This window comes from Enterocloster lavalensis (genome assembly GCF_046603895.1).
In the GTDB taxonomy this organism is placed as follows: domain Bacteria; phylum Bacillota; class Clostridia; order Lachnospirales; family Lachnospiraceae; genus Enterocloster; species Enterocloster lavalensis.
Genome location: NZ_CP176637.1, coordinates 3,050,231 through 3,106,577 on the forward strand (window position 1 = coordinate 3,050,231; position 56,347 = coordinate 3,106,577).

General features: G+C 53.5%; 56 protein-coding genes, 1 tRNA gene, 3 pseudogenes and 1 riboswitch (2 of these 61 cut by a window edge). Of the genes and pseudogenes, 17 read left to right on the forward strand and 43 right to left on the reverse strand.

The annotated features are described in order from the left end of the window. Nucleotides 1-758 carry the 5' portion of an MATE family efflux transporter gene (locus ACK2JC_RS13550; RefSeq protein ID WP_320937648.1) on the reverse strand. Its footprint begins 625 nt before the window's first position, so 758 of the gene's 1,383 nt are visible here — the first part of the coding sequence; its start codon is at nucleotides 756-758; the stop codon falls past the left edge of the window. A gap of 316 nt (nucleotides 759-1,074) precedes the next feature. Here ACK2JC_RS13550 and ACK2JC_RS13555 point away from each other — a divergent pair, with 316 nt between their 5' ends. After that, entirely contained in the window at nucleotides 1,075-1,881 is an 807-nt protein-coding gene (locus ACK2JC_RS13555; protein WP_092362486.1) for an alpha/beta hydrolase, read from the forward strand. Nucleotides 1,882-2,062: 181 nt separating this feature from the next. Here ACK2JC_RS13555 and ACK2JC_RS13560 read toward each other — a convergent pair. Continuing rightward, nucleotides 2,063-3,055, reverse strand: a pseudogene (locus ACK2JC_RS13560) (transposase); the annotation flags it as partial. Between ACK2JC_RS13560 and ACK2JC_RS13565 the strand changes: the two are divergent. After that, nucleotides 2,971-3,297 (forward strand): hypothetical protein, encoded by a 327-nt coding sequence (locus ACK2JC_RS13565; protein ID WP_411338537.1) that lies wholly within the window; start codon nucleotides 2,971-2,973, stop codon nucleotides 3,295-3,297. The pseudogene ACK2JC_RS13560 and the gene ACK2JC_RS13565 sit on opposite strands and share 85 nt — an antisense overlap. On the opposite strand, the pseudogene ACK2JC_RS13570 reads toward ACK2JC_RS13565, so the two are convergent. The 4 genes and pseudogenes from ACK2JC_RS13570 to ACK2JC_RS13585 form a co-directional block, all read right to left on the reverse strand. Continuing rightward, nucleotides 3,273-3,681 (reverse strand): annotated as a pseudogene (locus ACK2JC_RS13570) (transposase); the annotation flags it as partial. The gene ACK2JC_RS13565 and the pseudogene ACK2JC_RS13570 overlap by 25 nt on opposite strands. A gap of 199 nt (nucleotides 3,682-3,880) precedes the next feature. After that, nucleotides 3,881-4,492, reverse strand: coding sequence for a manganese catalase family protein (locus ACK2JC_RS13575; RefSeq protein ID WP_007705798.1), 612 nt, complete (start codon nucleotides 4,490-4,492; stop codon nucleotides 3,881-3,883). Further along, nucleotides 4,492-4,788: a spore coat protein CotJB gene (locus ACK2JC_RS13580; RefSeq protein ID WP_092362488.1), complete on the reverse strand. Its 297-nt coding sequence runs from the start codon at nucleotides 4,786-4,788 to the stop codon at nucleotides 4,492-4,494. The genes ACK2JC_RS13575 and ACK2JC_RS13580 overlap by 1 nt, the downstream gene beginning before the upstream one ends. Continuing rightward, nucleotides 4,781-4,957, reverse strand: coding sequence for a spore coat associated protein CotJA (locus tag ACK2JC_RS13585; protein ID WP_320938051.1), 177 nt, complete (start codon nucleotides 4,955-4,957; stop codon nucleotides 4,781-4,783). The genes ACK2JC_RS13580 and ACK2JC_RS13585 overlap by 8 nt, the downstream gene beginning before the upstream one ends. 315 nt (nucleotides 4,958-5,272) lie before the next feature. Here ACK2JC_RS13585 and ACK2JC_RS13590 point away from each other — a divergent pair, with 315 nt between their 5' ends. From ACK2JC_RS13590 to ACK2JC_RS13610, 5 genes are all read left to right on the forward strand, one after another. Beyond that, the gene (locus ACK2JC_RS13590) at nucleotides 5,273-6,709 is read left to right on the forward strand and encodes an aspartate ammonia-lyase (protein WP_092362490.1); all 1,437 of its coding nucleotides are present in this window, start codon (nucleotides 5,273-5,275) and stop codon (nucleotides 6,707-6,709) included. A 244-nt stretch (nucleotides 6,710-6,953) separates the two neighbouring features. Beyond that, the gene (locus ACK2JC_RS13595) at nucleotides 6,954-7,781 is read left to right on the forward strand and encodes an AraC family transcriptional regulator (protein ID WP_227169509.1); all 828 of its coding nucleotides are present in this window, start codon (nucleotides 6,954-6,956) and stop codon (nucleotides 7,779-7,781) included. Between the two features lie 109 nt (nucleotides 7,782-7,890). Beyond that, nucleotides 7,891-9,210, forward strand: coding sequence for an O-acetylhomoserine aminocarboxypropyltransferase/cysteine synthase family protein (locus ACK2JC_RS13600; RefSeq protein WP_368272250.1), 1,320 nt, complete (start codon nucleotides 7,891-7,893; stop codon nucleotides 9,208-9,210). A gap of 134 nt (nucleotides 9,211-9,344) precedes the next feature. Further along, nucleotides 9,345-10,424 (forward strand): hypothetical protein, encoded by a 1,080-nt coding sequence (locus ACK2JC_RS13605; RefSeq protein WP_320938053.1) that lies wholly within the window; start codon nucleotides 9,345-9,347, stop codon nucleotides 10,422-10,424. A 9-nt stretch (nucleotides 10,425-10,433) separates the two neighbouring features. Then, complete coding sequence (locus ACK2JC_RS13610; protein ID WP_320938054.1) at nucleotides 10,434-12,671, forward strand: bifunctional diguanylate cyclase/phosphodiesterase; 2,238 nt, start codon at nucleotides 10,434-10,436, stop codon at nucleotides 12,669-12,671. Between the two features lie 54 nt (nucleotides 12,672-12,725). Here the strand turns inward: ACK2JC_RS13610 and ACK2JC_RS13615 are convergent, their stop codons facing one another. Continuing rightward, nucleotides 12,726-13,697, reverse strand: a complete 972-nt coding sequence (locus ACK2JC_RS13615) for a LysR family transcriptional regulator (RefSeq protein WP_368274917.1) — start codon at nucleotides 13,695-13,697, stop codon at nucleotides 12,726-12,728. 248 nt (nucleotides 13,698-13,945) lie between these two features. On the opposite strand from ACK2JC_RS13615, the gene ACK2JC_RS13620 reads away from it, so the two are divergent. The 8 genes from ACK2JC_RS13620 (at nucleotide 13,946) to ACK2JC_RS13655 (ending at nucleotide 23,067) form a co-directional block, all read left to right on the forward strand. Further along, a complete protein-coding gene (locus ACK2JC_RS13620; protein WP_092362505.1) occupies nucleotides 13,946-15,571 on the forward strand; it encodes an ABC transporter substrate-binding protein in 1,626 nt (541 codons plus the stop codon). Between the two features lie 107 nt (nucleotides 15,572-15,678). Continuing rightward, complete coding sequence (locus ACK2JC_RS13625) at nucleotides 15,679-16,632, forward strand: ABC transporter permease (protein WP_148485689.1); 954 nt, start codon at nucleotides 15,679-15,681, stop codon at nucleotides 16,630-16,632. Between the two features lie 2 nt (nucleotides 16,633-16,634). Then, a complete protein-coding gene (locus tag ACK2JC_RS13630) occupies nucleotides 16,635-17,537 on the forward strand; it encodes an ABC transporter permease (protein WP_227169507.1) in 903 nt (300 codons plus the stop codon). A 22-nt stretch (nucleotides 17,538-17,559) separates the two neighbouring features. Beyond that, nucleotides 17,560-18,555, forward strand: a complete 996-nt coding sequence (locus ACK2JC_RS13635; RefSeq protein ID WP_092362511.1) for an ABC transporter ATP-binding protein — start codon at nucleotides 17,560-17,562, stop codon at nucleotides 18,553-18,555. Then, on the forward strand, nucleotides 18,556-19,506 hold the full coding sequence (locus ACK2JC_RS13640) for an oligopeptide/dipeptide ABC transporter ATP-binding protein (protein ID WP_320938056.1): 951 nt from the start codon (nucleotides 18,556-18,558) through the stop codon (nucleotides 19,504-19,506). 38 nt (nucleotides 19,507-19,544) lie between these two features. After that, a complete protein-coding gene (locus tag ACK2JC_RS13645; RefSeq protein ID WP_411338502.1) occupies nucleotides 19,545-20,609 on the forward strand; it encodes a C45 family autoproteolytic acyltransferase/hydolase in 1,065 nt (354 codons plus the stop codon). Nucleotides 20,610-20,645: 36 nt separating this feature from the next. Continuing rightward, nucleotides 20,646-21,698, forward strand: a complete 1,053-nt coding sequence (locus ACK2JC_RS13650) for a C45 family peptidase (protein ID WP_320938058.1) — start codon at nucleotides 20,646-20,648, stop codon at nucleotides 21,696-21,698. 148 nt (nucleotides 21,699-21,846) lie between these two features. Then, nucleotides 21,847-23,067: a PrpF domain-containing protein gene (locus ACK2JC_RS13655; protein ID WP_320938059.1), complete on the forward strand. Its 1,221-nt coding sequence runs from the start codon at nucleotides 21,847-21,849 to the stop codon at nucleotides 23,065-23,067. Between the two features lie 105 nt (nucleotides 23,068-23,172). On the opposite strand, the gene lpdA is transcribed toward ACK2JC_RS13655, so the two are convergent. From lpdA to gcvT, 6 genes are all read right to left on the reverse strand, one after another. Continuing rightward, nucleotides 23,173-24,546: a dihydrolipoyl dehydrogenase gene (lpdA, locus tag ACK2JC_RS13660; RefSeq protein WP_320938060.1), complete on the reverse strand. Its 1,374-nt coding sequence runs from the start codon at nucleotides 24,544-24,546 to the stop codon at nucleotides 23,173-23,175. A 71-nt stretch (nucleotides 24,547-24,617) separates the two neighbouring features. Next, on the reverse strand, nucleotides 24,618-25,637 hold the full coding sequence (locus ACK2JC_RS13665) for a lipoate--protein ligase (protein ID WP_320938061.1): 1,020 nt from the start codon (nucleotides 25,635-25,637) through the stop codon (nucleotides 24,618-24,620). A gap of 180 nt (nucleotides 25,638-25,817) precedes the next feature. Then, the gene (gene gcvPB, locus ACK2JC_RS13670) at nucleotides 25,818-27,263 is read right to left on the reverse strand and encodes an aminomethyl-transferring glycine dehydrogenase subunit GcvPB (RefSeq protein ID WP_320938062.1); all 1,446 of its coding nucleotides are present in this window, start codon (nucleotides 27,261-27,263) and stop codon (nucleotides 25,818-25,820) included. A gap of 2 nt (nucleotides 27,264-27,265) precedes the next feature. Further along, entirely contained in the window at nucleotides 27,266-28,612 is a 1,347-nt protein-coding gene (gcvPA, locus tag ACK2JC_RS13675) for an aminomethyl-transferring glycine dehydrogenase subunit GcvPA (RefSeq protein ID WP_320938063.1), read from the reverse strand. A gap of 14 nt (nucleotides 28,613-28,626) precedes the next feature. Beyond that, nucleotides 28,627-29,010, reverse strand: coding sequence for a glycine cleavage system protein GcvH (gene gcvH / locus ACK2JC_RS13680; RefSeq protein ID WP_320938064.1), 384 nt, complete (start codon nucleotides 29,008-29,010; stop codon nucleotides 28,627-28,629). A 161-nt stretch (nucleotides 29,011-29,171) separates the two neighbouring features. Beyond that, nucleotides 29,172-30,272, reverse strand: a complete 1,101-nt coding sequence (gene gcvT / locus ACK2JC_RS13685) for a glycine cleavage system aminomethyltransferase GcvT (RefSeq protein ID WP_320938065.1) — start codon at nucleotides 30,270-30,272, stop codon at nucleotides 29,172-29,174. Between the two features lie 186 nt (nucleotides 30,273-30,458). Beyond that, nucleotides 30,459-30,547: riboswitch (glycine riboswitch) on the reverse strand. A gap of 270 nt (nucleotides 30,548-30,817) precedes the next feature. On the opposite strand from gcvT, the gene ACK2JC_RS13690 reads away from it, so the two are divergent. Next, entirely contained in the window at nucleotides 30,818-31,690 is an 873-nt protein-coding gene (locus tag ACK2JC_RS13690; protein ID WP_092362533.1) for a DUF3881 family protein, read from the forward strand. 313 nt (nucleotides 31,691-32,003) lie between these two features. Continuing rightward, nucleotides 32,004-32,080 (forward strand) — tRNA-Arg (locus ACK2JC_RS13695). Nucleotides 32,081-32,428: 348 nt separating this feature from the next. Here ACK2JC_RS13695 and ACK2JC_RS13700 read toward each other — a convergent pair. From ACK2JC_RS13700 to ACK2JC_RS13845, 30 genes and pseudogenes are all read right to left on the reverse strand, one after another. Beyond that, on the reverse strand, nucleotides 32,429-33,829 hold the full coding sequence (locus tag ACK2JC_RS13700) for a tyrosine-type recombinase/integrase (RefSeq protein ID WP_368272317.1): 1,401 nt from the start codon (nucleotides 33,827-33,829) through the stop codon (nucleotides 32,429-32,431). Then, entirely contained in the window at nucleotides 33,807-34,244 is a 438-nt protein-coding gene (locus ACK2JC_RS13705) for a helix-turn-helix domain-containing protein (protein WP_002569113.1), read from the reverse strand. The genes ACK2JC_RS13700 and ACK2JC_RS13705 overlap by 23 nt, the downstream gene beginning before the upstream one ends. Before the next feature lie 104 nt (nucleotides 34,245-34,348). Further along, nucleotides 34,349-34,576 (reverse strand): helix-turn-helix domain-containing protein, encoded by a 228-nt coding sequence (locus ACK2JC_RS13710; RefSeq protein WP_002589006.1) that lies wholly within the window; start codon nucleotides 34,574-34,576, stop codon nucleotides 34,349-34,351. Between the two features lie 30 nt (nucleotides 34,577-34,606). After that, a complete protein-coding gene (locus ACK2JC_RS13715; protein WP_368271097.1) occupies nucleotides 34,607-34,987 on the reverse strand; it encodes a type II toxin-antitoxin system PemK/MazF family toxin in 381 nt (126 codons plus the stop codon). 488 nt (nucleotides 34,988-35,475) lie between these two features. Beyond that, nucleotides 35,476-36,024 carry a sigma-70 family RNA polymerase sigma factor gene (locus ACK2JC_RS13720; protein WP_368271098.1) on the reverse strand — a complete coding sequence of 183 codons (549 nt, stop codon included), beginning with the start codon at nucleotides 36,022-36,024 and terminating at the stop codon, nucleotides 35,476-35,478. A gap of 300 nt (nucleotides 36,025-36,324) precedes the next feature. Then, nucleotides 36,325-36,861 carry a hypothetical protein gene (locus ACK2JC_RS13725; protein WP_002592913.1) on the reverse strand — a complete coding sequence of 179 codons (537 nt, stop codon included), beginning with the start codon at nucleotides 36,859-36,861 and terminating at the stop codon, nucleotides 36,325-36,327. A gap of 104 nt (nucleotides 36,862-36,965) precedes the next feature. Next, complete coding sequence (locus tag ACK2JC_RS13730) at nucleotides 36,966-37,580, reverse strand: ImmA/IrrE family metallo-endopeptidase (protein ID WP_020989792.1); 615 nt, start codon at nucleotides 37,578-37,580, stop codon at nucleotides 36,966-36,968. Nucleotides 37,581-37,591: 11 nt separating this feature from the next. Then, entirely contained in the window at nucleotides 37,592-37,960 is a 369-nt protein-coding gene (locus ACK2JC_RS13735; protein ID WP_368271099.1) for a helix-turn-helix domain-containing protein, read from the reverse strand. A 131-nt stretch (nucleotides 37,961-38,091) separates the two neighbouring features. Beyond that, nucleotides 38,092-39,054, reverse strand: coding sequence for a helix-turn-helix transcriptional regulator (locus ACK2JC_RS13740; protein ID WP_368271100.1), 963 nt, complete (start codon nucleotides 39,052-39,054; stop codon nucleotides 38,092-38,094). Between the two features lie 28 nt (nucleotides 39,055-39,082). Beyond that, nucleotides 39,083-39,223: a hypothetical protein gene (locus tag ACK2JC_RS13745; protein WP_165860625.1), complete on the reverse strand. Its 141-nt coding sequence runs from the start codon at nucleotides 39,221-39,223 to the stop codon at nucleotides 39,083-39,085. Continuing rightward, nucleotides 39,224-40,102: a DUF4261 domain-containing protein gene (locus ACK2JC_RS13750; RefSeq protein WP_368271101.1), complete on the reverse strand. Its 879-nt coding sequence runs from the start codon at nucleotides 40,100-40,102 to the stop codon at nucleotides 39,224-39,226. Between the two features lie 12 nt (nucleotides 40,103-40,114). Beyond that, nucleotides 40,115-40,894 carry a hypothetical protein gene (locus tag ACK2JC_RS13755; RefSeq protein ID WP_368271102.1) on the reverse strand — a complete coding sequence of 260 codons (780 nt, stop codon included), beginning with the start codon at nucleotides 40,892-40,894 and terminating at the stop codon, nucleotides 40,115-40,117. 20 nt (nucleotides 40,895-40,914) lie between these two features. Beyond that, complete coding sequence (locus tag ACK2JC_RS13760) at nucleotides 40,915-41,274, reverse strand: hypothetical protein (RefSeq protein ID WP_368271103.1); 360 nt, start codon at nucleotides 41,272-41,274, stop codon at nucleotides 40,915-40,917. A 21-nt stretch (nucleotides 41,275-41,295) separates the two neighbouring features. Then, entirely contained in the window at nucleotides 41,296-41,583 is a 288-nt protein-coding gene (locus ACK2JC_RS13765; RefSeq protein WP_003524826.1) for a hypothetical protein, read from the reverse strand. 24 nt (nucleotides 41,584-41,607) lie between these two features. Next, nucleotides 41,608-42,123, reverse strand: a complete 516-nt coding sequence (locus tag ACK2JC_RS13770) for a hypothetical protein (protein ID WP_368271104.1) — start codon at nucleotides 42,121-42,123, stop codon at nucleotides 41,608-41,610. A gap of 88 nt (nucleotides 42,124-42,211) precedes the next feature. Then, nucleotides 42,212-42,649, reverse strand: coding sequence for a hypothetical protein (locus ACK2JC_RS13775; protein WP_242965715.1), 438 nt, complete (start codon nucleotides 42,647-42,649; stop codon nucleotides 42,212-42,214). A gap of 58 nt (nucleotides 42,650-42,707) precedes the next feature. Further along, a complete protein-coding gene (locus ACK2JC_RS13780; RefSeq protein ID WP_040342499.1) occupies nucleotides 42,708-42,986 on the reverse strand; it encodes a hypothetical protein in 279 nt (92 codons plus the stop codon). Nucleotides 42,987-43,014: 28 nt separating this feature from the next. Continuing rightward, entirely contained in the window at nucleotides 43,015-43,878 is an 864-nt protein-coding gene (locus ACK2JC_RS13785) for a CbrC family protein (RefSeq protein ID WP_368271105.1), read from the reverse strand. 15 nt (nucleotides 43,879-43,893) lie between these two features. Next, nucleotides 43,894-49,359, reverse strand: a complete 5,466-nt coding sequence (locus ACK2JC_RS13790; protein ID WP_411338503.1) for a DUF2185 domain-containing protein — start codon at nucleotides 49,357-49,359, stop codon at nucleotides 43,894-43,896. A gap of 3 nt (nucleotides 49,360-49,362) precedes the next feature. Then, nucleotides 49,363-49,833 (reverse strand): DUF4259 domain-containing protein, encoded by a 471-nt coding sequence (locus tag ACK2JC_RS13795; RefSeq protein WP_368271107.1) that lies wholly within the window; start codon nucleotides 49,831-49,833, stop codon nucleotides 49,363-49,365. A gap of 42 nt (nucleotides 49,834-49,875) precedes the next feature. Beyond that, on the reverse strand, nucleotides 49,876-50,853 hold the full coding sequence (locus ACK2JC_RS13800; protein ID WP_368271108.1) for a hypothetical protein: 978 nt from the start codon (nucleotides 50,851-50,853) through the stop codon (nucleotides 49,876-49,878). Between the two features lie 11 nt (nucleotides 50,854-50,864). Then, the gene (locus ACK2JC_RS13805; RefSeq protein WP_368271109.1) at nucleotides 50,865-51,275 is read right to left on the reverse strand and encodes a DUF6966 domain-containing protein; all 411 of its coding nucleotides are present in this window, start codon (nucleotides 51,273-51,275) and stop codon (nucleotides 50,865-50,867) included. Next, nucleotides 51,272-52,216 carry a hypothetical protein gene (locus ACK2JC_RS13810; protein WP_368271110.1) on the reverse strand — a complete coding sequence of 315 codons (945 nt, stop codon included), beginning with the start codon at nucleotides 52,214-52,216 and terminating at the stop codon, nucleotides 51,272-51,274. The genes ACK2JC_RS13805 and ACK2JC_RS13810 overlap by 4 nt, the downstream gene beginning before the upstream one ends. A 15-nt stretch (nucleotides 52,217-52,231) precedes the next feature. Continuing rightward, on the reverse strand, nucleotides 52,232-52,549 hold the full coding sequence (locus ACK2JC_RS13815) for a DUF6881 domain-containing protein (RefSeq protein WP_368271138.1): 318 nt from the start codon (nucleotides 52,547-52,549) through the stop codon (nucleotides 52,232-52,234). Then, nucleotides 52,541-52,948, reverse strand: a pseudogene (locus ACK2JC_RS13820) (immunity 51 family protein); the annotation flags it as partial. The pseudogene ACK2JC_RS13820 and the gene ACK2JC_RS13815, both read right to left, overlap by 9 nt. A gap of 10 nt (nucleotides 52,949-52,958) precedes the next feature. Then, nucleotides 52,959-53,210: a hypothetical protein gene (locus ACK2JC_RS13825; protein ID WP_411338504.1), complete on the reverse strand. Its 252-nt coding sequence runs from the start codon at nucleotides 53,208-53,210 to the stop codon at nucleotides 52,959-52,961. After that, nucleotides 53,207-53,806: a hypothetical protein gene (locus ACK2JC_RS13830; protein WP_368271112.1), complete on the reverse strand. Its 600-nt coding sequence runs from the start codon at nucleotides 53,804-53,806 to the stop codon at nucleotides 53,207-53,209. The genes ACK2JC_RS13825 and ACK2JC_RS13830 overlap by 4 nt, the downstream gene beginning before the upstream one ends. 31 nt (nucleotides 53,807-53,837) lie before the next feature. Next, nucleotides 53,838-54,437, reverse strand: coding sequence for a hypothetical protein (locus ACK2JC_RS13835; RefSeq protein WP_368271113.1), 600 nt, complete (start codon nucleotides 54,435-54,437; stop codon nucleotides 53,838-53,840). 12 nt (nucleotides 54,438-54,449) lie between these two features. Continuing rightward, nucleotides 54,450-54,875 carry a hypothetical protein gene (locus ACK2JC_RS13840; RefSeq protein WP_368271114.1) on the reverse strand — a complete coding sequence of 142 codons (426 nt, stop codon included), beginning with the start codon at nucleotides 54,873-54,875 and terminating at the stop codon, nucleotides 54,450-54,452. A 16-nt stretch (nucleotides 54,876-54,891) separates the two neighbouring features. Then, nucleotides 54,892-56,347, reverse strand: the 3' portion of a protein-coding gene (locus ACK2JC_RS13845; protein WP_368271115.1) for a hypothetical protein. Its footprint extends 26 nt past the window's final position; 1,456 of the gene's 1,482 nt are visible here — the last part of the coding sequence; its start codon lies off the right edge, out of view; its stop codon occupies nucleotides 54,892-54,894.

Here is a 56,347-nt window from a genome sequence, read left to right on the forward strand (position 1 = left end):
TGGTTAAAGCAGGGCGCCATGCCAAGGGAGAGAATAGCCCGGCAGTGTTCCGGGGAGGGCACAAGGGCCTTAAGGGTCAGCTTGACCGTCTTAAAGCGGCACAGATAGGCGATCACCATGATGCCGGAGATGATCTGGCCGATGATCGTAGCCAGGGCGGCTCCCGCCATCCCCATGTGGAAGGTGAAGATGAACAACGGATCCAGAATCGTGTTCAAAACCGCGCCCGTCAGCGTGCACAGCATGGAAAACCGCGGGCTTCCGTCCGCGCGGATCAGGTTGGATCCACCGGTGGTGAGAATCAGGAAGGGAAATCCCAGAGAGGTAATCCCGGTGTAGGTCAGGGAGTAGTCCAACACGTCCGGCGTGGCCCCGAACAGCACCATCATGGGCCGCAGAAACAGCCGCACGGTCAGGCAGAGCAAAACGCCGATGGAGAACAGCAGCATGATGGCGTTTCCGGCGTAGCGCACCGCCTCGTCCCGCTTTCCGCGCCCCATGGACAGGTTGAAATTGGCCGCGCCGCCGATGCCGCACATCAGGGACACCGCGGTGCAGGTGATGGTCAGGGGAAACGCCACGTTGGTGGCCGCGTTTCCCAAGATTCCCACGCTTCTGCCGATATAAAACTGGTCCACAATGTTGTAGAGGGCGCTGACCAGCATGGCGATGATGCTGGGGACCGCAAAGCGCACCAACAGGCGGTTGATCGGCTGGCTGCCGAGCGGATTTTCGCGATTCTGTGAATTATCTGACATAAAACATACCTCGTCTTTCGCATGATCGAACTGCCGATAACGGCAGTAAAATAACAGATTCCCCTTTCGGACGGCTGTTCCGGCGGGGAATCTGCTGTTTACAATTAATATCAGTATACTACTGCAAAACAATTTCCGTCAAGAACCCGAACCTGAAAATGATCATTGGTTATCCTTTGAAATATCAGAAAATTTTTGAAACCCAGGTGACATTTTCTGCCAACACCTCTATAATAGAATCACAGACAGACGCCCGGGGCTGAATATTTTCCATCAAAGACCGGCGCGTTCACATTTTAAAAACGGAGGGAACATTATGGCAGAAACTATGATTTCATCTTTTGACGGGACGAAGCTGTATCTGAACCGGGAGACAGAGGCCGGAAACCGGGCCATCGCGGTGATTGTCCACGGACTCTGCGAGCATCAGGGGCGCTACGACTACATGGCAAAATGCCTTCATGAGAGCGGAATCGGCACCTACCGCTTTGACCACCGGGGCCACGGCCGTTCCGAGGGCGAGGATACATATTATGGGGACTTCAACGAGATGCTGGACGACGTCAACGTGGTGGTGGATATGGCCATTGCCAATCACCCCGACCTGCCGGTATTTCTCATCGGCCACAGCATGGGCGGCTTCGCGGTTTCCCTGTACGGCGTCAAATACCCGGACAAACGCCTGCGCGGCATCGTAACCAGCGGCGCTCTGACCCACGATTTCGCCAATCTGATCACCGGCGTTCCGGCGGGACAGGATCCCCACGGAAAGCTGCCCAACGAGCTGGGCGGCGGCGTCTGCTCCGTGGCCGAGGTGGTGGACTGGTATGGAAAAGACCCCAACAACCGCAAAACCTTTACATTCGGTCTTTGCTACGCCATCGTGGAAGGCTTAAACTGGTTCTCTCCCAAAAAGCAGGACTTTAAATACCCCGTTCTTATGCTGCACGGGGAAAAGGACGGTCTGGTCAGCGTCCGGGACACCTACGAATTTTTCGCCTCCGCGTCGTCCGCTGACCGGCAGATGAAGATTTACGGCAATCTCTTCCACGAAATCTTCAACGAATACTGCCGGGACGAGGTCATCGGAAATGTAATCGGCTGGATCATCAACCGAATTTGAGAAAATAAGACAAAGGAGCTGTCGCTTTAGCGATTGAAAATCGTGAGCGGCAGCTTCCTTTTTTTCCCTTTCTGTCAATTCCTAAATGACATATCATTGTTTTGAACAATATTCCTCTCAAATAGCATACTTTAACAGACCTGTGTCACCAGGCCTTGTTTCTCCGATTCGATTTTTTCATTCAAGCTGCTTTTAATGCAAATAAATGTGTGCCGGTTTTTCCTTTTTGAATCTTATTATGCAGTTTGTTCAGATTCTTCGCCATTGCAAGTAGAACACTTTCGGCAAGGACATTTTGTGCGCCACGGCTTAAATATCTTCGGAACTGCATATCCTGTTTCAACTCCCCGAACGAACCTTCTGCCTGTATACTCCTGTTTATCCGCATCAGGATTCCTTCTTCTGATCGGATTCGTTCCAGATCTTCCTGTCTGTATTTCAGAAAGGTTCTTGCAACAGAAAGAACTTTATTTCTCTTTTCCATTGGGGTCTTGCAGTTGTTTCCTTTGATACACTCGCTTTTATAGGGGCAATTTTCACAGGAGGTACACTGATAAATATTTTTCTTACTGACATATCCTGTTTTCGATTTGGAATGCCGGATATATACAAGCGGCAGTTCCCTGCCGTTTTTACAAATATACAAATCTTTTTCTGCAGCATAATCCATGTTTTCCATCCGGCCGATATCATTTTTATAGTTCCTTCTTTTAGAGATTTCATAATTCGATGGTTTTATGAATGCAGTCTGTCCGTTCTCTTCCAGAAACAGATAATTCTCTTCACTTTCATATCCCGCATCTGCAACGATCTTTATATACTTAAATTTCAGGTATTCTTTAGCTTCTTTGAGGAACGGGATCAACGTCGCAGTATCGGTCGGCTGCGGCCCGACCGTCAGCCAGGTAATGTATTCGGAGTCAACACCGTGCTGAAGGTTAAATGCCGGTTTTAGCTGCCCATTGCCCATAGCATCTTCCTTCATCCGCATAAAAGTCGCATCCGGGTCTGTTTTGGAAAAACTGTTCCGTTCCCCGCAGGTGTGGAGTTTTTGCGTATAACCTTTTAATCGGTCCAGATAGTCCTCCAGTGTTTCAATACGTTTCTGAAGAGGCGTTTTTCTTTTACCGATTCCATGAACAAACTCGATATTTTCTTCCTGTTTCAGAACATGAAATTTCAGGGGAGGCAATCTTCATTGACGGAACTAAAATAGAAGCCTGCGCCAATAAATATACCTTTGTCTGGAAAAAAGCATTTACCAAAAATCAGGCAAAACTGTTGGTGAAAATCGCAGATTTGATTGCTGAATGTGAACAACTTTACGATTTAAGGATTGTCCATGGAGATACTGTCAAAATAAAACATGTGAAACGACTGCGAAAAAAGCTGTCCCAGATCAAACAGCTTATTTGACATTTCAGCCAAAATCCTTTTGGCACATGGAGCAAAATGAAGGCTGCGGAATCTGGCGAAGGTGGCATGATCTGGGACAGAGGCCCCTTCCAGAAGGTACATAAAGTTGATATCCCTCTTACAGTTTTGTTCCATGCAACGGGAAGAATAATCACCGTTCATGTAAGAGTATAGAACAATTTTCAGAAGGGTTCTTGGCGATACCGTATTTATTCTCTCGTAGGTAGAATACAGGTCAGTTAAATCCATTCCCTCCACAAACTGACTCAGCAGCCGCACAGAATCGTCTTCCGGGATAATTGTTTCAAGATTCAGAGGAAGTTTTAGTTGATATCCGTCCTCATTCAAAGTATAATTCTTGTGTAAAGTAATAGGTAGTCGCATACTTATATTTTACACCAACAGCCGGGCTTTTCGAAGCCCGGCTGTAACTTTTTGCGCGGAAAAGGAGCTGCGCACTAATTTCTTAGTGCGACAGCCCCTATTTAGATGCAATGTGCGGCTGGCGCAGTCTGCGGACGATAACTCAGCTGCAATCATTCGCCGGTGCCATTGCCGGTGTATTGCACCGATCAAAAATCAATTACTTTTTAACAAACTGTTTGTCAAACTCCGCGTTAAAATAATAGAAGTTCTTGGCATCCAGCTGGGATTTGATCTTTTCCAGCGCCTCGCCGAACCGCTGGAAATGCACGACCTCACGCTCCCGCAGGAATTTTAAGGGCTCCAGCACCTCCGGGTTGTCGATCACACGGATCAGGTTGTCGTAAGTGGTTCTGGCCTTCTGCTCCGCGGCCAGGTCCTCGTGCAGGTCCGTGATGGCGTCGCCCTTGGACTGGAACTCGCAGGCGTTAAAAGGAACGCCTGCCGCGGCCGTGGGCCAGAGGGCGGTGGTGTGGTCGATATAATAGGCGTCGAAACCAGCGGTTTTAACCTGCTCGGGAGTCAGATTCTTGGTCAGCTGGTAGATAATGGCGCAGATGATTTCCAGATGGGCCAATTCCTCGGTACCGATATCGGTCAAAAGGCCGCCCACTTCCTTGCAGGGCATGGTGTAGCGCTGGCTGAGATAACGCATGGAAGCGGCCAGCTCTCCGTCGGGGCCGCCGAACTGGCTGATAATCAGGGATGCCGTCTTGGGGCAGGTCTTGGTGATGTTCACCGGGCATTGAAGCCGTTTTTCATAAGTCCACATTATACATTTCCTCCTTCCCAGGGAAGCGGTCCGTCGGACCAGGTAAAATGCTTCTGGCCCGGATACTTGGTAAAGGTCTCGGTCTGGTTGTTGGTGTCAGGGCAGATACAGTCCTGGGTCAGCGGTTCGAATTCCTTGGCGTACTCTTTCAGAAGCTGTTTGCGCTTCTCCATGGCCTGGCTGAAGGACTGAAGGGCGTTCTCGTCCAGCGGATGGGTGTCCAGAAACAGGTTTAAGTCATTGACGACAAAGCTCACCTCGTTGATTTCCTTTAACATCTGCTTGCGGTCAGGCATGCTTCTCACCTCCAGTCACATAAAAGGGCTTGTCCAGACAGGGGAAAATCGTTCCCTGTTTGAGGGCTGTAGCCGCGTTATAAGGCGTTTCCCAGGGCTGCATGGGAACAGTGGCGATGGCCAGGGGCAGAATGTCCTGAGCCATTTCTAAATTTTTACAAAAATCCATTTTCAACACTCCTTTCATCATAAATGTCAGCTTGTGCGGATTAAAGCTTCATGTTTAGTATGAGCCTGAGGATGAAAATTACGTTACGAAAAATTTGTAAGCCCAGCCATTAAAAATAGTTGTGAATTACAACTTGCTTAATATAATAAATAGAAATGGCGCTTTTGGTTTATTTAATTAAGTTTTTTATTAATATAATTAACAAACAAAAGATATTTGATACCCCATTTACCTTTTTCGTGATTGGTGTTATGCTCACCGTAGAACAAAATAATTCTGGAAGAAAGGGCCAGATAACAGGAGGAGAAACGAACAATGATGACCAGAGAGGAATCTGATTCAATCGGGACAATGCAGGTCCCGGAAAAAGCGTACTACGGGGTTCAGGCGCTGCGGGCGCGGAACAATTTCCACATCACGGGAAGGCCGCTCCACACGGAGTTTATCCGGAACCTGGTGCGCATCAAAAAAGCGGCGGCTATGACCAATATGGCGGCGCACGTGCTGGATGAGAGCATCGGAGGCGCCATTATCAAGGCCTGCGACGAGATCATTTCCGGGAAGCTGCATCAGGCGTTTATCGTGGACGCCATCCAGGGAGGAGCGGGGACCTCAGCAAATATGAATGCGAATGAAGTGATTGCCAACCGGGCCATTGAAATCCTGGGGGGCAGGAAGGGGGATTACTCCATCGTCCATCCCAACGATCATGTGAACATGGCCCAGTCCACCAACGACGTGATACCCTGCGCGGGCAAGCTGACCATGATGGGACTGCTGCCGCGGCTGATCGAGGAGCTGGAGCGCCTGCAGAAGGCGTTCAGCGACAAGGCGGTGGAGTTCGACGATGTGGTGAAGATGGGCAGGACTCAGCTGCAGGACGCGGTGCCCATCCGCCTGGGACAATCCTTTGAGGCGTACGCCAATGTGGTGGGACGGGATATCAGCCGTTTAAAGGGGCTTAAAAAGGATCTGAGGGCGTTAAACATCGGCGCAACAGCGGTGGGAACGGCCATCAACGTGAACCCGGTTTACCTGTTCCAGATCATCAAAAATATCAACCTGATCTGCGGCACGGACTGCTATCAGGCGGACGATTTGTTCGACGCAACCCAGAACCTGGACTGCTTTGTGCACGTCTCGGGGGCGCTGAAAACCTGCGCGTCCAGCCTGTCCAAGATCTGCAACGACCTGCGCCTGCTCTCCAGCGGCCCTCACGCCGGACTGGGGGAGATCAACCTGCCGCCCAAGCAGAACGGTTCCTCCATCATGCCGGGCAAGATCAACCCGGTGATTCCCGAGGTGGTCTCCCAGGTGGCGTTCAACGTCATCGGCAACGACGTGACCGTAACCATGGCCGCGGAGGCCGGGCAGCTGGAGTTAAACGCCTTCGAGCCGGTGATCTTCTACAAGATTTTTGAGTCCATCGACACCCTGGGGGGCGCGGTGACCACCCTGATCGACAACTGTGTTCTGGGAATCACCGCCAACCGCGACCGCTGCCGCAGGCTGGTGGAGACCAGCTCCGCGCTGGCTACGGCCTTGTGTCCCAGCCTGGGCTACAAGCTCTCCGCTGAGATCGCGAAAAAGGCCCTGAGCACCGGGATTCCGGTGCGGCAGATCGTGCTGGAGGAGGGGCTGATGACCCAGGAACAGCTGGACCGCTGCCTGAACTTAAAGGACATGACCCAGCCGGGCCATCTGGTGGAGTACCGGAAGATCGGCGCAGGGAAGTCAGAAAAAACAGAATAATATATAAAACAAAAACCAGGCGAGGGGGATACAAGCCTGGTTTTTGTTTCTACAATATGGGGGGATTTATATTAAACTATAAGGGAGGTCAGATGAACGGCGATTCATCTGTATCTCGTTTACGAAGGTTATTATACGCTAAAAACATTGCAAATTCCATTGTTGGAAGCAATCTAAATATTGCAAATCGCCCAAGACGTGGTACAATGGGCACAGGATCAATTATGAGAGGAAGAATGTGGAAATGTACCAGGAAACCAGCCTGAAAACGGACCGGATGATCTACGCCAACACCCGCAGCGACGAGGCGGACATGGACTACCGGATGCACTGTCACAACAGCTACGAAATCTACTACATCATCACCGGTAACGTGGAGTATCTGCTGGAGGGCCGGGACTGCCGTCCCAGGCCCGGAACCCTGATAATCATTGCCCCGGACTGCTTTCACGGACTGAAGGTGCTGGACGGACAGGTGTACCACCGCATCCGCCTGCACTTTACGAAGGAGGTCCTGGACGAGAGGGAGCGTCTGCTCCTTGAACCCTTCCGGGGCGGCTGGCGGCGCTTTGACGAGCAGTTTGGGCTGGAGTGGTATTTCCGGGCGGTGGAACAGTGCCGGGAATACGGGAAGGAGTTGCAGGATATTGCAATCCGCGCAAGCATCACCGCGCTTTTGTCCCGTATATTTGCAATATCCGAGAAAGAACCGGCGCGGCAGAACCAGGCGCGGAATCAGGCCCAGGACATCATTCGCTATATCAACGATCATCTGGCGGAGCCGCTGACGCTGGAGGGGCTGGCCCGGGACTTTTTTGTCAGCAAGAATCATCTGACCGCCATATTCAAGCGCGCCACCGGAACCACGGTAGCCAGCTATATCCTATATAAACGTATGGCGGCGGCCAGAAAGGAGCTGTCCCAGGGCACGCCGGCAGCCGAGGCCGCAGCCCGGGCGGGATTTGGGGATTATTCCAGCTTTTTCAGGGCTTATAAAAAGATGTTCGGCTATCCGCCCTCGGACAAGCGGGCCTTAAAGCTGCCGGATATGGATCAGAGCGGGGCGTTTTAAGGCGGATTGAGCGTTGGATAAAAATGGCAGTTTTTTCTTGACAGGATCAGACCTCCGTGCTATTATCAATTAAACCTATAGGCATACTAGGAATTATGGAGGAATTGACATGGGAGAGAAAATCAGGAGAAGCCAGAGAAATTTCCACTTTGAGACCATCCAATTACACGCGGGCCAGGAGCAGCCGGATCCGGCCACCGGGGCCAGGGTTGTGCCGATCTACCAGACCTCGTCCTTTGTGTTTGACAACTGCGCCCACGCGGAGGCCAGGTTTAACCTTTCGGACGCGGGTAATATTTACGGCAGGCTTACCAACCCGACCCAGGACGTGTTTGAGCGGCGGATGGCGGCTCTGGAAGGCGGCGTGGCCGCCCTGGCCACCGCGTCCGGCGCCGCGGCTCTGGCCTACACCTTCGAGAACCTGACCAGGGCCGGCGATCACCTGGTGGCGGCCCGGAATATTTACGGAGGCACCTACAATTTTCTTGCCCATACCCTGGCTGAGTACGGGGTCACCACCACATTTGTGGATCCCTCGGATTTAAAGGCGGTGGAACAGGCCATCCGGGAGAACACCAAGGGGGTGTTTATCGAGACTCTGGGCAATCCCAATTCCGACGTATCCGATATCCGCGCCATCGCCGATATTGCCCATCGCAGCCGCATTCCCCTGGTGATCGACAATACCTTTGGAACGCCTTACCTGATCCGCCCCATTGAATACGGCGCGGATATTGTGGTGCACTCGGCCACCAAGTTCATCGGGGGACACGGAACCACCCTGGGCGGAGTTATCGTGGACGGCGGGCGCTTCGACTGGGTGGCGTCCGGTAAATTTCCCGGGCTCACCGAACCCAACGCCAGCTACCACGGAATCCGCTTTGCCCAGGACGTGGGGCCCGCCGCCTTTGTCACCAGAATCCGGGCGATTCTGCTGCGGGATATGGGCGCTGCGCTGGCTCCGATGAGCGCGTTTCTTCTGCTCCAGGGGCTGGAGACCCTGTCCCTGCGCGTGTACCGCCATGTGGAGAACGCCCTGAAGGTGGTGGAGTATCTGTTGGGCCACCCGTCGGTGGAGGCGGTGCATCACCCGGCGGTGAGCGCCGATCCGGTTCAGCAGAGGCTTTACCGGGAGTATTTTCCGAAGGGCGGCGGTTCCATTTTCACCTTTGAGATCAAGGGCGGCGGGAAGGCGGCCAGGGCCTTTATTGACAACCTGGAACTCTTTTCCCTGCTGGCAAACGTGGCGGATGTGAAATCTCTGGTGATCCATCCCGCCTCCACCACCCACTCCCAGCTGAGCGGCGGGGAGCTGGCGGCCCAGGGGATTCGTCCGGGCACCATCCGCCTGTCCGTAGGCACGGAACACATCGAGGACATTCTTCAGGATCTGGAGGAGGCGTTCAGGGCGGCCGGGGCGGAGGTTTAAACCGCGGCCGTGATTCCGGGGGTTCCACAAAAACATTCAACATAATCAAACGAAAATCCCGTTGCTGGTTAAAGCGATCCTGTGCTATACTGAACATAAGTGACAGTTGTGATTAAATGTGAAGGACTGGGAGTATGGTACACGAGGAAAAAACAGGCTGTTTTAAGTTTGGCGACCGGAAATGGTCGGAGTATGTTTTAGATACCTCGTCCACGGGTCTGTGGAGTATGGTGACGGACCGCGAGATGCGGGAAACCAGAATGTATGTGGACCGGACAATGGCGAAGCTTCTGGGACTGCCGGAGAATTTGACTCCGGAGGATTGTTTTGAATTTTGGTACAAGCGGATCAACAGGGGAAATTATTCCTATGTGAATGAAGCCCTGAGCAAGATGTTTACCACGGAAAAGCTCTGCGAGGTACAGTACACCTGGAATCACCCGGAATGGGGCGATATCCCGGTGCGGTGCGCCGGAAAGGTCCGGGAGATGGAGAACGGCCTGTTCCTCGTCTCCGGATACCACCAGAACATGGCCAATCTGGACCAGATGAAGCGGTGGTCCTTAAACATGGGCTGGCAGGAGATTTTTGAGTACAATGTGACCAGCCGCACCGCGCTGGTGTACACGGACCGCATGCTGACCTACGGGGGCCAGCGGCAGATTCGCAATTTCCCCCAGAGCTGGGTGGAGGACGGAATCGTGCACCCGGATTTCCAGGACGCGTTTCTTCAGACCTTCGAGGCGGTTAAGAAGGGGGAGGAACAGAGCTTCTGCGAGCTGCGTCTGAAGAATCAGGAGCGGGAGTACAGCTGGTTCCGTATGGAGCTGGAGGTGACCGGAAGCGAGGAGGGAAGCCCGGAGATCATTCTGGGCCGGTTGGACGACATCTCCAAGCAGAAGGCCATGGAGACCGCCTATATCCGGGAGAGCCGCCTCAACCGGGCGCTTTTGGGCAACGCGTCGGCGTACGCGGAGGCGGACATCACGGCGGGGACCGTGGAGCGGGTGGGCGGAAACTGGATGTTCTATGAGAAAGCTTCCGAGACCAGGAGCTACGAGCAGATGATCCTGGAGGGATCCCGGCGAAGGGTTTACGGCAAGGACCGCAGAAAATACATCGAATATATGGACCGGAAGAGCCTTCTGGCCGCATTCCGCCGGGGCAGTGAGAAGCTGGAATGCGAGTACCGGCGTCTGACGGACCAGAACTAGGTGTGCTGGGTGCGGCACACCATTTATCTTTACCGGGACCCGATCAACGGGGATGTGATGGCCTTAAACTGCCTGGTGAGCATCGACAAGGAAAAGCGGATGGAGGAGGCCGTTCAGGGGCAGCGGAGCGCGGCCTGGGACAGCACGGACGTGGAGAGCGCCTTTGACCGCTTCCTGTCCCAGGTATCCGATATGGCCTACCTGGTGGATCCCGCCACCCACGAGCTGGTCTGCGGCAACCTGGCGTTTTACCGGAGGCTGGGAAAGACGGGCCGGGAGTGCGCCGGGCACAAGTGCTATGAGCTGCTGTATGACCGCTCCCTGCCCTGCGTGTTCTGCCCCAATCTGAAGAAAAAACAGGTGCGCATGGGCATCTGGGAGAACTACAATTCCTATCTCAACCAGCGTTTCCTCATGAAAAACCGGCTGGTGGAGTGGGAGGGACGCACGCTGCTGCTGGCCTTTGCCATCGATATCTCAGAAATAAAGCAGGAGTTACAGGGCGACCATTTACAGGAAGAGAAGTCCCAGCTGATCGGGGAGGCCAACAGCCGGATCATCAGCTGCCTCTATTCCATGGCGGAGGCCCGGAACGCGCAGGCGGCGCTGGACTGTGCGGCGGACGTGCTCACGGCTCATTACCGGCCGTCCCACCTGCGGTTTGTACTTCCGCGTGAGAACGGCTTCGGTTACGCCTGTGTGAGCGGATGGGACGGAAGAGGGGAGCTGGGGCGCCCAATGGAACAGCATCTGGAGGAATGGCTGAGCCGTATGCAGCCGTCGGCCTGCAGGGAGGTGGACGGAGCCCAGGAGATTCTTCCGGAGTCCTTTGAGCTTTATCAGGATATGGAGAGCCAGCGGATCGGGGAAATGGCGGTGATACCCATGGAGATCGCGGACCGGGAGCTGGGCTATCTGGTGATGCTGGACCGGGAGAAGCAGCAGCCCCTGCAGATGGCGGAGACGCTTTCCTATTTTGTGGGCCGGGAGATCCGGCACCGGAAGGATGCCAGACAACTGGAGCACAGCATCTACCACGATTCTCTGACCGGACTGCTCAACCGCAGCAGCTATGACCGCTACCGGAGGGATTACAACCGGGACGACAGTTCCTCCATCGGGGTGATCTGCGCGGACATCAATGATCTGCGGGCGGTAAATGAAGCCCAGGGCACCAAAGCGGGGGATGAACTGATCTGCCGCCTGGCGAACCTGCTGAAACAGCATTTCCCCAGGAACCAGGTGTTCCGCTTAAACAGCAATGAGTTTGACATGATACTGGAGAATCTGACGGAACCGGAGTTTGAGGAGAAGCTTGAACAGATGAAGGCGACGCTTTCCCTCACCGCCGGGCTGTCGGTTTCCCTGGGAAGCGTGTGGGACGACCAGGAGCGGAATCTGGACGACGTGCAGAAGCAGGCGGTGGAGCTTATGCGCCTGGAAAAACAGCGCTACTATGAGAATCAGCCCAGGACCAGGAAGCTGGGGCGGACGGAATCGCTGCGCCAGCTGCTTCAGGCCATTGAGCGGAGGTCCTTCCGGGTGTTTTTGCAGCCCAAGGTATTCCTGAACAGCGGCAGTCTGGCGGGAGCCGAGGCGCTGATCCGCTATTACGACGAGGAAAAGGGGATCATTTCCCCGGCCGCCTTTGTGGGGAATCTGGAGTGGGAGAATCTGATCAGCCACATCGACCTGTTTGTGCTGGAGGAAGTGTGCCGGATGATGGAGCGCTGGAATCAATCGGGACATGCGCTGACCATTTCCTTCAACTTCTCTCGGATCACCCTGCTCTCCAACGACATCGTGCGCAGTGTGGAGTCCATTGTGAAGAAATACCAGGTGGACAGAAGCCGCCTGGAGATCGAGGTGACGGAGAGTATCGGCGAACTGGGCAAGGACACGATCTGCAAGGTGCTGCGCCGTTTTGGGGATCTGGGATACCGGATATCGCTGGACGATTTCGGCACCAAGTACAGCAATCTGGCGGTATTGTCGGATATCCGGTTCGATGTGTTAAAGTTGGATAAAAGCCTGGTGAGCAAGAGCTGCGACGACCGGGTCAGCCGCCAGGTGGTGCGCCATGTGATTTCCATGTGTAATGACCTGCACATCCGCACGGTGGCGGAGGGCGTTGAGGAGGAGGACCAGGAGCGCATCCTGCGGGAGGCCAACTGCGAGATCGGCCAGGGGTACCGGTACGGAAAGCCCATGGCAGAGGATGAGTTTGAACGGTTATGGATCAGATAAGATATGAGGGGGCGGCTTAGGCCGCCCTTTTTGCGTGCGAAAAATTACACATTGTTAATGGGGGGGGGGGATTATAAGGTGACAATCCGGGATTTTTAAGGAGCTCTCGTGGTTGTACACCTCGTTGAATACATGGATAAAGCATCGCGCGGCTTCGGACAGAGGAACGTATTTGGAGTAGTAGACGCCCCTGCTGCGGGTGAAAATGGGGTTTTCAATGGAGAAATAGGCCATGGGTTTTACCAGGGGGATTCTAAGGGGGGTCCGCACCGGGGTAAAGACCATGCCCATACCCGCGGAGGCCAGCCGCATGGCGGTCTCGTGCTTCTGAGTCTCCATGACGATGTTTGGGTTTAAGTTATATTTATGAAACATGTCCCGGGCGATGGCTCCCATGCCCTGTTCCGGGATCAATACAATGAAGTCACAGTTTCGCACAAGCTCCGGCTTGATGTAATAGGGGGTCAGCGGGGAGTTGTTGGACAGATCCACGCTTCCCGCCAGGGGGTGGTCCGCGGGCATCGCCAGAAGGATCGGCTCGCTGTAGATGAGGTCGTAGGTAAACGCCATGGCGGACATGCTGTAGGCGGAATAGACGATATCCACCGTCCCGGACTCCAGCTCGTCAAACAGCAGCCGGTTGTGCCCTTCCCGGATTTGCACCTCGATCTCCGGGTAACGGAACCGGAACTCCGGGAGCACGTAGGGCAGGGTGTTGCTGCAGAATTCCGTGTTCATTCCCACCGTCACCTTACCGCGGACGTCCGTTGAAATCTGATTTAAATCATATTGCAGGTTGCGCTCGATCTCCAGGATCAGCGCAGCTTTTTCGACGAATTTTTTCCCCGCCGGGGTCAGGGAAATGGGGATGACAGCCCGGTCAAAGAGCTGGGTCCCCAGGTCCTCCTCCAGCCGTTTTAAGTATTTGGTCAGAGCCGGCTGGGTGATACACAGCTCCCTGGCGGCCTTGGAAATACTGTGATGCTTGGCGATGGCAAACACATATTCATATGCGGTAGTCTGCATAAAGACTCCTTTCCTCATGACAAAATGTTATGGGTATTATGCCTGATCTGTCATTAGACAAATAAGTTTTACTCTATTATACTAAAAAAAAGTAATTTTGCAAAAAAATGTCGAAATTTTTACATAAAATTACTATATTTTACTTAAATAAAGCAAATGTATAGGATGTATGACTTTTTGGGGGACTATTAGCAGAAAAAAACTGTTGTACGACAGTTTATTATTAAGAAAAAGAGAGGAAAAGAGCTATGAAAAAGAGAACACAAAAACTCCTGGCTATGTTCCTGGCAGTCGCAATGGCAATTTCCATGACCGCTTGCGGAGGTTCAGGCGCTCCTGCTTCTTCAGGGGGCGGAACGGGAAATACTGCGGCGGCGGGAGAAAACGGAGCGGCGGCAGGCGAGGAGAAACTCAGCAGCCGCGACACCCTGAATATGGCCAGCAAATCCGAGCCCACATCCCTGGACCCGGCGCAGACGAAGGACCTTGTAACCTGGATGTACATGTACAATGTTTCCGATCCCCTGCTTTACTTTAACTGGGCGACTCAGGAATACGAGCCCGCGATCGCCACGGAGTGGTCTGAGAGCGAGGATGGCAAGGAGTACACCTTCACCATCCGCGAGGGCGTGAAGTTCCACAACGGCGACATCATGACCGTAGACGATGTGGTTTACTCCCTGAACCGGGCCATCGCCTCCTCCTTTACGGCGCAGACCAACGCCTGCATCGACCGTTTTGAGAAGGTTGACGACACCCATATCAAGGCGTATCTGAAATATGCGTACGCTCCGTTCCTGGAGATTATGACCAACCCGTCCTACGCCATCGTCAGCCAGAAGGCGGTGGAAGAGTGCGAGGCCGCGGGACGCGACTTCGGACGTGAGCCTGTGGGCGTTGGCGCTTACAAGCTGACCAAGTGGCAGAGCGGAAACCGTCTGGAGTTCGAGCGCCACGACGATTATTACCGCGGAACCCCGAAGATGAAATACATCAACTGGACCATTATCACCGACTCTTCCGCAGGAGCCATGGCTCTGGAGGCCGGCGAGATCGATTATTACTATGCAGTCAGCAAAGCGGATTTCGCTCACCTGGCGGAACTGCCCAACCTGCACTCTGAGGTTGAAGAGCGCGGATTCGGCCTGTACGACATTACGTTCAATACCACCGACGGCCCCTTCAAGGACATCAACTTAAGAAAAGCGGTGGCTTACGCGATCAACCGCGATGAGATTCTTGCAGGCGGCGCGGAAGGATACGGCGTTGTGAACAACTGCTGGTGCGCTACCGGCGCCACCGGTTACCTGGATGATTTCGAGTGGTATGAGCAGGATCTGGAGAAGGCGAAAGAGTGCCTGGCTGCGGCCGGTTATCCCAACGGCATCGACGTGGTATTTACCCAGGACAGCTCCGATACCTACATGGCGCCCGCAGAGGTTATGCAGGCTCAGCTGGCCAAGGTCGGCATCAACGTGACCTTTGAAAAGCTTCAGCGTTCCGTATGGATCGACACCGTTTCCGGCAACCGTCAGTTTGACGCTTCCCTGCGTATGACCAACCACGTGATCAACGACGCGGAGTACATGCTGCGCCGCAGACTGACCACGGAAATGCTGGGCGGCGGCAACAACTACGCGGGTTATCAGAATCCGGAATTCGACAAGCTGGTGGACCAGTCCGCAATCGAGACCGATCCGGCAAAGAGAAACGATATCTTCCGCCAGTGCTATCAGATGATCAAGGACGACGTGCCGGTGATTCCGCTGTACACCCAGACCTCCCCGATCATTATCAACAAGAATGTAAAGGGCTGGACCTTCCATCCCCTTGAGCGCAACGTGTGGGCCGAAGCTTACCTTGTAGAGGAATAAATAATTACGATAACAGTCGACGGCTAGCCGGGCGCACTCCGAGCGCCCGGCTTTTTTAACAGAGAAACCGTGTTAGCGGCCGTCCACCGGCTGTGGAAAGGATGTTTATGCTCAAATATATAGGAAAAAGACTATTGATGATGATCCCCGTAATCATAGGCGTCGTATTCATCATTTTCGCCATCATGGAGCTCACACCGGGCGATCCGGTTATGATGATCCTGGGCGAGGGCGCTCCCATCGAGGCTCAGGAGGCGCTGCGGGAGGAGATGGGGCTCAACGATCCCTTCTTCATCCGCTTTGGACGGTATGTTGTGGACGCCGCCCATGGAGACCTGGGGACCAGTTATACCTCCGGCCTGCCGGTTTTTGACGAGATTGTGGCGCGTATGCCCTACACCTTAAGCCTTGCCACCTTCAGCATCTGCGTGGCGGTGATCGTGGGCCTGCCCATCGGCATATTGTCCGCGATCAAGCAGTATTCCCTCACGGACAACCTGACCCTGGCGGTCTCCCTGACCATCACCTCCATGCCAGCGTTCTTCCTGGCCATGCTGCTGATGATGCTCTTCTGTATCAAACTGGGCTGGCTTCCCATGATGGGCCTGTCGTCGCCAAAGCACTATATTCTGCCGGTAATCGCCTCGGCGTCCTCCACCACGGCGGCGCTGCTGCGTATGACCAGAACCACCATGCTGGAGGTCATCCGCCAGGATTACATCCGCACCGCAAAGGCCAAGGGCGCGGCTCCCAGAACCGTAACCTACGGACACGCCCTGCGCAACGCCCTGCTTCCGGTGGTCACCGTAATCGGCACCAACTTCGGTTTCGCCCTGGGCGGCTCCATCGTGCTGGAGCAGGTGTTCACCATTCCCGGACTGGGCCAGCTGATGATCAACGCCATCCGCCAGAAGGACACGCCCATCGTCATGGGCGCGGTTATGACCACGGCTATTTTCGCCAGCCTGATCAACCTGTTGGTTGATATTGTCTACACATACATCGATCCGAGACTGGCATCCCAGTTTACTTCTGTGAAAAGGAGTGTGAAGAAGGCATGAGTATGGTTACTATGACAGCAGACGGCAGCGTGAAGAGCAAATACAATGCCGCCAGGAAAAAAAGCCAGTGGAAGACGATCTGGCTCCGTTTTAAAAAGAACAAACTGGCCCTTGCCGGGCTGATCGTATTCGCCCTGATGGCCATCACGGTGCTCAGCGCGGACCTCTGGCTGGACTATGAGAGCGGCGTGCTGACCATGGATATCGCCAACGCCTACCAGGGTCCCAGCGCGGCCCATTTCTTCGGAACCGACCAGTACGGGCGGGATTATTTTACACGTGTGATCTACGGCGGCCGCATTTCCATGTTCGTGGGAATCGCCACCGTGGCCGTGTCCCTGACCTTTGGAGGTCTGATCGGCGCCACCGCGGCTTATTACGGCGGGCGGGTGGACAATGTGCTCATGCGTCTCATGGACGTGCTGATGGCCATTCCCAGCACACTGCTGGCCATTACCATCATCTCCGCCCTGGGCAGCAGCATGTTTAATATGATCGTGGCAATGGGTGTTTCCCAGATCGCCAGAATGGCGCGTATCGTGCGGTCGGCGGTTATGAGCGTCAAGGGTCAGGAGTATATCGAGGCCTGCCGGGCCTGCGGCACCAGCGACGCCCGGATCATTATGCGGCACATTCTGCCAAACGCCATGGGTCCCGTGCTGGTTCAGGTTACCCAGACCGTGGCCCGTTCCGTGATCACCGTTGCGTCCTTGAGCTTCGTGGGACTGGGCGTTTCCGAGCCTACGCCGGAGTGGGGCAGCATGTTGTCCTTCGCAAAGACCCAGATGAGGTACTATCCGTATCTGTCCCTGTTCCCCGGATTTGCCGTGGTAATGTCCGTTATGTCCCTTACCCTCGCGGGTGACGGTCTGAGAGACGCCATGGACCCAAGGCTGAGAAACTGATTACAGGGAAGGGAGCAAAGGTATGTCAGAAAAATTGCTGGAAATCAAGAACTTGCATGTTATGTATAAAACCGATGAGGACGACGTGTACGCCTTAAACGGGATCAACCTGGAGCTGGACAAGGGCGAGACCCTGGGCCTGGTGGGGGAGACCGGAGCGGGAAAGACCACCATCGCCCTCAGTATCCTGAAATTACTTCCGGAGCGCACCGGCTTCATCACGAAGGGCGAGATTCTGTTCGAGGGCCAGGACGTGGTCAACATGAAAGAAGAGAAGATGCGCATGCTGCGCGGAAATGATATCTCCATGATTTTCGCCGACCCCATGAGCGCCTTGAACCCCCTGCACACGGTGGGGAGCCAGATCGCCGAGGTGATCCTGCTCCACAATACGGGCATGAGCCACGCCGATGTGGAGAAAAAGGTGGACGAGATGATGGAGCTGGTGGGAATCCCGGCGGAGCGCAAGGTGGAATACCCCCATCAGTTCTCCGGCGGAATGCGCCAGAGAATCGTGATCGCCATGGCGCTGTCCTGTACGCCCAGGCTGCTCTTGGCGGACGAGCCCACCACGGCTTTGGACGTGACCATCCAGGCCCAGGTGCTGAAGATGATGGAGGACTTGAAGGAGCGTTTAAACACCTCCATGATTATGATTACCCACGATCTGGGCGTTGTGGCGCAGATTTGCAACCGGGTAGCCATCATCTACGCGGGCGAGATCGTGGAGTACGGGAAGATTGAGGATATTTATGAGGGGGAGAAGCATCACCCCTACACCGTGGGGCTGTTCGGGTCCATCCCGGATATCACCAGCAACGCGGCCAGGCTGACGCCCATCGACGGGTTGATGCCGGACCCCACGAAACCCATTCCCGGGTGCCGGTTCGCGGACCGCTGCCCGCACTGCATGGAGATTTGCAACACGAAAGCGCCGGGTATGGCTGATTTTGACGGCCATCAGATTAAGTGTTTCCTCTATTTGCAGGACGATAAAAACGGCGGGGAGGGAAAATAAATGGATACGCCATTGATTCAGACAAAAGATTTAGTGAAATATTTTAACACCAAACGGGGAAATCTTCATGCGGTTGACCATGTGAACATTTCCATCATGAAGGGCGAGACCCTGGGCGTGGTGGGCGAGAGCGGCTGCGGTAAGTCCACCCTGGGAAGGACGATTCTGCGCCTGTTGGAGCCTACGTCCGGGGAAATCCTGTACAACGGACAGAATATTGTTGATTATTCAACAAAGCAGATGAAGGAGATGCGCAAGAAGATGCAAATCATCTTCCAGGATCCCTTCACCTCCCTGAATCCCAGAATGTCCGTCAGTGAGATCATCGCGGAGCCCATGATCACCACCAAGACCCTGAAGAACAATACGGAGCGGCTGGACCGGGTTTACTGGCTGATGGAGACGGTGGGACTGGCGGAGCGGTTTATCAACTCCTATCCCCACGAGCTGGACGGCGGCAGGAGACAGCGCATCGGCATCGCCCGCGCCCTGTCCGTGGACCCGGAGTTCATCGTCTGCGACGAGCCGGTGTCCGCACTGGACGTGTCCATTCAGGCCCAGATTCTGAACCTGATGATGGATTTGCAGGATGAGATGGGCCTGACCTACATGTTCGTCACCCACAACTTGAGCGTGATCAAACATATCAGCAACAATATCGCGGTGATGTATCTGGGACAGTGCGTGGAGCACGCGCCCACCAACGAACTGTTCGCCCATCCGCAGCACCCCTACACCAAGGCCCTTTTGAACGCCATTCCCATCGCGTCCTTAAAGGACCGCAAGAAGCTTGAGATCATCAAGGGCGAGGTGACGTCGCCCATCAATCCCAAGCCCGGATGCCGCTTTGCCGACCGGTGCCCCTATGTGACGGATCGCTGCAGGGAAGACGGCCTGAAGCTCAGAGAGGTCGCGCCCAAGCACTATGTCGCCTGCCGCCTGCATGAGTGAGAATCAAACAGACGAACTGAAAGGAGCACATTGTTGGAATGGAGAAGAGAGAGCCATATCCGCTGATTGAAATTACCGCCGAGACGCCCTTTGAGCGCGGGGTGCAGTACGGCAGCCAGGCCGTGGAGCGCATCGGCATTTGTATCGAATACTACAAAGAGTCGTTTAGGAAACAGGGTTTTACCTGGGATGAGGCGAAAGACTACGCCATGGGTTACGTGCCTGTGATTGAGGAGTCCATGCCGGAGATTCTGGAGGAGGCCAAAGGGCTGGCCTCCGGTTCCGGGCGGGAGCTGGCGGAGATTATGGCGGTCAACTGCCGGTATGAGATCAGCAAGATTTCCAAGCCTGAGGAGTGCACCACCGCGGCTGTGCTGCCGGAGGCGTCCAGGGGTGGAAAGACTTATGCTGTAAAAAATTGGGATTTCTTTGAGAAAACGATCCCCCACATCGTACTGCTGCGCATCCGCACGAGGGAGTATTCCGCCATTGGCTGGACCGAGGCGGGGCAGATGCCCAGGGAGGGATTCAATTCCTTCGGGGTCGCCATTGTGAACAACGGGATGCAGTCGGTTCACGACCACTACGGGGAGGGGCTTCCCGTGACCTTCCTGCGGCGCAGGGTGTTGGCCAGCCGCAGTTTCGAGGAGGCGGCAAAGCTGGTGCGCAGCTTCAAGCGCTGCGTTTCCAACAACATCATGCTGGTGGGGTCCAAGGGGCAGGTGCTGGACTTTGAGGTGCAGCCGGAGCGTATGGACCAGGTGTATTCCCAGGGAGGAATCTTAACCCACGCCAACCATTTTGTGGTGGACGCGGAGGCGGATGCGTTCCCCGAGCGGCTCAAGGTGCGGGACGCCAGGTTGATGGAGCTGCTTGCTAAACGCCGGGGCGATATCGACGTGCCCTATATCATGGAGTGCATGAAGGATCATGAATACTGGCCCAAGGCTATTTGCAGCCATCCCACCTTTGCGGGGGACAAGCGGACCTACATCCCGGCGGGAATCACGGTGGCCTCCATGATCGTGGATTTTGCGGAAAATACGGCGTATATTTGTTCAGGACCGCCCTGTGAGGGCGAGTATATCCCCTATAAATTATAAGGTTCAGAATTGTCAGATTCGGAAAGGAGTTTTGGAATGTTACATTATCCTTTTAATAAGGTGTCCGGCGCGACTTATTATGAGATTGGAAAGGACTACGGCCGCCAGGCGAAGGATTTGATCGCCCACGCCATCAGCGACTACAAGCAGGTATTTGCGGGCAGCTCCGACCGTTCCTGGGAGGAGATTCAGCAGTTCGCATTATCCTTCGTGGACATTACGCGGAGGGTGGCGCCGGAGGTTATGGAGGAAGTGGAGGGCATCGCCGAGGGTTCAGGCTTTTCCCTGGCGGACATCATGGTGGTCAACTGCCGCTATGAAATTACCAAATTCCCCCAGAAACATGAGTGCACCACGGCCGCGGTGCTGCCTGAGGCGGCCAGGGACGGCAAGATGTACCTGGTGAAGAACTGGGATTACCGGGTAGGAATCATGGATCACGTGATGATCATCCACATCACCCAGCCGGACGGCACCCGGATCATGGGCCTCACTGAGGCGGGACAGGTGATCCGCGGCGGCATGAACAGCCACGGGCTGGGATCGGTCAGCAACAATTTACAGTCCATCTACGACGCCTGGGCGGTGGGACTCCCCACGGTGTTCGCCAGAAGGCAGCTGTTGAAATATAAGACCTTCGACGAGATCAAGGATTTCATCCTGAACTTCCCGCGGGCGGTGTCCTGCAATATCATGATCGCGGGATACAAGGAGAAGAAGGCGGTGGATTTTGAAGTGTATCCCGGCGGCGTGGATATGATCGAGACGGAGAACGGCGTCGTGACCCATGCCAACCACTTTGTTGTTCAGCCGGAGATTCACGCGCTGCAGCGCTCCCCCAGAGACGCCCGCCTGCGCGAGCTTCTGATGAAGAAACACGGGGAAATCGACGCGGAATACATCAAATGCTGTATGGCGGACCATGAGAATTATCCTCAGGCGCTCTGCCGTCATCCCGCCGATCCGACGCTGCCTCTGGGTATGAGGTCCTGTACAGTTTCCAATGAGATCATGGATTTCGAGGCCGGAGTGATCCATATCTGCGCGGGGCAGCCTTGCAGCGGGGAGTATAGCACTTACGTTCTGTAGGGGGACGGAAGCGGTTTAAGGTGAGATAAATGATGATGGGGCTGCAGCAGTTGCGGTTCACAAGGCATTTGTATCGTGCGCTGCCGGAAACGGAGCGGATGGTGACCGGTAGAAAATGCGGCCCTGTTCTTTGTGAGGAAAATACGATATGAGAAAAATACCGTGTACTTATATCCGCGGCGGCACCAGCAGGGCGCTGTTTTTTAAGGAGGAAGATTTGCCGGAGGATAAATCCCTTTGGCCGGAGCTGTTTATCAAGGCTCTGGGGGTTCGGAGGACGGCGGCGGGGCTTTCCGCCATGGGCGTGGATTTCCCCACCCACAAGGTGGCGGTGATCTCCCCCCACCAGGGGCCTGAGGCGGATGTGGATTACAATTTTTTCCAGGTGGATTCAGAGAATTATTATGTGGACAACCGGGGAAACTGCGGAAACATGTCCTCGGCCGTTGGGCCGTTTGCCATCGACGAGGGTATGGTGGAGGCCAGGGAGCCGGAGACCGTGGTGCGGATTTATAATACCAATACCCGCAGGATCATCACCAGCCGGGTGCAGGTGAAGGACGGGAAGAGCTGTATCGATGGGGACGCTGTGATCTGCGGAGCGCCCGGAAGCGGCTCGCCGGTGTGGCTGTCCTTTGAGCGGCCCGGGGGCGGGCTGACGGGTAAATTGTTCCCTACGGGGAATAAGATCGATTTGTTCCATATTCCGGGGCACGGGGATTTGCCGGTCACGCTGATCGACTGCGCTAACCCGGTGGTGCTCTTTAAGGCCGCCGACGTGGGGCTGACCGGGACGGAGCTGACAAGCTTGAATACCAGAAAGGATTTTATCGATCTGGTGGGCCGGGTAAGAGGCATGGCAGCCCAGGTGTTCGGGCTGGTGGACCGCTGGGAGGACGCGGCCATAAAATCCACATATATGCCCTTTGTGGGTATTGTTTCCCCGCCTCAGAGCTATGAGGATATGGATGGGAACCGAATCGAGGCGGAGGAGATGGATATCTGCTGCCGCTCGTTTATAACCAGGCTGCACAGGGCGTATCCTATTGCGGCGTCGATGGCGACCGCAGCTGCAGCCCGGATTCCGGGGACGGTGGCGTATGAGGTGGTGCGGAAAGAAAATGATTCCTGGGCGGACAGCGGGGAGGCGTGCGGTGCGGGAGCGGATGATCGGGTGCCCGGTGGTGCGGCAGCGGATAATCGCAATGTCTCCCGTCCTATTGGCGCTGGCAACGGCGTAGTGCTCGGCCACGCGGGCGGCTGCACGGAGGTGCAGATGGAAGTGGACGGGGATGAAGTTATCCGCGGAACCGTGCTGAGAACGGCAAACACAATTATGCGGGGGACCCTTTGGGTTGATGAGGTTTAGATAGAAATGAAATGAAAGGACAGGGCTCGGGAGAATGGATTCCGGGTCCTGTCCTTTGTTTACGCGTCAGATTTCATTTTGATGCCTGCCTTGGCGGGATGCCGCCTACCGCACCACTTCCCCCATTGCCTCGCTGAACGTGGGATGGGGGAATACCACCCGCGCCAGGTCTTCCAGGGTCAGCCCGTTCACGATCGCTGCGGAGAACTGGCTGATCATGTCCGTGGCCCTGGCGCACATCATCTGAGCGCCCAGTATACGGTGGGTGTCGGCCGCGGCCACAACCTTGATGAAGCCCCGCTCCTGGCCGGAGAGGATGGATTTGCCGTTTGCGCCCATCACGTATTTGCGGGAAATGACTTCCAGGCCCGCGGCCTTGGCTTCGTCCGCCGTGATGCCCGCGCAGCCGATCTCCGGGTCCGTGTACACGCAGCCGGGAATCACGGATAAGTCGATGGACGGCTCTTTTCCGGCCATGGCCGCAACCGCGTTCCGCCCCTGGGCGGTGGCCGCGTGGGCCAGCTGAATCCCGCCGGTCACATCCCCGATGGCGTAAATGCCGGGAACGCTGGTCTCAAAGCATCCATTTACCTGAACCCGGCCGCGGTCCATTGCCATGGACTTTACGGCCTCGGAGGCGTCCGCTGCAAACAGCCCTTCCGTGCAGGCCCGCCGCCCGGTGGCGATGAGCACCAGGTCCCCCTGGGCCTGAGCCGGTTTGTCTTTTTCCGTGTAGGAGCAGATCAGGCCGCCTTCCGGGTCCGCGGCGATCTCCTGCACCATGGCGGCTGCGTGAATGTCCACACCGCGCTTTTTCATGATCATTTTCAGGTTCTGGGAAATCTCCTTGTCCATGTTGGCAAGGATGCGCTCCAGCGCCTCTACCACCGTGACCCGGCAGCCCAAGGCGCTGAACACGGAGGCGAATTCCATGCCGATCACTCCGCCGCCGATGATGACCAGGCTCTGGGGCAGCTTGTCGCAGTCCAGCAGCTCGTCGCTGGTGACCACGCCCGGCAAATCTGCGCCGGGGATAGGGGGCACCGCGGGGATGGAGCCGGTGGCGATGAGGATGTGCTCTGTCTCTAGCTCGGTTCCGTCGGGCTCGACACGTACCTGACCGGAGTCCACGATGGAGGCGGAGCCCTGGATCACGGTAACTTTATTGGCCTTCATCAGGGAGGCGATGCCGCCCCGGAGCTGCTCCACCACCGCGTTCTTGCGGGCCTGAAGCTGGGCCATGTTGCAGCGGAGGTTTTCCGTCTCCAGGCCCACTGCGCAGGCGCCGCTTACCTCCCGGTAAAGCTCCGCGGTGTGCAGCAGGGTTTTGGTGGGGATACAGCCCCGATTCAGGCAGGTTCCGCCCAGCTCGCGCCGCTCGATCAGAGCGGTTTTCATACCGGATTTGGCGGCCTCGATGGCCGCCTCGTAGCCGCCGGGGCCTGCGCCGATTACAATGAGATCATATCTGTCTGCCATAATTTAATCCCTTTCATGGTTGATTTTTGAGAGGTGGGGTGGGGCCGCCGCCATCGGCGGCGGAAGCTGAATTAAAAGCTCTCGGAAATCAGGGCTTTGATGTCGGATAACACCTGGGAGAGGGGAGCGCCGCCGGGGTCTGTTCCAGCGCCATATTCCCCCGCCATCTGTTCCAGCGCCCCGCACAGCCCCTCACGGCCGCAAGCGCAGCCCTTTAAAGCCTCCGGCAGCCGCCCGATGAACTCCGGGTCCATTGCGTCGGAATACGCTGCGGCGTCCAGCACGACACCGCCCTCCACATGGAGCTGCAGCTGGATATCTCCCCAGCCAAAGCGCCGTGCCAGCTCGTAGTCAAAGGGCATTTTCCGCCCATATTTCCACGCAGCCGACGCGAAACGCTCCGTCAGCCGTTCAATCTCCTCCGCAGGAAGCTCCCCCTCCTCCATATGCCGGGGTCTCATGCCGTAGACCTGTGAGAACGCGTCCACCAGGGCCATTTTCAACTGTTCCAGCGTCAGCCCCGGCAGCAGCTCCCGCAGGTTCACCACCCGGGATTTGACCGAGGAAACGCTTTTGGAAGCCAGCTTTTCCCTGGAAACGTTGAGATACCGGGACATCAGCTCCCGGTCCACGTCCACCAGCAGCGTGCCGTGGTGGCAGCAATAGTCGCCGCTCTGGAAAAACGCGTTGCCGGAGAATTTGCGCCCGTCCACGGTCACGTCGTTGCGCCCGGTTTTCTCGCTGTGCAACCCCAGAGCTTCCAGGGCGGCGATGATCACCTGGAGCTGGCGATCCACATTGTAGTCGGCCCGCCTGGCGATAAAGGTGAAATTTAAGTTCCCAAGGTCGTGGAACACGGCCCCGCCGCCGGACAGCCGGCGGGCCAGAAATCCGCCGTCCTCCTCCAGCGTGCCTACATGGCATTCTTTCCAGCAGTTCTGATTTTTCCCGATCACCACGGTGCGGCGGTTCTGCCACAGAAAAAGGATGCATTCCCCTTCCCGCACATGGCTTGTCATATATTCCTCCATGGCCAGGTTCCGGTAGGGCCATGTGTTGTCTGTCTCAATCCAGGTTAAATGTTGAATCATTCTGTTACCGCCTTATTTGTAAAATGCCCGCCCACCGCATGTCCGCCGCGCGCAGGCACATTTTCTAAAATTCCCCGTGAATCGCAACCGCCGGTTTGCAGTGTGCGCCCCGGCGGTGGTAGATATTCCGTGCGGTTTCCTGCGGATAAAATCCGGTAGGGAACCACTTGTGGTTGTCAATCAGCCCTCGTTCTCCCAGCTGTAGCGCAGCACCGGCTTGCGGGCTGCGGTAACCTCGTCGGGCCGTCCGATGGGGGTGTTGTGGGGAGCGCTGTGGAGAGACTGTGGATTGTCCAGGGCTTCCTGATAAATCTTGTGGAAAACTTCGATGGCCTCGTCCAGGGTCTCCCGGGATTCCGTCTCCGTGGGCTCCACCATCAGGGCCTCGTGGACGATCAGCGGGAAATACATGGTCGGCGGATGGATGCCGTAGTCCAGCAGGGACTTGGCGATATCCATTGCCGTCACGCCCTTCTCGTGTTTCAAATGCTCCAGGCTCATGACGAACTCGTGCATGCAGATTTCGTCGTAGGCCATCTCATAGACGTCGGAGAGCTTCACCCGCATGTAGTTGGCGTTCAGCACGGCGTTCTTAGCCGCCGCCGGTATGCCCTCCCGTCCCAGCGTCAGAATGTAGGAAAGCGCCTTCACTACCACCAGGAAGTTGCCGTAGAACTGTTTCACCTTGCCGATGGAATGCTCCTCCACGCCGAAGGTCAGATTTCCGGCCTCGTCCTTCACCGGACGGCTGCCGGGCAGGAACTGCGCCAGGAACTCTTTGCAGCCCACCGGCCCGCTGCCGGGTCCGCCGCCTCCGTGGGGCGTGGAAAATGTCTTGTGCAGATTCAGATGCACCACGTCAAATCCCATGTCTCCGGGCCTCACAATGCCCATGACGGCGTTCAAGTTGGCTCCGTCGTAGTAGCAGAGCCCGCCCGCCTGGTGCACGATCTCGGTGATTTCCAGAATATTTTTGTCAAACAGACCCACCGTGTTGGGGTTGGTCAGCATAAGTCCGGCCGTGTCCTCGCCAACTGCCTGACGCAGCTGATCCAAGTCCACGCAGCCGTCCTCCCGGGATGGGATGCTGACCACCTGGTAGCCGCACATGGCGGCGCTGGCCGGGTTGGTGCCGTGGGCGGAATCCGGGACAATGATCTTGGTCCGCTTCTCGTCCCCGCGGTGCACGTGGTATGCCTTGATCAGCAGCAGGCCGGTGAACTCGCCGTGGGCGCCCGCCGCGGGCTCAAATGTCATGGCGTCCATGCCCGTGATCTCGCACAGAAGCCGCTCCGCGTTCCAGAGCACCTCCAGCGCGCCCTGGGCGGTGCTAAGGGGCTGAAGGGGGTGAAGCTTTTTAAAGCCAGGCAGGGCTGCGGCTTCCTCGTTGACCTTGGGATTGTATTTCATGGTGCAGGAGCCAAGGGGGTAGAACCCGTCGTTGACCCCGTGGGTGCGGCCGGCCATCTGGGTGTAATGGCGGCTGATTTCAGTTTCGGACATATGGGGCAGGCGCGGTTTGGAGCTGCGTTGCATGCTGTCCTCCGGCGTAAACGCGGGAACGTCGCAGTGGGGAAGCACGCTCAGATGTCGGCCATTTGCCCCTTTTTCAAATACCAGCTTCATAATCAGCCCACCTCCTTTTTCTCGGCGTTTAACGCATTGGACACAATTTCAGCGACCTGATCCATCTCTTCTTTGGTGTTCATCTCCGTGGCGCACCAGAGAATTTCATGGTCCGACAGGGGGAGTCCGCCCAGGATTCCCTTGGCTTCAAGGGCGTTCAGCACGGCGTCCGCGCTGCCCTCGGGCCCGGTGGTGACGAACTCGTGGAAGAACGGTTTCTCATACTTGGAAGCCAGCCCGGCGGCGCTCAGACGGTCCCTCAGGTAATGTGCCTTGGACATGCACTGTCTGGCCGCCTCCTCCATGCCGTCCGCGCCCATTGCGGTCATATAGACGCTGGCGGTCAGCGCACAGAGGGCCTGGTTGGAGCAGATGTTGGAGCTGGCCTTCTCCCGGCGGATATGCTGTTCCCGGGCCTGCAGGGTCAGCACGAAGGCCCGGTTGCCCTGGTCGTCTTTTGTCTCGCCCACGATGCGGCCCGGCAGCTTGCGGGTCATGGCAGCTGTGGCGGCCATGAATCCCAGATAGGGACCGCCAAATGCCAGGGACATGCCCAGTGGCTGGCCGTCGCCCACCGCGATATCGGCCCCGCACTCAGCCGGGGTCTTTAACAGCGCCAGGGAAATGGGGTTGCAGCCCATGATGAATTTGGCTCCGGCTTCATGGGCGATCCGGCCTAAGTTGTCCACGTCCTCCAGACAGCCGTAGTAGTTGGGCTGCTGCATATAGAAGCAGGATGCCTGGGGATCGGCTGCCAGAAGCTCTGCCAGAGCGTCCGCATCCGTGACCCCATCAGCTTCCGGCACCACCACCACCTTGGTATTGCTGCCGAAACAGTAGGTCTTTACCACCTGGATCACATCCGGGTGGGAGGCGGCGGAAATATACACGGTGCTGCGCTTGCGGTCCCGGCACATAGCCGCTGCTTCCGCGGCCGCGGTGGCTCCGTCGTAGACCGAGGCGTTGGACGCGTCCATGCCGGTGAGCTCGCAGATCATGGTCTGGTACTCGAAAATGGACTGTAAAATGCCCTGGCTGATCTCAGCCTGATAGGGCGTGTAGGCGGTGACGAATTCTTCCTTGCCGGTCACGCTGCCTACGATGGCGGGTATGTAGTGGTTGTAAGCCCCTGCTCCGCGGAAAATGTGGCGGAACACGGTGTTTTTCTCTGCGGCGTCCGCCATTTTGCGGATGACCTCCAGCTCGCTTAAGCCCTCCGGCAGATTGAGGCCGCCTTCCAGACGGACCTGCTGCGGAATGTGGGAGAACAGGCCGTCGAAGCTGTCAAAGCCGATGGATTCCAGCATTTCCAGCTGCTCCTGTTCCGTACCCGGTATGTAGCATCCCATGTTGTGTCCCCCTTTTATTCTTCGATTGTCTTTAAGAATGCCTCATAGGCTTCGGCGTCCATCAATTCTTCCTTGTCGGTGATGTCCCGCACCTTGATAAACCATGCGTCGTAGGGCGCTTCATTGATAGCTTCCGGGGTGTCCAACAGATTATCGTTGATGGCGTCCACCACGCCGGTCAGCGGGGAGTACACGTCGGAAACGGCCTTTACGGACTCCACGTCGGCAAATGGCTCACCCGCGGCTACCTCGTCGCCTGCCTCAGGCAGACTCACAAAGACCAGATCACCCAGCGCATCCTGGGCGTAATCGGACAGGCCAACCAATGCGGTGCCGTCCTCCTGCATTTTGATCCACTCGTGGGACTTGGTGTACATTAAATCGTTGGGAAAATTCATCGTATTACCTCCTGGGGAAATTGTTTTTTATAGTTTATGGTAACAGTTCAGGACGGCGGGGAAATTGGCTCGGAAAGCCGCGTCAAGCTCGCTTGTAAACGGATTTTCGTGCCAATTTCCACATCGGATGTCCTGAACAGTTGCAGTTTACATTAAATTGTTCAGGATCTCTTATAGAACGGCAGCTTGATAACCTCCGCCGCAACCCGGCGGCCTCTCACGTCCACCTCCACGGCAGTGCCTGGCTCCTTGTAGGCGATATCCAGCAGCGCCATAGCCACGGGATAACCCAGATAAGGACAGTGGGTGCCGGAGGTGGTGACGCCGATCTGTTTGCCGTCGGCGTACACGGGCTGGTGTTCCCGGACGATTCCGCGGCCGGTCACCTTTAAGCCAACGCGCCTGCGGGTCAGAGGGCCTCTGGCCTCGATGGCCTTCTTGCCGATGAAGTCCTCTTTATCCATCTTGACGAACATGCCAAGGCCCGCCTCCTTGGGGGAGATGGTATCGTCCATCTCGTGGCCGTACAGGGGCATGGAAGCCTCCAGGCGCAGGGTGTCGCGGGCTCCCAGCCCACAGGGGATCAGTCCCTCGTCCCGTCCATTTTCCATGAGCAGACGCCACAGTCTGGGCGCATCCCCGGACGCAAGGTAGATTTCCACGCCGTCCTCGCCGGTGTACCCGGTCTTGGAGATGATGCAGTCCATGCCGTCGATGGTGCAGTGAAACTTGCAGGTGTAATACTTCTCCGGGATGTCCTCCTCCTTTGCCAATTTCCGCAAAATGTCCATGGCTTTGGGGCCCTGGAGGGCCAGCTGGGCCACGGAGGCGGAGATGTCCGAGAGCTCGGCGTCGCCGGTCACGTGGGCCTTCATCCAGGCGTAGTCCTTATCCTTGTTGGCCGCGTTGACCACGATGAAATAGCAGTTGTCCCGCACTTTATAGACGATGAGATCGTCCACCACGCCGCCCTCCTCGTTGCACATGGGGCTGTAGCGGGCCTGGCCGTCGGCCATCACGGTGTAGTCGTTGGTCAGCAGGTTGTTCAGGTTTTTTAATGCGTCTGGGCCCTTTAAAATGATCTCGCCCATGTGGGAGACGTCGAAGAGCCCGCATTTCGTGCGCACCGCCATGTGCTCCGCGATTACGCCCGTCCCGTACTGCACCGGGAGCAGATACCCGGCGAAGGGAACGATCTTACCGCCGCTCTCCACATGGATGTCATAGAGAGGCGTTTTTAAACCATTGGTTTCGGTTGACATAGAAAATATCCTCCTTTTGTGTTCGGATCTTGTTTACCGCGGGAAAAGCAGTGATTGAGGCGCGCCGTGGGAAGTTTGTTAAATATAAAACGAAAAGCGCGCAGACAACGGAATGTTGTCTGTGCGCTCTGTCTCTTAACCTGAAAGATTGGGCTTCGTCGGTGCGTCATCGCTTTCCAGAGTTTCGTACGGTATCTGGTCCTTTTGCCTGAGAGTTTTTCGCTTCCCCTTCGGCTCCGGGACAATTCCCGCCCGGTCTCTCCCAGATCCATCATCCGAAATTATGCGGTTTTCATAAATTAATCTTATCATAGGATGGATTTCCCGTCAACATATACATACCGCGTCTTTTGTAGAAAATGGACGCCCGATTTTTCCGAATCCTCTTTAAAAAAGGGCTGGTAATCCTGGGGGAAGTAGTATATAATGGGCGGAGGAACACGGGGGCGACGGATATTGATCAGATCGCCTCTTTATTTGAATGGTGATGGGCCGCCGGCGCAGCTTGCGGACCATTGTTGTCAGGAAGAAAGAAGGTGACGTGGATGCACAAGTTTATGCGCACGGTGGGATTCAGTATGTACCAGAAAAAGCGGGATATGGAAGCGCTCTTAAAGGAGCTTGCCGCCCAGGCGGTTCGCACCGGCAGAATGGCGGAGAAGGACGGCAGCATGTTCTGCGAGCTGCGGGCCGAGCTGGCGGACGATATGGGCGTGGTGCTTGCCGGTGAGATGGACGAAGAAGGGAACTTCAGCCAGGAGTATTATTTTCCTTACGTGAAGAATACCGGAATCAGCTCTGCCGCCGAATGTTCCATCCAGCGTCACGCGGAGAAAGAGACCTACGCCGGGCTTTTGGACGAATACCGGGTGGGCATTTCCCTGATCTTTTATATGGAGAATTCCCTGGAGTACCGCCTGCGCAGGCAGAACAAAGAAGTGACCGAGGCCAAGGGCGTTTCCCTGACCGGTCTGGCGGTTCAGGGCAAGATCCTTCTTCCGGTGCAAAAAACCAGGCAGCAGGCCGAGAACAGCCGTCAGGAGTCCAAAAAGCGGACGCGGCTCATCGAGGCGGCGAAGAATGGGGACGAGGACGCCATCGAGACGCTGACCATCGAGGACATCGACCTCTATTCCATGGTGTCCCGACGGATTGCACACGAGGACGTGTACTCCATCATCGACACCTGCTTTATGCCCTGCGGCGTGGAGTGCGACCAGTACGCGGTGATCGGCGAGATCACGGACATGGAGATCAAGACCAACCGCATGACCGGCGAGGAGGTCTACAACCTGAAGCTGGACTGCAACGACATGCAGTTTTATGTGGCCATCAACAAGAAGGATCTTCTGGGCGAACCCCTGCCGGGCCGCAGGTTCAAGGGCCAGGTCTGGATGCAGGGCACGGTGGAATTTTGACTTGATTTTTTTTGAAAAATAGGATACTATAGAAAGCGGACCAAACGGCGTTTGCCGGGTGATCCGCGTAGTATATTCATAAAAGATGTTTCTGTAGCTCAGCAGGATAGAGCGTCCGCCTCCTAAGGTTGCGTTACAACGGCCACCTTGGAAAAACTTCATATAGGATTCAAGTTCGAGTTTCTTCGGGCTTAGTCATAAAACCAGCCATGTCTCAGTAGCTCAGTTGGATAGAGCACACGCCTCCTAAGGTTATGCTCTACCGGCCGCCTTACGATGAAAAGTGATCGTTACCAATTTTAATTGAATAGATGTCTCTGTAGCTCAGCAGGATAGAGCGTTCGCCTCCTAAGCGAAAGGCCGTGGGTTCGAATCCCGCCAGGGACGCCAGCAAACACGCCGAAAACCTTTGATTTATCAGGGTTTTCGGCTTTTCTTATTTCTGCGGCTTTTGTGGCTTTTTTGCAAAAAACCTTGGTTTGCTAACATTTGCTAACGAGATTTGGCCTTTTGCTAAGAAAGGCGGTAAGTCAGAGGTTCGATTTTTACCAAAGGAACTTGCAAACATTTGTTAGCAGAAATTAGAGGAAGTTGCAAACAAAATCGCGAATTTGCTAACATCGCTCAAAAATGCTTTCAGAACCTTGCTAACAAAAAAAGTGTTTGGTCACTGTGCAAAGTGGTTCAAACGAAGAAAACCTCTCACAAAGTGAGAGGCGTTCTTCTGAGGGAGGGACTTTATAAAGCTTTTGCCAGCTGCTTGAGCAGTGCGGCAGTTTCGGGATTTTTAAGCAGTTCCAGTATCTTTGCTGCATCACTTTCATCACTTTCATCACTTTCAGTGACGGCAGTATCCGCAGTTTTAGGCTCTGTATCTTCAACAGGGTCAGGAGTCTTGGATGAGTAAAATGCTTCCTCCAATCGCTGAGCGTTTATGCAGCGATCCTCGTCGATGATGTGAGAGTAGACATCTGCAACCATTTTTACCTGAGCATGACCAGAGTCGCCCTGGACGGATTTCATATCGCCACCATTGAGTTTCAGCTTGTAGGTGATACTGGAGTGACGGAGAGAATGGAATACAACATGAGGCAGTCCGTTTTCTTTGATAAGTTTATTGAAAGCACGGTTAATTACCTGGCTTTCCATCGGACGGCCATTGCTGGAGCAAAAGACCAGGTTATTGTCGATGTATTCATCTCCAAACAGATCCATCAGCTCATCAATTTCTTTTTTTCTTTCTACCAGCATATAGGCAACTGTTTTCGGCAGGTACACACGGCGAATACTGGTTTTGGTTTTAGGCTCTTTCAGGACCAGAGCAGTATGGGTACTGGCTATGCAAGGTGGAAACTTCTTAATAACACCTTTGTCACTCAAATCGTCCAATGCACCTCGTGTAACCCGTTGCAGCTCTTTGTTGACGAATATATAAGCTGAACCATTTTCTATGCTCTGTGGTGCAATATCAATACAGTCCCAGGTAAGGCCCAGCATTTCGCCAATGCGTAAAGAGCAGGAGAACGCCAGATTTAAGGCAAGGGAGAGGATAGGATCATCACAGACTTCCATAGCCTTGCTCAGAGTTTCGGCAGTCCATATATCCCGTTCTTTATGTTCTTCTTTGGGAAGTGTCGCATTCAGGACAGGGTTACGGCTGATTAGTTCCCAACGCACCGCCTGATTAAAGGCACTGCGAAGTAGCTTGTGAATTTCTCTTACTGTATGCGGGGTCAGATATTCGCTTGTGGGTTTGCGGTTGTTGACGCTTACCGTTTTCACAGAGAGCAGATCGCGGTAATACTTATCCATCATCCTTGGAGTGATGTCGGATAGCAACATATCTCCGATAATAGGAGTTATGTAGTTTCTCGCCAGACCACGGCGGCTTTCATATGTTGACATTGCCCAGGTATTTACACCATAGATGGACATATATTCATCGAGCAGATCGTTCAGGGTCTTTGCCGTAGGAATAAAGAAGGTTCCAGAGTCCTGCTCATACTCAATTTGCTTTTTTCGTTTTTTTGCTTCTGCATTTGTGCTGAAGGTTTCCCAACGCTGTCTGCGTTTTCCGTTTTCATCTGTGTAATCATACACCACAGAATATTTGCTTTTACGCTTCACGATAGATGCCATTTTCATTGCTCCTTTCTGAGATTTTCACATAATGAGTTTGCTTTTGATACCAGGCTTCAAAACTGCTGGTAATGATACGAATTCTTCGATCAATCAAGGTCGTCTCAAAATAGCCCCTTTTAACAAGGTCATAAGCTGTGCCAGATTTCAGCCCCAAAAGATCCGCCATTTCCGGTACTGACATCGTAGTATGCCGCCATTTCTCTCCGGGCGGTGTACCATCCACTTTTTTATAGTGGAACTGGCCGGCATACCAATCTTCAAAGCTATCCAGCATAACTCTCATTCGTCCGGCCACTTGAATTGTTTTGAAATAGTTCTTTTTAACCAACCAGTAGGATTCTACTTTACCAAGCCCAAGCATTTTGCCCATCTCTGGTACAGACATACTGGTCTTTACTCTTTGTTTCTGCATGGCTTTTGCCTCCTCTATAAAGTTTTTCTTGCTATGGCCTCATTGTAAGAGAAAGCAGAAAAAAAGTTAAGGATGTCGATTTGGAGATCGGCATCCTTGACAAATCATTCATCTGTGTGATCCAGCCAGTCATCAAAGCTCTTTTTGGAAATGCGGATATGACCGCCGACTCTGACGCTGTGGAATACACCTTGTTTTACCAGATTATATGCTGTGGGACGACTGATACCCAGAATGTCCTGAATCTCATCGACCGTATAGGTCCTTTTGTCATAGCTGACAGGATTTTGTTCATTAAAGCGGTTCAATTCCGCAATTCTTGCTTCAAACATAAAAACGCCTCCTTTATCCGGTAAGTGGTCTTACGGAGCCTCCATTTCCTCCGGAATATGAATATCTAAACTAACTTGCAGAGACTCATCAATCGCTCTCATTTCTTCGCGAGATACGCGCCCAATGTACGATAAAACACGCCTTTTATCAATCGTTTTAATTTGCTCCAGCAGAACAACAGATTTCAGTCCAAGCTCTGGAACGCTCTCCAGTGCATAGTGTGTGGGCAGCTCCTTTTTCTTAATCCATTTACTGGTGAGCGGAGCTACGATCAAGGTGGGGCAGAAAAAATTCCCCACATTGTTTTGAAGAACCAGGACAGGACGGGTGCCGCCTTGCTCTGATCCAAAATAAGGGTTCAAATTGGCATAATATAAATCCCCACGCTTATAAATCCAATCTTCTTTCATGTTCATCCTCCTATGTTTTGAGATTTGATTATGTAAGAAGGAGGCTCTGCAAATTACAGAGTCTCCTTCAATTTAGCGCCTGTTTTATCCCTTACTTGTCCACGACACCCCAGGGATTTGGGTAATCATTAAGCCGCAGGTGGCTGGCCTGCTTCTCAGGAATTTCACCTCCACTTCGTTTGGTCTTACCCATGGCCTGCGACGGTTGTTATCACGCTCGGACTATGGCTGTAAGAGAGCTTTCCTCCTTGTTATGCCATGACCGGATGCCATCCGATGTATTCCAGCCTGATATATTTCTGATAAACCGCAAACTCATCTATACAGCAAAAATGGGTTGGCCTGTTATGTGAGTGGCAGCTCTCAGAAAATATACCGCTGATGTAGCGGCTATTACGCCCAAAGAGGATCAAACTTAATGATTCGTATATGAGGTTGTCAAGGTGCAAGTGAAAGGATTTCCCTCTCACTTGCTACTGCCACTTTTTTTAGAAATCTATAACCAACTTTTTTATTTTTTCTTCAATTTTTTTCAGACGCTTATGAGCTGCGGGCTGACTAATGCCATATCTTTTGGCTAATTGCAGTGTACTTGGCTTTTCCATGCCGTAATAATCCAAGATAAAAGAGCGTTCTTTCTGACTCAGCTGCTGCAAAGCACGGTGCAGATCGGCCATAAGAAGATTACAAATTGCTTGTTCCGCAGTATCAACAGATTCATCCACAAACAAATCTGCATCCTGATAACCTTCCTCTGTGCCGTCACGATCTCCCACATGGGAAGCTGGGAATATAGAGCGACTTTTCTCATGTTCCTGGAGATAGCGGCTGTGGCGGTCCTCCTGTTGGTATTTTTCAAAATCTTTGCGAGAACATTCCATGATAATGCGGTCATCTTCATCACGGAACATTTTGACTGTTTCAACAAAAAAGCGCCCAGTAAAGCAACCATTGCGGCGAGCCTTACTGAACGCTGAAAAACTGATTTCCTCCCATTCCTGTGGGCTGTTATTTTTCCAAATGAATACTCTCGTCATATCCTTTCCTCCGTTCAAATTCTTGGTAGTCAGCGAATTTGAACGGTGTCATGGATATTTTGCTATGTACGCCTCCCAGCGCATACCGGCCTCCTAATACCGGGCAAAGAAAAAGGCCGGAAGTGTTTTCACCTCCAGCCATGTTCCTGCCGCCATATTGCAGCAGGAATGAAAAAAGCCCGGTTAATGCCGGGCCTTATGTAGAAAAGTATTCAATTTAGCGCATTCCTGCCACTATAACAAGTATAGCAGGTCGGAAGTCGGAAGGGAGTAGGGATTAGGTCGGGGATTTGTCGGAATTTAGTCGGGATTTAGTCGGGGCAGCTCCTCCAGGACTTCTGGAATAGAATATCCAAACAAGCAAACAGAAAATAAATAGATGGCTTCTCGTTTTCGGTCATAAAAGACACTGCGCTCTATATTTAGTTCTTCCAGCAATTCTTTCTCTGTGCTGTTGAACCGATAGATGAATTGCTTAGTCAAAATTTCATAGTAAAGTTCTCCTCGATCCGGATACCGTTTCAGACGAAGGAGTGCACGGTCAATAATATTGACCAGCATTTGATTTTGAACAAGGCAGCAAACTTTTTCTTCAAAGGCTTGCAGTTCAATATCTGGTGCAAAATTTTCAAGATAGCAGAGGCCAGACTCTATATCTTGTTCTCCCATAATCCAAGCAGTTTCTTGTAATTCTTCTGCCCGTTCACTCAGAACCCAGACTACATCACGGTAAATCTTTAGAATCAGCTTACTTCTATGAAACGCAGCGTCGCTGTTAAGCCCCAAAGCTGTTAGCCTGCTGTTACATTTTTGGATTGTTGTACTTTCTTTTCTCATAGAACATCCCTCCTTGTTCGCAATATTGCGAACATATTAGGTACAAAATAGCATAGCAGAGGAGAGTGAGAGAGGGCAGTGCCTCCCTCTATTCCCCCCTTTGATTATATCAGGTTCCTGGATTTTAGACGAATCTGCATTGCTTGCTTGGAAACCTCAAAAATATTTGCCATTTCAGCAATGAGCTGTTCATCTGTCCGGCCTATTCTAAGCCGGTAAAAACATTTTTTGATCTGCGGTAAAGGCATCAGCAGAGCAGAGGCCAGAGTATCCGCCTGACGCTCAATTATGCCATGACTTTCGTCGGAAGAAACATTTCCGTTATAAGCAGCAACATCTCCAGTACCAGAGTACAACTTCTTATGTAGTACCCAATGAGCCAGCTCATGGGCACAGGTAAAACGGAGCCGCCCTAATTTTGACGGATCACAAAGCCGTTCATCAATTAAGATTGTACCGGCTCTTACTGCAATCATTCGATACTGTCTCTGTATCTGGTCATATAAAACAACGGCACCGTCATCGAAAATTGTTTCCCCTAATATCTTGGGGTTTTTTCTTAGTGTATGAAACTCCAGGATTAGATCAAACTTTGTCTCGATAATGGTTTCGATTGGCACAGGACACGGTTGACCGGATAGCAGAGAGGGATCATATTCCATCAGGATTTTTCGCCCTACCGCTTCGATTGCTTCTGTACGGATTTGTGGAATTGACAAAGCTCTCCCCCCTATCGTTTACGCTCCTTTAGCATTTTCATAAATGTCTGCCATTCTTCATCGGTAGCGTCTACTTCTTTTGCCACACGCAAGGCCGCCCGAACAATATCTTTTTCCATGATATAGTCTGGCAAATCAGCAGATACTGTATTGCGTGATTTTGCGGCCAGATCCAAAAGCAACTCATGTTCTGATTTATCCAAATTCAGAAAGACAGAGATGCGTTCCACAAAATCTCCAGTGGGAGCAGGACGGCGGCTTTGTTCAATGTCACACAGATAGCCATAAGCAATATTCAAATGCTTGGCTGTATCGCGTAAATTGAATTTATGTGCCTTGCGTTTCTCAGCTATAAATGATCCAAAAGTTATATTGCCCACAGCATTCACCTCTCATTTGTTCGACGAACTGCGAACATCTTGCTTATATTGTATATCGAACATCCGTTCACTTCAAGGACAAAAATTCCATTTGAAAAGAGGTGTTAAAAATCAATAACACCTCTTTTGCACTATATAAATTCCTGAGCGATTTGCTGCATTTCCGTAATGCACTCTTTGGGAGAGAGAATTTTTATTTTCCCTTTGAATTTGAATATCCAGCCATAAAAAGTTCCACTGGGGTTCACTTCAATTTTGGCTGTGAAGTGTGTATCATCATACCTATCAACAGCAGCATCTTCTCCATAATGATCTATGATTACTCTCATCAATTCGTTTTCACATAGAAGGGTTACTTCCTTCGATGACTCCGATGTAAACATATCAACCATTTTATTTGTATAGGAGGCTACATCAAATCCCTCTATCGGCATAAAGTAAGTTTCCAGATTTTCTACACTTGTTAGCCGATCTACATGGAAGTGAGCAATCTTCTGATGCTTCAGAGAAAATCCAATCAAATAGTAATGGTCATTTTTCCATTCAAGCGCATAGGGATTTACGACATAATAATATCCATCGTGCTTTAAGATTTTCTTTTTTTCCTGAGTATATTCATAGTATTGGAACCGAATTTGCTGATGGTTTCCAATCGCTGTTTGGATATTATCAATGATATAGTAAACCTTTTCATTATGCGGTTTGACACGGCTGGATAAAGCAGCAAATTTTTGAAGCTGTTCTGCCTGATGTGTGCTGGTCAGACAGCATAATTTCTGTACCAGTTCCTCGGATTTCTTGGCAGAAATGATCTTCGAGGATGCTACTGCGTCTGTCAGCATTTTTAGTTCTGGATACTCAAACAAGCGGCTTCCCATAAAATATTGGTTTTGGGTACTCTTGACCACCACAATATCAATCCCTGCATCGATCAGCGCATTGGTATCCGCGTAAACAGTCTGCCGCACTGCCTGAATTCCTTTTCCATTCAGATGGGCAATGATGTCAGATACTGTGGCGGGATGGTTTTCATCGGTCCGCTCATAGAGAAACCGGAGTAATTCCAGTATCCGCATATTTGTTGAATTCTGCATACTTCACCTCCTCGATTCTTAAAATGGCCTATTTTGTATGGTGTCCAGCCCCAAAGACCAGAAGCAGGGCGACAGCACAGAGAAGTAGGCCAATCCAATTTCGATCCATAATCAGCTTGATTACCGCCACAAGCAGCAGTCCGCCCACCAGGAGCACAACGCCGTTCATTCAGCGTCCTCCCGAGGCATAGCTCCCCATGTGGATATCCAGCACTCCTCTGGGCGGCTGGATCAGGGAATCCTCATACTGGCACTTCCACTGGACTTCACGGCTCATTCTGCCCTCCAGAATACCGTCTATGGGGTCCCCATCCGCAATGGGGTTGTCGTGCTCCAGGATATAGGACGCCGCGTTGTAGGCGTGGTTCACCACCCAGTTGGGGTCCATGCCGTGGAAGTGGTACTGGAGGTCGGGCAGGAACAGGGTTCCCATGCCCACCGTGTCGATGAGCATATCCTCGGTGCCCTCAATGTTGAAGAAGCGGACATTGACGCCAAAGCGGATGAACCGGTCCGGGCCTTCAATCTGGTGAGAACGCACATCCTCCGCCAGAAACAGTTTGCCGCAGTTCTGGAAATAGAATGCCTCACAGGTGGGGTACAGCTCCGCCAGGGCCTCCAAAAAGTCGGCATCCAGGTTGGCCCGCTCCAGTGCCGGAAGCGCCGCAGCCAGCATATCGGTGGCTACCACCTGATATTTGCACTCCCGGAAGATTCTCTCCCGGTCCTCCTGACAGTCCCACATCTGGCTCATGAGAAAGGCATCAAAGCCTTTGCCCTTGAACTTGTCGCATTTCATCACCATCAGCTGCACCGGGCATTTTCCGTCCTTGAACTCTGCAATATGGTCCTGCGCGGCAAAGCCGGCCATTTTCTTATCATAACAGAAGCACTCTGCTGACCCGATGTGCTTCTCCATTACGGCAGTCATTTTTTCTTTATCCGGCATTTCTACCGGCTCTTTGAACAGCATCTGAATGAGATAGGGGCCACCGGGCTGGGGGCCTTTTTTGTCGTTCAGGTTTTGCTGGAAAGCTCTATTGCTCATTTGGTTTCCCCCTTAATAATCCAGCAGGATGGGCACCTGCTGTTCCTCGGCAAACCGCATGGCCCGCCAGAACATGGAGAAGGCAAACTTGGCCAGGGACTGAGTGTCATACTGGGTGTGTTCTGGGATGTCTGCCTTGCTGTACTGTCCATCTGCGTCTACGGTTCCGTCTACCGGGTATCCCTCCGTGTCTGCCCAGCCAAGGATGGTGTCCTCATCGGTCTGCCACGCCAGCTGGTTCAGCTTTTCCAGCTCCTTCCGTAGTCCGCCCAAAGTGGCAATCATCGTCTGATCATCGGTGGGCAGAGGGCCTTGGAACAGAAAGCTGTCGGAAAGAGGGAGCCACCAGGTAGCCCCACGAAACAGGGACCACACCCGCTCCTCGTCCGATGCAAGGCGGGCAATCAGGGGATGCTCCCCGAAGTCCCAGTCCTTCTCCACGGTGGGAGGCACCGGTTCCTCGTATGTATGACAGGCGGCTACCAGCAGCATAGCGCCGAAGGCATCCCAATCCGGCTTATCGGTGTAATAGGGCCGCTCGTTGTCCTCCGGCCATGGAGTGTAGGGCGGCTGGTTCGGCTGGGAAATGGCGGTTAAGATCTGATCTCGCCAGTCCTCCACTGCCGCCTGAACCTCGGCCGGGGACAGCTCCTCCTCGTTGTCAGCAGGTTCTCCATCCGGCGTAATCCGGTTGAAGGTATATCCGTTTTCCTCTGCCCACTCCTGAACAACAGTTTTCCAGTTGTGAGAATAGTACCGGGTCAGCGTCCCGGCATAAATGTCAAGTCCCATAAGTTTTTCTCCTTTTCTGTCTATATCATTTCATACAGCAGGGCTGTATTGCCCTGCACCAGCTCCAGGTGGGAGCGCAGCGTTTCCAGTCCGCTTTGCACCGCCTCGGTGGGCAGGTCCCAGTCCGGGGCAATTTCAGCGGCCAGTTCCGGGAGGTCCTGCTCCCGCAGAGCTGCCAGCAGTTTAGACGCCAGCTCTCCCTCCAGCAGAGCGCAGTCCAGGGTGTCCTCCGTCCGGGGCGCAGGAAAACGGACATCCAGATCCAGCTCGTACTCACACCAGTCCCAGATGAACATATAGACCGCGCCGGAGCAGTCGCCGTTGGACAGCTCCTGCCGTCGGCCGTTTTTGAGCAGATAAAAGGATGCGATCTGTGACATGGTGATTCCTCCTCACCGAAATTATGTTTCCTCTAACGAATCGATTATTTCCTGTAATTCAAAAAGAGCATCTTCTGCCTGGCGTCCTGTTTCCTCGCTCCAATACCGATTTCCACCAGCCAGCTGGTCAATCAGATTGAACATAGCAACTGCATCGGGAATAGGGATCGCTCCTGCTGCCTTCCATGCTGGTTGATTTTCAAGAAGATAGGCTTTTATTTTTCCAAACAACTGCACCTGAAATGTGTTATTACAACGCAGTTCTACCAAAAAACCGTCTTCACCTTGGACAATATCCGAAAAATTCATGCTGCACAATTCTCCTAACCCTCGTTATTCTCTGTCCATCAGCCCTTCTGCCTGCATCCGGGTCACATAGAAGGCCCGCACCCAGTCCAGCTCCTGCTCCATGGATTCCTCCAAAGCCAGCAGGCGGCGCTTTCCCAGCCTTCGATCCAGGAGAGCAAAGATGCGGACAAGAGGATTCTTGCTGACAAGGCTTTTCTCGATGCTCTGGCTGTCAAAGATACCAAACGCCTCATAGAACACCTTTTGGTCAAAGGTGCCCTGCTCCAGTGCATGAGCATGAGAAAGGTTGATTGCCTCCTTTGTGGAGTCACAGTCTTTCATGGTTGTTGACCTGAGCTGCGTGAATTTCGTCCACACATTCTCAAAATAGGTGTAGTAGTTGCTCCGCAGCACTTCCACGCCGTCCACACGAATGGCTGCCCGGCCCTCATGGTCAGCACTTTTGCTGTAACTGGTGGCAAAATACTGGATGTGACCCCGGAGTGCCGGGCACAGGTAGTCACTTTCCAGTTTGTTTCGGATTCCGCTCCAGGTTGACATAGGTACTTGCCTCCTTTCTGAACTTGCTTCGGAATTTCATATCGGCGGGCGAAAGATTTCCAATCCCATAGCCCTCAATTTCTTTATTTTAGCAATCCATCTGTTTTTCATCACGAATTGGCGGAATAGTAAAGAAACTATCATCTATCTTTATTTGGGCATAAAGCATTCCGTTTGTATAACAATATCTCTTGAATGATGGGTATCCATCCAAACTCTTTAATATCTCATCTGGTAAACATCTAAAATCATAATCTCTTAATGCTCCTGCACCAAGCAGTCTTTCTGTTCTGTAAGCGTTAATTTCCTTTGCATATTTTTGACAAAATTCATCTGGACTTTCTTCATAGAGCGCTATATCTTCCTCATCTATAGCATAATACCGGTCATATCCCACAACCCACGAAATATGAACGCAAAGTAAATACCGCTGTATTTCTGGGCAAAACCCTACCGAAAAAAATTTCTCTCTGTTGATTTTTTCATTTTCTATGCTTATTTCCTTTATGGACAGATCCATCATCATTTCACCTTTACTATCTGATTCCTTTTATCTGTGGCGGGGTTGAGAAAGTTTTTTTCAATCATGGTTTTGATTGTTCCTCCTTTCGGATCAGGATGCTTTTTCCCTCGGCGTTGATGCCATACAGGTCATCCAAATGGATATGAAATCCATCCTCACGAATGGTTTCCGCCATACCAAGAGCGGCTTTCGCCAATAGAAGCAGCCCCGCCCGGTTTCCTGTTAACTCCAATTCATTTCCGTCGGCATGAGTGGTAAAGGAGAGGTGAGCTTCTGGTTCCACTGGGAGGATGGGCAGTTGTTCATCATTCAGTTGAATGGTCAGCGTTTTAGTTTTCATTGCTTGTATCCTACCTTTTGAAAACTCCTCAATCAAAATCCATCCAGACCAGGTGCTTTCCGCAGTGGAGGCACTGGAACAGATAGCATTGCAGATGCCCGCCATTGACGGATTCCCGGATCATTTCCTTCTGATCCTCGTCCCACATTGGATCGTCCAGCACATCCCCCAGCACACCCAGCGCCCGCAGTTCTCTGGCACCCACATAGCCCAAAAAGGCACAGTAGTCGCCGCAGTGAGCGCGCCAATATTCCTGCTGCCAGCCGGAATAGCCGGGGGTGCGGTGGATCAGCTCGTCCAGCTTCTCCGGATCGTTTACACCATCGTCCACAGAGAAATCATCTTGAAAACTACCGCCATATTTCCGGGCCGCCTCGCCGCTGGCGATACATGCCGGGCACAGGTGTTCAATATCCTCCACGGAAAAGAACGGATTTGTATAGAAGATGTGGGTCGCTTTGCCGCAGCAGTTGCAGACAACGCCGTCTGCGGATTCCTCAAAAGCCCCAGTTTCCAGAGGGTTTGGGTGATACCGGAAGGCGGGCAGGCCCAGCTGGGCCTGCCGTTCCTTCTCTTTCTGCTTTTTCTCCGGCGTTTTGGGCTTGGGGAGAGCATAATGATTGCCCCAGTTTTCCGCATAGTCCTTCAGCGTGCCCAGCCGCTTGAGGGTCTTTTTATCGGAACGATTTCCGATTTGGCAGAGCAGTTCGTAGGCGTCCTTCTTAAAGTCCAGCAGGTCATATACATCCACCAGCACTTCCTTGGCCTGCTGATCCTCACTCTGCTCAAGTTCTTCCTTGAAGGTATATAGAGCGCGGACACTGTCCGGACCTTCATTGGTCGCAACAAACTGTTTTTTTAGTTCGATATAGGTTTTCTGATATTCTGTCATTGGTCGCACCTCCCATCAATCCCACCAGAAATACCAGACGGTGGACTGCCACAGGACATCTGCCAAGGAGCCAATGCTTCCATCCTCATTCTGATCCAGATCTGGGCAGAAACCATATTGCTCCACAGCCACCTCCATAGCTCTTTCCTTGGAGATCGGAGTTGGAAGTTCAAACTCCAATTCATCGTGGCTCATGGCGGCAGGGATGGCACCATGTTGCTCGAACCAGTATTTCGCCACTGCCATCAGGTCCGGTGTGTCGGGACACTCATTCCAATTTCCAAAGGGCAGGTAGGCGAAGATCTCCCAGGGGTTCTTTACCGGAATTTTAGCCAGAATGAGCGGATATGTCATTCCGGTATCATCGTTCCAATAGTTTGCGAAGCGGTCGTTGGGTTCTCCGCCCTCCATCTCGCCCAGGACTTCCTCATCCCAGTCCAGATCATCGTCCTCGGCTTCTTCCTTGCGCTGGCCGGTCAATTCCTCCAAAATCGCCTTTCCGTCCTTGACGGGAGCGGAGAGCATCTTCTTCCGGTACTCCGTTACGGTTTTGAGGTCAAATTCATAGAAGTCCGCATCATGCTCCGAATCGGCGTTCATTACCAGACACTCCAACAGCGTTTCATCATCCGCCTGGATAAGCACAGGAACAAAGCCCTCCCGTACCCCCAGCCGCTGGGCGTAGCTGTATGCCGACATGATGGGGTCATCATCTGCCATGGATGGGAAATAGGTACACTCGCAGTCCAGATACTCCATGATGGCATGAGCCACTTCGGAAGGCTCCAGCGTGTCCTCGTCGAAGTCCTGTTCCTGCCAGTTGGCGAAGCGTTCCTCAATCACTTGAGCCATGGCCTGATAGTATTTCTCATCAAATGGGATGAATAAGTATGCCTCCTGTTGAAATTCATTGGAGTGGTACCGGGACGGACCAAAATATTTCAGGGCATAGTCATCAATGTCGGCAGGATAATAGGGCGCATCATTTTCTCCATAGTAATAATGGGCAAAGGCACGGCCTTTCTGATTGAACAGAGCCGAGAATAGACAGCCGAACAGCTCCTCCCGGATGAATGTTCGTAGGTCTGTGTTGCCTGGATCGGCTTTGACCTGATTTACCACTTCGCCATGCTCCGCCAGGAATTTCCCGCCCATCAGGTCATGCTCCATGCACCAGCGCAAATAAATCGCCATGTGGTTGTAGGCGTTGATGGGGTCAATGGGAAGCTCCTTCTCCTCAATGCTCTCAATATGATAGGAAACATCATCCATTCCTATGCTGTCATCGTCATCCTTCGGATCTCCCTTTATAGGCTCGTAACCGATCTTCAGGGTCATCTGTTCCTCTGGCAGAGAGACACCGGGGCTGCGGGTGATGGTGTGCTTATCGTCCGCAGAAAAACCGATGGTCTCGCCGTCTTGCAGCGTCACATCACACGCCAGCACATAGGAGGCAAGACTTGCCAAAAAGTCCCGTAGTTCCTCCGGCTCAGCGTCGGTGTTCAACACCTCCATTTCCTCCTTGCCAAACACATCCATGCCGTAGGTGTAGCTGTTTAGGCCCCCCTCGCTCCGGTACAGGCCGAACCAAACCCAGTTGAAGATGGGCAGTTCGTCCTTTTTGAGCATATCGGCAAGGCCCTCATAGAAACGAGGCTCAAATACCACGCCGCTGGTGTAGACACCGGTGGCGTATTTCTGCTTGCAGCACACTGCCATCGCCTTGGTGAACAGCTTACCTCGTTCCAGCAGTTTTTCCTCCTCGCCCAACACAGCCACCATGATATGGGCCTTGTGCGCTTTGGCCACTTCTACGGCCTCTGGCCACATATAGTTGTTTTCGGCGTTGATCTCTGCTTCATTGTCCGGGATGTGACCGTGGAATAGTGTCACAATCAGCATCATACCTCCGACCCGCATTACCACAGCGTCATCGCTGTTCTCAACATCTTCATCGCCCTCAGCCGGCTCATCGTCCACGATGCCCCATTCTTCCCGCAGATCTCGGATCAACTGCTCCTTGTCCCACTCTGCTTTGGAGAGGAGCACAGATCCGGCAAAGGAACCCTTATGGTCGGTTTCCTCCTCGTCGGCGTCATCCTCAAGATTCTCTGCATCTTCATCCGGATCATAGAGGGATTCATGCTCCAGTCCGCGGATAAATTCCTCAAAGCTATCTGCCAGATGGGTAATTTTATAGTCATTTTCCTGATCCACATGGACTACCGCAGGCTCTCCCTGGGGACCGCAAGCTCGGTAGTCCAGGAAAATCATATCGTGTCCGGCGCTTGGACAGTCACAGATGGCCACACCGATGGCAGGATACTCCCACTCATCGATCATAAACTGGCTGCCCAGCTCTCCGCAGAGGGAGCAGCTCTTTTCTCGTCCGATGCCGAAAATGCCGGTGATGGCCACATGGTCATCTGCCCAGCAGGTAGGTTCATCGCAGGGATAGCAGGTGTTCACCGGAATGCCGCCGTTGTGCTGCTTCATCAGCCAGATGTAGGCGGCGGGCAGCTTGTAGCCCAGTTCCTCCTCCACGCTGGCAATCAGCTCATCGGAAGGCGGCTCGCTGACATATTCTTTCAGTGCATACCAATTATCATCCCAGAAGTTGGTGAGGTCGAAGCCCTCAAATGGGGTATCACCGGGCACGAATTTGGCCTTCTTCTTCCGGCTGCGCTGGCGTTTCCGGATCTCCGCCTTACACTCCCGAATTACCGCCGGAGCATTTTCATCCTCCGGGTCCAACTCTGCCCACCGCTGGGCGTAGGGAATGGCCTTTTCCTCCTGGCCGTAGAGATACTGATAGCCATAGGCCATCCGCATATTCCACTCCGCCTTGTCCTGGCCTTCCTCCCGGACGGACTCAAGCACCTCAATGGCCCTCAGAAGGGCTTTGTCTCCCTTGGATTTCAAAGTACCTTCGTCATGGTCCCCGATGATGGCGTAGTTCTCCAGTGCACGGGCCAGGGCGTAGGCGGTGCGGTAGTTCCTCCAGTTCTCCGGGATGGCATTCAGTGCCTGGATACAGCGGGTGTACTCGTCTTCGTCGTTCCACTGCTCCAGCTGAGCGAAGAATGCTTCGGCGTTCTGTTGGGTGTAAGGAATATAGTCCATGCCCGTCAGCGTTTCGTCCAACTCGTCATCCTGATTCTCAGTTTCTGTCCCATCATCTTGTTGCTTTAGGGGTACAGAACCGGCTTCACGGCGGAAGGTGTGGAAGATGGCCCATGGGATGTCCGTGCCTTCAAAGAACTCTTTCGCCATGTTCAGCGCCTCTTGGATGTCCCAGGCGATGAAGTCCACATAGCCACAGTAGAGGCCGGTAGCCCCGCCGGTGAGAGTGAGCACTTCCTCCAGTTTGTCCCGGAAGTCGAAAATTTTCTGACTGCCTTCCTCCTCCCGCAGGGTATCCAGGGGATAGCAGAAGAAGCCCGCCACCGCGCCGTCGGCATGGAGATCGTCCATAAAATCATTGTCGGCATTCAGATAGCCGTTGATGAGCGGCACACAGCAGGTGGAACCGGCCATTACATCCAGCCGCCAATCGGCGTCCGGGTCCTGTTTGGGTTCCATTTTGTAACCAAGGTAGCTCTCCAGATAGGCTTCCGGGTCGATGGAGAGCTCCAGGCCCTGCTCCCGCAGTTTGTCGGGCAGCTGGGACAGGAGGAAGGACGGCTCTGCCTTGGGTTCCTCCAGCACATCAAAGCTGTCTATGTATCTCATGTGGGAGATCTCGCCCAGCACTTGGTCGGTGAGGGTAGTGAGCATCCACCAGGCCCGGCCTTCTTCCTCCCGGAGCATAGGCAGCAGCTTTTCGCAGTAGGCGGAGATGGCGAAGCTGTTTTCACCCTGCTCCTCCAGCCAGATCTGCACATCCTCCCCGGAGATGTCCCAGCCATCCTCAGTACGCAGGCCGATGTTCTGGAGGGGCTGACGGCCCACAAGGATATTCCAGTGCTCCAGCACCTCCTTGGGGGCGTGCTTCTGGAAGTAGACCAGCTCAAACAGCTTGACCTTGTCGCCCTCCGGGGTGAGGATCAACTCATGCTTTTCGCCGTTGAAGCCCATCTCGAAAGAGATCTCATCAAAGACCAGGTTCAAAGCTTCTTGCATTTGGGCCACGATCTCCGCGCCGCGGGTGTGATCCTTGTCGTCATCCATCATCTGGCGCAATTCTGCTTCCATCTCGGCAAAGGTTTCCCACCAGTTCTCTGTCCGCTCCCGGAAGCACTCCGAGAACTGAGGCAGAGAAATGCCCTTCTTGCACCCGTCGATCAGCTGCATGGTGTCCTCGTCGTCGGGGCGGGCCTCCAATGCCTTTTCAAAGTAACGAAGAGCCCGGCCCTCCTGATCCAGATAGTAATAGGAATAGCCCATGCGAAAGTCCCAGTAGTAGTCTCCCTCAAAGTATTCCTCATGAGGTTTCAAGAGGGCGATGGCCTTTTTGAGCATAGCTCTGCCTTCCGGCGTTCTGTGATCTGCCTCGTTGTTGTACGCCCTTGCAAGCTGGCTGTCCATTTCCGGAGTGCGCTCCTCAATGCCCTCCAGTGCTTCAATGATCTTGTGATGCTCGTTGTTCTCATGCCACTTCTGGCACTGCTTCAAAATATCCATATCCGGGTCCTCCTCGTCCTCGTCCGGTTTCCAGTTTTTGATCTGCTGGAACACGCCGTTCTCATCCCGCTCAAAGGCGCAGGGGGCGGGGGTGTTCAGCAGAGGAATGATGTCGGGATCGTCGTTGCAGATCGTATTCAGTTTGTAGATCCCGGCGTTGTTGGGATCGTCCATGTACGCCTCACTCTCGTCACCAGCGGTGAAGCGCCAGCCACTGTCCCAGCCGCCGTCCGGCTTCTCCCGGTAACAGTAGCCGACCTTGTAGCCCTCCACCGTGATACGGTTGGTGGCGATACAGCCATCGGCACCCTCCCAGTCAGGGAGCAGATGTTTTACATCTTCCGCCTTTACATGGTAGTTCCGATTACGGCCGGAGGCTTCGTACAGCTCTTTCCGCAGCATCTCCACCTGATAAGCCATATCTGTGATCTCATCCTCGCCCATCATCTCGCTGATGTCGTATTCCAGCGGGTTCTGGGCAAAATCCGCCAGGGACTTGTTCATTGCGTCATGCTCCTCTGGCGTAGCAGTGATGCGGATACGGCGGATGGGGGTGTTGTACTCGTCCAGATCCTGAAGGTTTACACTGCCACTGACGCTGCACTCCAGCAGGATGGCGGCCAGGTCGGTGACCACATCAATGGCGAAGTGGAAGTCCATTTCCACGCCATCGGAATGTGTAAACTCCAGGTACTCCACGGTTTGGCGAAAGTCCCAGTTCTGCTTGTCCAGACCGATCTTGGCGAAAATCTCGCTGAGGGGGATCTCCTCCTTTTTCTGATCCTCTAAAAATGCCACAAGGTTCAGACTGTCATCGGAACCGCCAATAAAGTTGCCCCAATATTTTTTGATATACATCTGTCACGCCTCCTGTTCTGAATCCAGTCGATCAATGAGCTGATTCAAGTGTTCCAACCACGCAGGAGCGATCTCACCGCTGTCCTCGTTCTTCCAAAGATCCACAATCTCACGGATGCCGTCCTCGTCCGGCACCTCATTTTTGATGTCGGTGAGCTGCCGCAGCAGGAAAGCAAGGGCTTCTTTGGATGCTGTGAAACCGGTGACTTTATCCCATATAGCTTCTTCATGATCGTAGTCCAGTTTGCTGTTATCCTTCCATTGGAAATACAGCTCCACCAGAGCCATCGCAGTATTGTCAAAGAGGAAGTCGATTTGTGAGAAGTCAGATCCCAGCATGACTTCCTCTTTCATCAGTTCGATCATCTCGCCCAGATCCATTACCGGATGCTCCGGTACATATTCATTTTTGAGGATGTCCAGTACATCCAGCCCTTCGTCACGCTCTAATGCTTTTATGCCCCATGCTCCCATGTCGGCACCTCTCTTTCTTTATTTTGTATCAAGCTTCTATTGTCAATCATAGTTCTCCAGCCGAATGATAGGCCGATAAAAGTCATAATCTCCGTTTAGTTCATTGTCCTCCTGCACTTCCGGCTTACAGTGGGGCGAACAGGGTAGGAAACCGAGAAATGGGCCCAGCCCACCGCAGATATTGCATCCGCCGTCACCGCCGCAGGTGGTAAGTCTATCAGCCTGCACCACTTCCCGCATATAGGGATCATAGGCGATGGACAGGCCGAAGAAGTTGGGTTCCTCCATGTCATAGGGCCGGTTCTCATCCTCATCCATGTCCTCAAACCAGTGCAGACGCATGGAGTAGTCTAACCCATCTCCCCATGGAAACAGGGTCCGACACCTGCCGCCACACAGGTAGGCCCACTCGTCCGCCGTGGGCAGGGAGAAGCCCTGTTTTTGCAGCATGGCAAGAAGCGCATCGTAGTCTGTGCGGTTATAGATACAGATCTGAAAGCCCTTTTCCGTCCGCTCAATGCGGGCCGACTGATGCAAGGTAAGACTGCTGCTGTCACTCCAGGCAAAATCACGGAATTCCTTCAGCCAGTCAGGGTGGGCAGTCAGCCTGGGATCGTCCATTTTGACTGGCTCCCAGTTAATTTCCTCCAGTTCCCGGCCCACCAGCATGGGGCCAATGGCCGCCTGCCGAACGGGAGCCATGCTTTCCCGAATCATCTCCTCCGGGTTCTGCGGTTCCATTTCCCATTCCCGGAACAGATACTCCAATTCCTCCCGGCTCTCCTGATTCAGTCCCTCGGCAAACTGCTCCCAGCCCAGGGTGACGGTATCGCCGGGGACAAAGACGAACTCCCGACCATCTTTCTTGAAGATGCCGGTGGTGCAGCTCTGGCCCCAGCGGTCAAAAGTATGTAGACCGAGAAAGGTCATATCATAACGAGCAGCCAGGCTTTCCATCAGCGCCTGCTTCTCGGTGGTTTCCATTTGATTGAATTGGGGACGGGACAGTTTTTCGTTCATGGCAAGTCCTCCTACAGCCGATCCAGATTCTCTTGTAAATCGCCCTGCATCAAGTGTTGGGCAATGGCCCGGTTCAATTCCTTATGGGGGTGATAAGCGGCCTGCTCTACATCGTGCAGGCACTCCTCCATCAGTGCCTCTGGAGAAATGCCTTCCTGTTTTCCATAAAGGTGACAGAAGGCATAGCACACTGATTTGAGAAAGCCGAAAATATAGTCGTGATTTCCGCGCATACTGGGTAGGTCATTGAAAGAGCCCATACCTCCGTATGCCCGAAGGTGGTGGGAAACCTCCCGCTGCTGGGTCCAGTCCTCAATATCCCGCTCCAGCCAGTCGATCCAGTTTTGGAATTCTGGATGGTCTGTCTGTAAAATCGATCGCAGACAGATCAGAGCCTCCGTATAAATATCGGTCTGTTTCATAGGCCATCGCCCCCCAAAATACCTCCATAGAGAACACCATCTTTTCCGAGGAACAGCATCCGGCTGCGAAGCAGGCTGCACCGCTCCACAGCGACCTTGTTTCCGTCACAGGTGGGAATAGCCTCCTGTTTTTGCCCAAGGCGATCACCATGAGCGGTAAGGAAGTAGAATTTGTCCCGTTGCTGGTATCCGCCTTGAAACAGGAAGGCATTGCCGGCGACAGAAAAGGCTCCGCTTCCTTCGATTGGCAGTTCAAACACAAGATCCTCTTTGAAGTTCGTCCGCACCAGCCGGAATTCATCGTAATAATAAAACCACAGGTTTTCTTCTTCGTCCAGGCTGATGGCATAGCAGTCATAGATGGAATACTTCTCATTCTTCCAGAGAGGAGTTCCCTCCGATGTCCATGCAATCAGGCCGCAAGCGCCCAGAGGTTCATCCCAACCGTAATTACCAAATACACCTTCGTCAAAGTAGCTGGTAATGATGGTACCATCTTTTTTTACCACACAGTCTTGAATGCCATCCCCCAGGCAGAAACGGGACAGCACAGCTCCGTCCCGGCTGACAATCCAGGCGTTCTTGTCGGGGCCGTCTTCCCGATAGGCACACCTTGCCCCCAGCAGAAGAAAGTGTTCGCCTACAGGCCGCAAATAATGAAACTGGAACTTCAAGAGACCAAGAGGAAACAGCGTTGTTTCCAGCACCCGCTGTTCCGCCCAATCCAGCTGGATTTCCACTGCGGTATAGGTGGAAGGAGTGCTGAGCCAGTCCTTACCCTGTGTTTCGGACGGCTGTTCCATGAGAAGATAGACTTTTCCATCCCTTGCAGTGAAAAAGTCTGTCAGCCTTGCGCCCTCCAGATGGTTTTCCTGGCGCAGCTCATTCAGGTCGAGAATGGAGAACAGCGGCAGTTTTTTGGTTTTTAAGATTTTGTTCATAGGGACTCCTCCTGGTTACTTTAACGCTCCATCATAGGTGTGGTTTTCCCAGATGACCTCAAATTCCGCTTTCTCTATGACGCAGGCGTGGAATTCCTCGCCCCAGACATGGGCGTTCAGTTCCTCCACCGTAGGGATCGGCGTAATCTCGATGGCGCCGTCGTAAAGGTCAGGGATGTTACGGGTGCGGCAATCTGCAAAGATGTCGATGGAGCGGAGGGCCAGCCGCTCATTTTCGGTATCCACTTCATAGAGGATGACCGATGGTTCACCCTCCGGCGCGCCCTCCCAAAAGAGCTTGATGTACTCGATCTTGCCAAGATAAGTCCGCATCACTTTTTCATCGGCACAGGCTGCTTGGATCATTTTGGCCAGCATCATCAAATCGTCGATGTATTGGGAATAGACGCAGAACACATCCTCGTCTGAGTCAAAGTGAAACAGATCCTCACCACTATTGTTTTCCTCAAACTCCCGGATCACGCCCCGGACAAGCCGTTCCCAGTCTCCGCTGCTGCCGGTCAGTCCCAGCCGACGGAATTCTTCCGTCCGGAATCCATCGTTGATTTTCAGCAGAAGGGAGATGGCATAGGGGTGGTGGGGAATGAGGAAGAATGGCGCGATCTGCTCCGGCTTCACCCAGATTTTGAAAGGCGGACGCGGATCGGGTATCCAGGGCAGCATCTCCCACTGGTCGTCCGGTCTGTTTCCGTATTGGCAAAGGTCTTTCATCGTGTTCTCCTCATTCAATGTCGTTTCGTTCTTCTTTCATATCCAGCGGAGCGCCGTCCAGGGATGTTATCTGTGCCGCCTCTGTTTCAGTCAGATTTTTCAGGAAAATGCAGTATTCGTCCGGGTGGCCTCCCACAAATTCCATTTTGGGCATCCCGATTTGCTCCGGGTCGGTGATCCACAGGCAAGGCTCTCCCATCGCCCAAAACCGCGTCAGGGTAAGACGCTGACCACGATAAAGGACATTCTGATCCATCCTCATCCCTCCTGTAGCTTCTTCAGCAGCTTCACGATCCGCTCCCGGTTCTTTGCGGTTTTCATGAATGTGGGGAGATGATCGGCCTGGGTCTTTTTCTGGCTTCCCGATGGCTTTTCTCGCAAATCGGCGCTGAGATAGTCGATCAGATAGGCAAGGTGCTCCCGGTTGAGGGCCCAGACTGGCTTACCCTGGAATGAGGTCAAAAGCCACAGTTCCAGGCCGAAGTAAGGTTCTCGTCCATCCCTGATTTCGCCAATATATAAAAACGCCTCCGCTGTTTTATGAACTTCTCCCGACATGGTTGTTCCACAATAGGGGCAGGCCACATGGAGAACGGAATAGTGCTGCTTTGCTTCATCTTCAATATCCACCCGATAGTACCTGCCGCAGTTTTTGCACTGGTTATGGACATCATAGCGGTAGATTGTTCGGTCGCGGGTCTCCTGATGGCCGCAGCTCAGGCACCGGAAATAGGCGTTATCATCGTCCGCTGTCACCACACCCGCCCCATGGCACTTGGGGCATTTTACCTGGATGCCGGTGGTGAAGGCGCTGTAGGCACTGTGGGTGAAATAGGGTTCATCAACGATTCGGCTCATGCGCCCACACACTCCTTTCAGGTAATTACTTTCACAGCCAAAATCGAAATGGTTTCAAATCCTTTGCTTTGATTGTCAGATCCGCAACGATCTTTTGCAGGAATTTTACCTGTTCCAGATACTCCGCAGGCGCGTGGATCTGCTCCAGATAGCCTATATAGCGGATAATCTGATCCAGTGCTCGTTTCCTGTATTTTGCGATTTCCCCCAAATGGGAATAACTGCGGCCTGCCACATAGCTTGGAACATCTATGTTCCGAATGGTTTCTATATCAAGCGACCCGTGCTCCTCTTTCTCAGATTGAATGGTGGACAGCATATCTTCCGCAGAAAAACGGATGCCGCGCTCGCAGAGAAACCGCAGTTCATCAAACAGGTGGTTCGCCACAAAGTGTTCAGCCAAGGGCTTAAAAATTATATCATCCTGATACCAGCCGCCGTGGGCGCAGGAGATCAGTTCACGGTATCGCTTTTCTGTGATCCACTGGCGCAGTATCTCTTTGCTCCCACGCATCCATGCGTCCAGCCGGGCCTTTGTTTCTTCGGGGCTATCGTTGGCTGTTCCATAACATGGAAGGCTATTGGCTTTCAGCCACTTGGTTACTTCTTTGCTGAATTTTGTGTAGCTCAATCTATTTCCCCTCTACAGTTTCGCAATCTCATCCAACCAGAAAGTATCAATTTCAGAGGTGCAGTCAAGTGTCTTTAACAGATGTTTGTATTCACTCAGATTGGGATTTTTCTTATCTGCAATGATGCGGAACATGAGAGCAATTGTGTATTCAGTTGGCTTTCTTTTCAGCGATGCGACCAATTCTTCCTCATAGCCTTCATGGTAAAACTTCTCCATAAAGCTACCCAACGGCCCAGGACCGCCAAAATCAATATTGGGAGAAGATTCAATCAGTTCCAAGATCGGTCTTACAGCATCAAAAGGTGTTTCGCACTGTTCCAGTTCATCAGTTAAATCAAAGATCGGATCTATAAACTGATATTTGTCGCCTGTGGTGGCAGCCTTGTCGATTGCCTTTTTTATCTTTTCCAACAGTTCTGTGATTCTTGTATCCATTGTTTTTTCAACCTCCTCAAAAATCTCGAAGCTCCTCAAACTTCTCCATCAGGGCATCCTTCTGGAGCGTGCCATCCGGCAGGGCATCCAGGATACCCCGCAGGGCCATATAGATTTCATCCCGCTCCTCGGTTTCGATAAAGCCCATCTTGTTGAAGGTCTGGGTGTAGGCTGTCACCGCATCCAGCGCCTGGGCCTGGGCGTCCTCGCCCAGTTCAGCGGTCAGCTTCATCAACTGGGAACGGGTCTTGCGGTATTGATTGGCTGCTTTTTTCGCAGCGGAAGCGGGGATATGCTCCGCACCGTCCCAGCCTCGGAAGGGGTTGTCCAGGTTTTGCGCCAGCCACTCCGGTTTCCGGGGCTTGGTGATCCGCAGATCCATTCCCGGCTTGCTTTTCCAGAGCTGCTTTGCCGCTTTTGCCGCATCTTCCGGCAGGCTGGTCATCCAGAACCAGCGAAGCTCCGGCATCTGCTCCGGGGTGGGGATGTCGTCCGCCCCGAAGCCGAACAGATCAAAGGTGGAGAGGTTCGTCAGTTCCCGGAACGCTCCCACAGCGGAGAAGTTTTGCAGGTTTCCCGGCGCGCCCCAGAGCCGCAGCTCCTTCAGATGGGGATGGACAGCAGCCAGCCCGGTCAGATCAAAGTCCTTCAGCTCGATGCCATGCAGCCCCCGTAAGTTCGGCAGTTCCGTGTGCGGGCAGTATTCCCCGATAAATTGGAGGGTCAAGCCGCTGCCATCTTCGGGGGCATGGATGGTACAGGCGTCCAGCCCCTTGTTCTGGAACAGGAGCTGCTCCGTTCCCTCACACAGCCATAGCTCCTCCAGCCCGGTCATGTCCAGCATCAGCTTTCTGATGCTGGTGCCCCGCAGATCAAGTGTCCTCTGACCGTGGTTCAGCAGGGTCAGCTCACTGATAAAGGGATTCCCCCTCAGAAATTCCAGCAGATCCGGGTGCCACCGCTGGCAGATGAGTTCGGAGAGGCAGGGCAGAGCCTTTAGTTCCAGTGCCGAATCGAATGGTGCGTACTGGTCATTCACCCGATGGCTGCTGACCTTCACCGGGATACCGCCGATCTCCGTTTCCTCGTCGCTCTCCATATCCTCCTTGAAGGCCCGCCGCCGCTTTTCCGGGATGGCCTGCCACCTCATCTGCAAATATACCTCATAGCCGTCGTCCCAGCCGCCGTAGGAGCGGCAGGGCTGGTCGGTGAAGGGCGGAAGTGTGCCCACCAGTTTATATTGGGGCGGGACCTCCAACGGCACCCGCAGCAGGTGGAGGTCGCGGGACCAGTACATGAAGTCCTTGTAGAGCGGGCGGAGATGGGGCAGTTCCTCCACTGTCAGAGGGGAGTCGCCCACCCAATCCAGAGAGAGGATCACCGCCCAAGACTCTTTGCTCACCGTGTCCGGCGGCGCAATATAGGCCACCTGGCAGGCGGTGTAGCGTTTCAGATATTGGTTATAGACTGTA

Excerpts from the sequence above, each read along its gene's own strand:
- ACK2JC_RS13780 (WP_040342499.1), bottom strand. The coding sequence starts at position 42,986 with ATGAAAACTAAAACGCTGACCATTCAACTGAATGATGAACAACTGCCC.
- ACK2JC_RS13725 (WP_002592913.1), bottom strand. The coding sequence starts at position 36,861 with ATGAGAAAAGAAAGTACAACAATCCAAAAATGTAACAGCAGGCTAACA.
- ACK2JC_RS13620 (WP_092362505.1), top strand. The coding sequence starts at position 13,946 with ATGAAAAAGAGAACACAAAAACTCCTGGCTATGTTCCTGGCAGTCGCA.
- ACK2JC_RS13815 (WP_368271138.1), bottom strand. The coding sequence starts at position 52,549 with ATGCGGACTTATCTTGGCAAGATCGAGTACATCAAGCTCTTTTGGGAG.
- ACK2JC_RS13785 (WP_368271105.1), bottom strand. The coding sequence starts at position 43,878 with ATGACAGAATATCAGAAAACCTATATCGAACTAAAAAAACAGTTTGTT.
- ACK2JC_RS13640 (WP_320938056.1), top strand. The coding sequence starts at position 18,556 with ATGGATACGCCATTGATTCAGACAAAAGATTTAGTGAAATATTTTAAC.
- ACK2JC_RS13825 (WP_411338504.1), bottom strand. The coding sequence starts at position 53,210 with ATGAGGATGGATCAGAATGTCCTTTATCGTGGTCAGCGTCTTACCCTG.
- ACK2JC_RS13645 (WP_411338502.1), top strand. The coding sequence starts at position 19,545 with ATGGAGAAGAGAGAGCCATATCCGCTGATTGAAATTACCGCCGAGACG.
- ACK2JC_RS13635 (WP_092362511.1), top strand. The coding sequence starts at position 17,560 with ATGTCAGAAAAATTGCTGGAAATCAAGAACTTGCATGTTATGTATAAA.
- ACK2JC_RS13555 (WP_092362486.1), top strand. The coding sequence starts at position 1,075 with ATGGCAGAAACTATGATTTCATCTTTTGACGGGACGAAGCTGTATCTG.
- ACK2JC_RS13605 (WP_320938053.1), top strand. The coding sequence starts at position 9,345 with ATGGTACACGAGGAAAAAACAGGCTGTTTTAAGTTTGGCGACCGGAAA.
- ACK2JC_RS13585 (WP_320938051.1), bottom strand. The coding sequence starts at position 4,957 with ATGGATTTTTGTAAAAATTTAGAAATGGCTCAGGACATTCTGCCCCTG.
- ACK2JC_RS13655 (WP_320938059.1), top strand. The coding sequence starts at position 21,847 with ATGAGAAAAATACCGTGTACTTATATCCGCGGCGGCACCAGCAGGGCG.
- ACK2JC_RS13745 (WP_165860625.1), bottom strand. The coding sequence starts at position 39,223 with ATGAACGGCGTTGTGCTCCTGGTGGGCGGACTGCTGCTTGTGGCGGTA.
- ACK2JC_RS13775 (WP_242965715.1), bottom strand. The coding sequence starts at position 42,649 with ATGATGATGGATCTGTCCATAAAGGAAATAAGCATAGAAAATGAAAAA.
- ACK2JC_RS13580 (WP_092362488.1), bottom strand. The coding sequence starts at position 4,788 with ATGCCTGACCGCAAGCAGATGTTAAAGGAAATCAACGAGGTGAGCTTT.
- ACK2JC_RS13690 (WP_092362533.1), top strand. The coding sequence starts at position 30,818 with ATGCACAAGTTTATGCGCACGGTGGGATTCAGTATGTACCAGAAAAAG.
- ACK2JC_RS13750 (WP_368271101.1), bottom strand. The coding sequence starts at position 40,102 with ATGAGCAATAGAGCTTTCCAGCAAAACCTGAACGACAAAAAAGGCCCC.
- ACK2JC_RS13840 (WP_368271114.1), bottom strand. The coding sequence starts at position 54,875 with ATGGATACAAGAATCACAGAACTGTTGGAAAAGATAAAAAAGGCAATC.
- gcvT (WP_320938065.1), bottom strand. The coding sequence starts at position 30,272 with ATGTCAACCGAAACCAATGGTTTAAAAACGCCTCTCTATGACATCCAT.
- ACK2JC_RS13800 (WP_368271108.1), bottom strand. The coding sequence starts at position 50,853 with ATGAACGAAAAACTGTCCCGTCCCCAATTCAATCAAATGGAAACCACC.
- ACK2JC_RS13650 (WP_320938058.1), top strand. The coding sequence starts at position 20,646 with ATGTTACATTATCCTTTTAATAAGGTGTCCGGCGCGACTTATTATGAG.
- ACK2JC_RS13630 (WP_227169507.1), top strand. The coding sequence starts at position 16,635 with ATGGTTACTATGACAGCAGACGGCAGCGTGAAGAGCAAATACAATGCC.
- ACK2JC_RS13700 (WP_368272317.1), bottom strand. The coding sequence starts at position 33,829 with ATGGCATCTATCGTGAAGCGTAAAAGCAAATATTCTGTGGTGTATGAT.
- ACK2JC_RS13810 (WP_368271110.1), bottom strand. The coding sequence starts at position 52,216 with ATGAACAAAATCTTAAAAACCAAAAAACTGCCGCTGTTCTCCATTCTC.
- gcvPA (WP_320938063.1), bottom strand. The coding sequence starts at position 28,612 with ATGGGATGCTACATACCGGGTACGGAACAGGAGCAGCTGGAAATGCTG.
- ACK2JC_RS13765 (WP_003524826.1), bottom strand. The coding sequence starts at position 41,583 with ATGAATTTTTCGGATATTGTCCAAGGTGAAGACGGTTTTTTGGTAGAA.
- lpdA (WP_320938060.1), bottom strand. The coding sequence starts at position 24,546 with ATGGCAGACAGATATGATCTCATTGTAATCGGCGCAGGCCCCGGCGGC.
- ACK2JC_RS13795 (WP_368271107.1), bottom strand. The coding sequence starts at position 49,833 with ATGGGAGCATGGGGCATAAAAGCATTAGAGCGTGACGAAGGGCTGGAT.
- ACK2JC_RS13595 (WP_227169509.1), top strand. The coding sequence starts at position 6,954 with ATGTACCAGGAAACCAGCCTGAAAACGGACCGGATGATCTACGCCAAC.
- ACK2JC_RS13770 (WP_368271104.1), bottom strand. The coding sequence starts at position 42,123 with ATGTCAACCTGGAGCGGAATCCGAAACAAACTGGAAAGTGACTACCTG.
- ACK2JC_RS13720 (WP_368271098.1), bottom strand. The coding sequence starts at position 36,024 with ATGACGAGAGTATTCATTTGGAAAAATAACAGCCCACAGGAATGGGAG.
- ACK2JC_RS13665 (WP_320938061.1), bottom strand. The coding sequence starts at position 25,637 with ATGATTCAACATTTAACCTGGATTGAGACAGACAACACATGGCCCTAC.
- gcvH (WP_320938064.1), bottom strand. The coding sequence starts at position 29,010 with ATGAATTTTCCCAACGATTTAATGTACACCAAGTCCCACGAGTGGATC.
- ACK2JC_RS13755 (WP_368271102.1), bottom strand. The coding sequence starts at position 40,894 with ATGGGACTTGACATTTATGCCGGGACGCTGACCCGGTACTATTCTCAC.
- gcvPB (WP_320938062.1), bottom strand. The coding sequence starts at position 27,263 with ATGAAGCTGGTATTTGAAAAAGGGGCAAATGGCCGACATCTGAGCGTG.
- ACK2JC_RS13705 (WP_002569113.1), bottom strand. The coding sequence starts at position 34,244 with ATGCAGAAACAAAGAGTAAAGACCAGTATGTCTGTACCAGAGATGGGC.
- ACK2JC_RS13790 (WP_411338503.1), bottom strand. The coding sequence starts at position 49,359 with ATGTATATCAAAAAATATTGGGGCAACTTTATTGGCGGTTCCGATGAC.
- ACK2JC_RS13740 (WP_368271100.1), bottom strand. The coding sequence starts at position 39,054 with ATGCAGAATTCAACAAATATGCGGATACTGGAATTACTCCGGTTTCTC.
- ACK2JC_RS13805 (WP_368271109.1), bottom strand. The coding sequence starts at position 51,275 with ATGAAACAGACCGATATTTATACGGAGGCTCTGATCTGTCTGCGATCG.
- ACK2JC_RS13615 (WP_368274917.1), bottom strand. The coding sequence starts at position 13,697 with ATGCAGACTACCGCATATGAATATGTGTTTGCCATCGCCAAGCATCAC.
- ACK2JC_RS13715 (WP_368271097.1), bottom strand. The coding sequence starts at position 34,987 with ATGAAAGAAGATTGGATTTATAAGCGTGGGGATTTATATTATGCCAAT.
- ACK2JC_RS13710 (WP_002589006.1), bottom strand. The coding sequence starts at position 34,576 with ATGTTTGAAGCAAGAATTGCGGAATTGAACCGCTTTAATGAACAAAAT.
- ACK2JC_RS13590 (WP_092362490.1), top strand. The coding sequence starts at position 5,273 with ATGATGACCAGAGAGGAATCTGATTCAATCGGGACAATGCAGGTCCCG.
- ACK2JC_RS13760 (WP_368271103.1), bottom strand. The coding sequence starts at position 41,274 with ATGTCACAGATCGCATCCTTTTATCTGCTCAAAAACGGCCGACGGCAG.
- ACK2JC_RS13830 (WP_368271112.1), bottom strand. The coding sequence starts at position 53,806 with ATGAGCCGAATCGTTGATGAACCCTATTTCACCCACAGTGCCTACAGC.
- ACK2JC_RS13625 (WP_148485689.1), top strand. The coding sequence starts at position 15,679 with ATGCTCAAATATATAGGAAAAAGACTATTGATGATGATCCCCGTAATC.
- ACK2JC_RS13575 (WP_007705798.1), bottom strand. The coding sequence starts at position 4,492 with ATGTGGACTTATGAAAAACGGCTTCAATGCCCGGTGAACATCACCAAG.
- ACK2JC_RS13600 (WP_368272250.1), top strand. The coding sequence starts at position 7,891 with ATGGGAGAGAAAATCAGGAGAAGCCAGAGAAATTTCCACTTTGAGACC.